Genomic DNA, 57,671 nt, shown 5'->3' on the forward strand with positions numbered 1-57,671 from the left:
ATGTTAGAACGTATTAAAGATAGTTTCACCGAGTCAATTCAGACCAAAATAGATGCTGCCGAAGCACTACCGGAGTCAATTGAAAAAGCAGCAGAGATGATGGTGCAATGTCTTCTTGGCGGCAATAAAATTCTATCATGTGGTAATGGTGGTAGCGCAGGCGACGCACAGCATTTTTCTGCAGAGCTATTAAACCGCTACGAAATTGAACGTCCACCATTACCGGCAATTGCCTTAAGTTGTGACACGTCAACCATTACCGCTATTGCTAACGATTATAGCTACGATGAAATTTTCTCTAAGCAGATTTTAGCCCTTGGCCAACCTGGCGATATTTTACTGGCAATTTCTACCAGCGGTAACTCAGGTAATATCATTAAAGCAATGGAAGCGGCGTTAAGCCGTGACATGACCATTGTTGCATTAACCGGTAAAGACGGTGGCGCGATGGCTGGCTTAATGAGCGCTGGTGATGTTGAAATCCGTGTACCTTCTAATGTGACAGCACGTATCCAAGAAGTGCATTTACTGGTTATTCATTGCTTGTGCGACAACATAGACCGCACTTTATTCCCACAGGATGAGCAAGCATGATGAATAGATTATTCATCATCTCAGTATTGGTAATACTACTTCAAGGTTGTGCTGGAGCGGTGATGGTTGGCGCTGTGAGTGGTGCCAAAATGGCTAATGATGAACGCAGCATGAGCACACAAATTAGTGATACTAATGCTGACTTCACTATTGCTAGTGCCTTATCTAAATACGATGACTTGAATAATCAAACTAATATTGCCGCTGTGGTAATGAATAACAACGTGTTGTTGATTGGCCAGGCGCCAAATTCAATGCTTCGCGATAAAGCGATTAAAGTTGTGCAAGACCTAGAAATTGGCGGAAAAATACATAACCAAATTCGCATTGGCACACCAACCTCATTTACCACGCGCAGTAATGACACCTGGGTAACGACCAAAGTTAAAGGGCGCATGTTAAACGAAAAGTCGCTCGACATTACTCGCATTAAAGTCATCACAGAAAATGGTGAAGTGTTTTTATTGGGATTAATTGATCGTAAGCAAGCTGAATTAGCCGTCGAGATTGCGCGTAATACAGCTGGTGTGCGCAAAGTGGTTAAAGTGTTTGAATACGTTGAACCCGCCAGTTAACACTTTAAGCAATGATTACATTAAAGCCATCGGTGAACGATGGCTTTTTTATGGGTAAATCATCACTGGCTTTAAGTCGTTATCGATTTACGTTATACAATTAAGCCGATTTTCTCGTAGACCTTTTTAATGGTCACTTCTGCACGAGCTTGTGCCTTTTGTGCGCCCTCTGCCATCACTTGTCTTAAGAATGCATCATCAGCGCGGTACTCTTTAAAACGAGCTTGCAATGGCTCAAGCATGGCCACAACAGCTTCACCTGTAGCAACTTTAAGATGGCCATACATTTTACCTTCAAACTCCGCTTCTAACGATGCGATAGACTGCCCAGTACAACCTGCCATTAAACTAAGCAAATTAGACACACCTGGCTTTTGTTCAATATCAAAACGCACAACTGGTGGCTCTTCGCTGTCTGTCATGGCTTTTTTCACTTTCTTTAAAATCGCCTTTGGATCTTCGAGTAACCCAATAACATTGTTACGGTTATCATCTGACTTAGACATCTTTTTAAGCGGGTCTTGCAACGACATCACCTTAGCACCGTGTTCAGGAATAAACGGCTCAGGAATAGTAAATGTGTCGCCATAAGCATTGTTAAATCGCGTAGCTATATCACGTGTTAGCTCTAAATGCTGCTTTTGGTCCTGACCCACAGGAATTTCATTGGCTTGATAAAGCAAAATGTCAGCAGCCATTAACACAGGGTAACCAAATAAGCCCACATTGATGTTATTAGCATGCTTTTGCGACTTATCTTTAAACTGAGTCATGCGGTTAAGCTCGCCCATTTGGGTATAACAGTTTAATGCCCAGCCAAGTTGGGTGTGTTGCGGCACTTGAGACTGAATAAATACTGTGCTTTTTTTAGGATCAACACCGCATGCTAGGTACAATGCAAGGGTGTCTAAACATGCTTCGCGCAATTTTTGAGGATCTTGACGTACTGTAATGGCGTGCAAATCAACGACGCAATATAAGCAATCGTGGCTATCTTGCATGGCAACCCATTGACGTAGTGCGCCCATATAATTACCTATGGTTAATTCGCCTGATGGCTGTGCACCGCTGAGAACTATGGGTTTAGTCATGTGTTTTATTGCTCCAGATTATCTTATAAAATTCGAATTATTGTGAAAGTAAGTATTGGCGTAGTTGGGAAAAGTGTTCGCATACCGCATCAGGTTCACTTAAGCCGATATCTTCGCCGTAGTTATAGCCGTAGGTCAAGCCAATCGACATTACATTTGCCGCTTTAGCCGCTAAAATATCATTTTTTGAATCACCCACCATTAATAGCTGTGACGAATTAATGTTCCATTGATCCATTAAATGTTGCAAAGGCAGAGGATCAGGCTTCATTTTAGCCAGTGAATCACCACCTAGTACCTGCGTAAACAGCCCATCTAAACCAAATGCTTGTAACAAAGGAATAGTAAAGCGATAAGGCTTATTAGTCACAACCGCCAATTTATAACCCGCTTGCTTTAGCTGTTGAAGTACCTCTAACACGCCAGTGTATAAACGGCTATGTTGCTGTAAATGCTCAGCGTAGTGGTGCATAAAGCGCGGCATAGTTTGCTCAAGCCTTGCTTGAAGCTCTGGGCTATCTTCCGCTGTTGAATATGAATAGCTCAATGCTCGTTGCATTAATATTTGAGCGCCATTTCCAACCCAGCTCCTCACTAAGTCTTCTGACACTTTGGGCAAACTGCACTCTGCTAACGTGGCATTTGTTGCTGCGGCTAAATCTGGCACACTGTCAATTAATGTGCCGTCTAAATCAAACGCAATGGCTTGAATATTAAGCCATTGACTCTTTGGTAATATCATTTTTAACTTACACCTTGGCTAATTCGGCGCGCATTAGATCAACAACGACTTTATAGTCTGGCTGATTAAAAATGGCAGAACCTGCGACAAACATATCAGCACCAGCTGCTGCAATTTCAGCAATGTTGTCTACTTTAACGCCGCCATCGACTTCTAAACGAATATCAAACCCGCTAGCATCAATACGAGCACGTACCTGACGCAGTTTATCAAGTGTACTTGGGATAAATGACTGACCGCCAAAGCCTGGATTAACCGACATTAATAAAATGACATCAAGCTTATCCATAACATGATCTAGGTAGTGTAATGGTGTTGCAGGGTTAAACACTAAGCCGGCTTTACAGCCTGATTCTTTAATGAGTTGTAATGTACGGTCGATATGCTCTGAGGCTTCTGGGTGAAAAGTAATAATAGATGCACCCGCTTTAGCAAAATCGGGAATGATTCGATCAACGGGTTTAACCATTAAATGCACATCAATATCTGCGGTGATCCCATAATTACGCAACGCCGTACATACCATTGGGCCAATCGTTAGGTTAGGCACATAATGATTATCCATGACATCAAAATGGACCACATCGGTACCGGCATCTAATACGGCTTTTACATCATCGCCTAAACGGGCAAAATCGGCAGACAAAATTGATGGTGCTATTAAAAATGGGCGCATAATCTTCTCTATTGGTAGACCAAAGTGACGACATTTTACCCTTTGCAGCCACAGGGCTCTAGGTTGAAACGTTAAAAAAGCGCATGAAGTAGCGTATATTTGTCAAAAACTAGACCAGAAGTCGGATTTGTTGTGTTTTACTGATAAAGCAGTGTTCAATATCTAGGCTGTTTTGCTATAATTAAGATGTTACAATTTATTGAGTAAATAACCTCAATAATAATCGATATAGCACAAAATTAATCACTGAAGAATCAATAACCAGCTAGGCCTGTATTGGTACTTTGGTTTATTACCAATGATATTCATGCTCCTCGCATAAACCACGGATAGGGTAACCTTATGGTTAAGCAATTATTAAGCAAGATGTCTAATCGTGATGGTAAATTTTTACCAACACCGGTATATGCTGTATTTGCAACGGCTACTTTGGCGCTGCTGATTAGCCAAGTGCTAATGGCTACAGAGAATACGGCATCTAACACTCAAGCTTGTGTATGCGATAATAACAACAGTTACAATGCCAGCCTACCCAGCAGTCATCCTGCGAACCGTTGCGCTGAACAATCAAATAATATCAGTTGGAGTAATTGGGTTACGGGTAACAGCCGTTCAAGTCAATTTCACTTTATCGATTTGTTAGAACTTTTACATGGGCATAAAGATAAACCGCTACAGGATATGCCAACGCCTAATAGTTCCGAGCAGATATAACCATAATGTCATTTTGGCGGGTTTTTAGCAGTACGGTTGCAGCCTTTTTTGGGGTGCAAACAGAACATAATCGCCAAAAAGATTTCCAATCTCAATCGCCATTGCCTTTTATTATCATGGGCATTTTATTAGCGGTAGGCTTAGTTTTAACATTAGTCTTAATCGTTAACCAGGTGTTGAGTTAGCCCTGCAACTCATCGTTTCTTCCACTATTCATCATAACGATAATGATGATCGTATAAAGCCATAATCTCGTCGACTTTATTGCGTGAGCTGCCTTTTTGGCTGATATTGCGCTGCACCGAAATGGTTGAAAATGTCGCACCTCGGTATAACTCTCGAGTCAGCGGGATATCATGGTTGCTGATTAACACTGGAATATTGCGCTCGTGTGCAATATGTCTTGAATGACGCGCCAGTAAAGCTTGGTCGTCTAGGCTAAAACCAGGACCTGCATAGGTTGTAAAGCTGGCAGTCGTAGATAGCGGAGCATAAGGTGGATCGCAATAAATCACATCACCAACATCTGCTAACTCAAAAGCTTGTTCATAACTGATACATTCAAACGTCGCTTTTTTTGCCTTTACAGAAAAATAACGTATTTCTGCTTCCGGAAAGTATGGCTTTTTGTATGAACCAAAAGGCACATTAAAACCGCCTTTACTGTTATAACGGCACAGACCATTAAAGCCGTGGCGATTCATATACAAAAAATATACAGATCGAATAAAGGGGTCGCTGGTAGCATTAAATTCGGTGCGGACCTTATAATAAGCTTCTTTATTATTCATATCATCGACAAACATTGCCCTAGCAGCTTGAATGTAAACTTCTGGCTGATGTTTGACAATATTATACAGATTGATTAAATCTTGATTAATATCGCACAACAGATAGTGCTCATAATCAGTATTAAGAAAAACAGATCCTGCACCAACAAAAGGTTCAATTAAGCGATTACCTGCCGGAAGGTGTTTGGATAGCTCCTCAATGAGCGAATATTTTCCGCCTGCCCACTTTAGAAAGGCTCTATGCTTTTTTATCATGAATAGGAACTATGCCAGCAAATTAAAGCTGATGATTGTACTCTGTTTCGTGGTATCGACATAGTGTAAAGTCGAATAATTATAGTGATTGTGCACATTATCAGCCCAAACCAACAATGCGTTTATGGTCACTCAACTCGTTGATATTCTGTTAAATCTGCCCATTTTCTTACCCAGGGTGCGGCTAAACGATATTGAGTTTGCAGCTGCTTTGCTTTCACGTCTGCCGCAGCTGGAGTATCAAAGTCGCCCAACAGAATGACAAACCGTTGTTTGTAACTCATTATATAAACCTGTGGTTCATCGACCAGTTTGGTTAATATCGGCGACAGCGACTTTTTATCATTTACACTGGCTAATTGAAGAGTAAAGCCTTTAATTTTATTGGGTGTTTTATCTCTATCAATGATCTGCTGAGGTTGACTAACTGCATGTGCCTGGGCTTTAGCTAGCTTGCCTTGAAACGACAAGCCTTCAACTGATGAGTTAACTACCACATCAGTATGATTATCGAGCGGCACAATATCTGCGTCTTCAACGTGGCTTTCAACAACCACATTTTTTGCATCAATTTGCTGTTGTATCAGTAACTCAGCCTGCTTGTTTGCTGCCAGTTTAGTTTGCGCTAAATGACGTTGCGAAAAATATGGTGCTAAGGTTTGCTTACCATAATCAGCAAGATAATTCGTCGCTTGTTTACGACGTTCAGCCTGTTCTGCGGTTAATTCAATTGAAGCTTTAGGCTGCTCAACAACCAATAGTTGTTGATTGATAAACCAGCCACTGAGCACAACTAACATCACCACGACAGAGAAAAAAACGAGTTTAAACTGAATCGACTTTTGTGTGCTTATTTCTTGTGGCGACTCTATGGCTAACGTGAGTAATTCAACAACTTCTTTTGGTGTGCCTGACTGTTTTTCTAATTGCTTATGAATGATTTCACGCGGAATAAAGGGTGTTTTTTGGCTACGTAATAAAAGGCTTTGATACAAACCGTCACGCTCTGCAATTGGGAGTGATTCAATACTCACCTGCAGCAATAATGCCCGAGTTTCATCTGCCAGATCTGCAATTAACTCACGCCAAAAATTAGGTTCAACCGTCATTGTCACAGCAACAGGTTTACCAGCACAATGAATTTGGCTTAATAAAATGCACTCTGCCCAAATCTCTTTTGGCAATAAGTGGGCATCATCAATGATAATGTGTAGCGGTTTACCCAGGCTTGATTGGATCCTAAAAAGGGTGTCCATTAAAGGTCGTTCATCGTCAAAAATTGGAGCTGAAATTAATTGCACCAAAATTTTACGGCGTATCTCAGCACAATCAGCATGTTGAGGGCAGATAATTAAAGCAGAATTGTAATCGTCTAGTTCGCTGGCCAATGCGGCAACAAGGGTCGATTTACCGGCACCTTTTTCGCCACAGAGCACCAATAATTGCTCACTATAACTGGCGATATGTTGTAAACGCTGAACCAGCGCTTCTTGGGTAGGAAGTAACAAAAGTCCTGAAGCAGTCAAAATATCACCACACTGTATTTATGCGCGGTTAATAACCTGTTTGAGTAAGTCTTCACTCACATCACCAAACACATCAGCACGACCAATTTGCGTTGGCAATATTAAACGAATTTTACCACCTAACACTTTTTTATCTCGGCGCATGTGCTTTATAAAATGCTCAAAAGTCATCGCGTCGGGTGAAGTAATAGGTAGGTCGAAAGCCTGCATTAACTTGCTGATGCGCTCAACACTTGCAGAGTCTAGTAGCGACAACTTACATGCGGTTTGAGCAGCTAAAATGGTTCCTGCTGCTACAGCTTCGCCATGCAACCACACGCCATAGCCCATTTCTGCCTCAATAGCATGACCAAATGTATGCCCAAGATTAAGTAACGCTCTTACGCCCTGTTCAGTTTCATCCTGCGCGACAACATCAGCCTTAATCTGACAACATTTTGCAATGGCATACGTTAAGGCATCGGTATCAAGCGATTTTAATGCTTGTACATTTTGCTCTAGCCATTGGAAAAATTCGCCATCCCAAATAATGCCATACTTGATCACCTCAGCCATGCCGGCAGCAAACTCTTTTGCAGGCAATGTCGTTAAACACAAGGTATCAATAATGACAGATTTAGGTTGGTAAAACGCGCCAATCATGTTTTTACCCAGTGGATGGTTGACGGCAGTTTTACCACCAACAGATGAATCCACTTGCGAGAGCAGTGTCGTCGGAACTTGGATAAAATCGATACCGCGTTGATAACATGCTGCAGCAAAACCAGTCATGTCACCCACTACGCCACCACCAAGTGCAACTAATACTGAATCTCGTGCAAAATTATGTTCGAGTAGACCACTAAAAATTAGATCGAGGTGTTGTAAATCTTTGTATTTTTCACCGTCAGGCAAAATAACAGTTTCTATAGATGTGCAAACACTCATCGCCTGTTGTACCTGTTTAAGGTACAACGGAGCAATGGTGTCGTTTGAAACAATTAAGGCTTTTTTATTTTTTAAGTAGCGAGTAAAAATCTCGCTGTCATTCATCAAATTCTGGCCAATGTATATGGGGTAACTTCTATCACCTAATTGAACCTGAATCTGTTGCATGATTTTTACCTAAAAGCCTAGTTGCTCGATAATTTGGTTAGCGACGATTTTCGCGCTTTGCTCGTCAGTCTTAACAATAACATCCGCAATTTCTTCATACAAAGGATTACGAATTTCAGCTAAGTTTTCGAGCACTTCACGTGGATCGTCTACTTGTAACAACGGACGACGCTTATCACGCTGAGTACGCGCGACTTGCTTGTCGATGGTTGTTTCTAAGTAAACAACTATACCTCGAGCAGAAAGATAATTGCGAATATCTTTACTCTGAACAGAACCACCACCTGTTGCGAGAACGATACCTTGCCTTTCTGAAAGATCAGCGATGACTTGAGCTTCACGACGACGGAAACCCTCCTCACCTTCAACATCGAACACCCAGGCAATATCTGCACCGGTACGTTGTTCAATCTCGTGATCTGAATCGTGGAAATCTAAATGCAGCATTTGAGCCAGATGGCGACCAATTGTGCTTTTACCTGCGCCCATAGGGCCTACCAGAAAAATATTACGTTTTTCAGCCATTTCGTATACGTCTGAATCTTATATGGAAGAATGCCTTATCGACTTAAACTCAAGCCGACCTATAATTTAACCTTGCTCTAATGAGACTTGACGAAGGATTATCTCAGTTATGGGCTATTACTTGCAAGCCATCCCGGCTATTTAAACTAATTAAATTAACTTGTGCGATAAAGTCTTGTTCGCAAAGCTGGCAATTACCAATATAAAAGCCAGCTACGGTGAGCTGGCTTTTTTGTTCAACATGCAATAACAGCGTTGATTTAGCTTATAGTTTTTCCGTTACAATTTTTGGTGTCACAAATATCAGTAACTCCTGGCGCTCGTTAGAATCGGATGTATTTCTAAATAAAAAACCAACCAAGGGGATATCACCTAAAATAGGCACTTTACTGACACTACTGATTAGGTTTTGCTGATAAATCCCGCCCAATACAATTGTTTCGCCATTATTAACAAGTACTTGAGTACCAATACGTTGCGTATCGATTGCCACGGCATCACCTGTTGCAGTTGCCACTGTTGTACCTTGTGAGTCTTGAGTGATCTCAAGGTCAAGGATAACACGGTCATCTGGTGTAATTTGCGGCGTTACCCGTAATGACAATACCGCCTTTTTAAAGCTGACGGTTGTTGCACCACTCGATGCTGATTCTACATAAGGGATCTCAACACCTTGCTCAATGTACGCGGCCTTTTGATTTGACGTTGTAATACGAGGGCTGGCAATAATTTCACCTTTGTTTTCTTGCTCTAATGCGCTCAGCTCAAAATCAAGCACGGTTCCGTCAGCAAGCTTAGCAACATGGAAAGCAATGCTTGACGCTGAAGTGGCCGCAGAAGGTAAGTTTACATTTAACCTGTCATCGATACTCGGGATTGTGCCACCTGCAATATCAGCGGCTCCCTCTAGTGTACCAGAAGTACCGTCTGAGCCTTGTTGATCACTAATACCCCAACGAACACCGAGATCTTCGCTAACATCATCTTTTACTGTCACCATACGGGCTTCGATTAACACTTGCTTAATAGGGATATCAAGCACTTCAATTAAGCGATGTATGTTTTCTAAAATTTCAGCAGTATCTTTAACTAATAATGTATTAGTACGCTCATCTACCGCAACACTGCCTCGACTTGACAGTAATGTTGAGTCTGGTGTTTTAAGTAATTCAGAAATATCGACAGCTTTTGCATAATTTATCTGTAAATACTCAGAAAACAGTGGTGCGAGCTCTTTAACTTCTTGCTGGTTTTTAAGATCGTTACTTTCACGGATTGCCAGTTCTTCACTTGGCGCAACCATTAAAATATTACCTTCAATACGCTTATCAAGACCTTTGGTTTGCAAAATCAAATCTAAAGCTTGATCCCAAGGTACATCATCTAAACGTAACGTTATCTCGCCCTCAACCGTGTCACTTGTGACTAGGTTGAAGTTGTTATAGTCAGCAATAATTTGCAGCACTGTACGCACTGAAATATTTTGGAAGTTTAACGATAATGAACGACCATTATATTTTTTAGCTTCTTTGGCGACAGATACACGCTCAAGTTTATCTATACTAACTTTAAATACATCACCATCTTGACGATAGTTGTAATCATAGTTGCCATTGATATCAACCATAATGCGTGCAGTTAAATCATCTTTAAACGTTTCAAAGCTGCTAACAGGTGTCGCAAAATCTTGTACATCCATGACATACAATAAATCGTTGCTAATATCAGTATTGTATAACTTAATTTCAAGTTTTGAGCCGACTTGCTCTACATTAGCTGCAACGGAATGGTTATTTAAATTAAACAGTATCTCCCCACCACCGGTTTTATTACGGCGAAAATCAATACTTTTAATTCCATTAACAAAAGGGTTGTTTGCTTGTTCTGGGCCCGCAACATCATCGTTAATAGTCAATCGATAGCTATTACCAACAATCTTTCCTTGATAGGGTTTCACATTGTTTAATGCAACAACAATTTGTAAATCGCCACCTTGTTGCTGTGCAGTTAGCTTTTCGACTCCGACACTATCTACAGGGATAACACCCTTATTTAAATTAGATATTGTGTCTGCAAAATTAAGCATAATTTCTGCAGGATCTGCAGAAAGATCCACCGTCGGCGATGTTACTTCCGACTCAAAAACAAGTTCTAATTCTAATTGGTGATCAACCATAGAATGGTATTTGACGTCCATAAGACGATTTGCAGCTAATGCGTTTGGCATAAAACCAACGAATAAAACTGCACCAATAAGCGCTCTACAAAATGATGAGTTTGTTATTGCTTTTTTCATCGCGGCAGAAGATTCCATTATTCCCTCATCCTTCGCACGTTATTTTCCTGAAAGTTCTAAGTTACTGGATCTTTCTGCCCAGCAACCTGAACCATCAGGGATTAATTCAATAATTTCGATAAATTGCGGAGTTACTTTTGCAATTCGGCCATGGTAAAGCCCTAAATATTCACCGACACCTAAACGATAAACATTGGCATCCGTTGATTCAACTAACGCCCATATTGTACCGTCTTCACTCAATGTTCCGCGCATTCTTAAATTGTCTAGTGCGTAAGTTTCTAATCGCCCTTTTCGACGCTTTAAGTCAGGTTGCAAACAATCTTTAGACGTATCGATGACTTCTTCTGTTAATTCCCTTGAAGGAGGCACAAAAGGACTACGCATTAATTCTGCTTGATATTCAAAATGCTCAAATTTTGGTGTTTCTTTTAAAGGCGGAATACGTGCGACATGTTGCGCCTTTGTAGTAGTAACAAATAGCTCTAAATCGCTACGATCGCCAATACAACCCGTTAATAAAAGCAACATAAGTGCAAAAAGAGGTAATAATTTCATTATTTTGCCCCCTGATTTGCTGGCGGTAATTCTGCGCCTTCTTTAAAGCGGTATGTTTTAGCCAGAATATCCATGGATAAACCGCCTGTTTCATTTCGCTTAATAACAAAATCATGCAAGCTTACAATACGAGGTAATTTAGCAACACCACTGACCATATGGCCTATTTCGTGATAATCACCTTCAACAGCCATTTTAATCGGGAATTCAATATAAAAATCTCGTTCGATTTCAGCATCCCAATCAAGACTATTAATGCGTAACCCTGAATCAGTAGCAACAAAGGTTAAGTCGTCTAATAACCCTGGCATTTCGTTTTCAGATGGCAGCATTTTTAATAACTCTGCAAACTGAGCTTCCATCACCACCAGTTGCTCACGATACAATTTTAAGTTTGCAGCCAGGCGATATTTAGTTTCAAAATCTTCACGCAATTGAATTTCTTTAGCTTGTTCAGCTTCCATAATATCAATTGAATCGGCAATAAATAAATAATAACTTGCACCAATAACACAAATAGAGAGAAAAGCAGCAAACACCACTTTGACTAATTTAGGCCAACTACCAATATTTTCAAAATCGATATCATTAAACTGATCTAGGTCGAGATTCATTTTCTCGCTCCTTGGCTGGTATCGACAGCAGTTGATTGTGAATCATCGCGAATGGTCACTCTTAATTTAAAGTTTTGTAGCTGCCTTAAATCTTCATTTTGTGTCACGATAGATTGCATATTAGGATCGTTTAAATAAGATGAGGTTTTCACCTTTCTCATCATATTAGCTACGTTATTATTAGACTCGCTTCGCCCTTCTATCCACAAAATACTGCCTTTCTTTTCAATGCTAGAAAGGTAAACCCCTGGCGGAACAATACGCACTAACTCATCTAAAACATGAGTGGGTAAATTACGCGACTGTTGTAAATTGAGAATAATTTCTGTGCGGCGTTCAATGTCTTTTTTACGCTCAGTGATTTTTCTAATTTCAGCTATTTGCGTATCGAGTAAAGTGATTTCAGATTGGAGATATGCATTACGTTGGCGCTGATCATCAGTCACCAATTCTAAAAAGCTTAAAAATAAATACACCAATAATGATGTCACCAAGAAAACTAACGCTAAAATACCAATATAATCGCGTTTTTGTTTTTCTCTGGCTTCTTCACGCCAAGGTAATAAGTTTATGTTCGCCATTGAGCGTAACTCCTTAGCGCAAGACCACATGCCACCATATATTTACTCATAGTAGGCTGAAGTTGGCTTTTCATCACATCGTCCGCATGTAAACAGCCCTGGAAAGGATCGGCGACAATGGTCATCGCACCTAATTCATTCGTCAGTAGCTCTGCCATTCCTTCTAATTTAGCGGTACCACCGCATAACACGATATAGTCGACTTTTTCACGACCGCTGGCAGTACAATAAATTTGAAGGGTACGTTTTATTTGCTGTAATAATTGGGTTTGAAAAGGTGATAAAACTTCGAACATATAATTTCGAGGAAGTTGCCCTGTGACTTTAGCGCGCTCGGCTTCATCATGTGGCATACCATAAAACGACAAAATAGATTGAGTAAATAATTCGCCGCCAAAGGCCTGTTCTCTAATAAACGTTGTTTCACCTTTTTCGACCACAGAAAACGTCGTCATATTGGCGCCAATGTCTACCATTGCAATTGATTTTTGCTTGGCGCCATCGGGTAATTGACCATATATCAATTCAGCTGAGCGACCTAATGCATAAGCTTCCACGTCGACTACTTTTACATCAAGTTCAACGGCATCTAATGCGTCAACTCGCGAGTCGATGTTTTCACTGCGGCATGCGCTGAGTAGCACGTCGACCTTTGTTGGGTCGGTAACATTAGGACTCAGTCTCTCAAAATCAATACTCACCTCATCAAGCGAATAAGGAATGAGGTTGTCAGCTTCGATTTCAATCTGAGCCTCCATTTCTTCTTCATTTAATGCCGCATCCATGTATATGACTTTGGTCATCACCGCAGATCCAGAAACCGCAACAGCAGCAAACTTTACCGATTTCGGTAAAATACGCTTAACCTGTCGCAGCGATTCCAGCACCGCTTCAGAATCTCGAATATCATGATCGACTACAGCTCCCTTCTTAACAGGAACTGAGGCATGATTTTGAATTTTGTATCCATCAGCAGTCTTGCTCAACAAAATGGCTTTTATTTCATGAGACCCAATATCGATCCCAACCATTTGAGGTGCTTGACGCTTCCATAGTTTAGAAAGCATAGTCCGTCATCACAATTCTATTATTATTTTGTTAGAGATTAGCACATAATCAATTCGTTATAAGTATTTGTATAAAATGTTTATGCAATTTACAAATACTATTTTAACTCGATCATGTTTTACTTCACCAAAAACACTGTGGCTTATATACTATCACCACTATTTTTGTTTTTTCTTGGAATTATCGAGTGAAGTGGTTTAAACGTTTATTAATCGCCTTTTTTAGCCTATCACTTTTAGGAGTTGCAGCTATTACTGCAGCTTACTTCTATGTGTTGCCCGATTTGCCCGATGTCAATTCATTAAAGACGGTACAGTTACAAACTCCGCTGCGAATATACAGCCGTGACGGCAAACTTATTTCTCAGTTTGGTGAAAAACGCCGTATTCCAGTAGAGTATGATGACGTTCCAGCACAATTAATTAATGCGGTGCTTGATACAGAAGACGCGCGTTTCTTTGAACACAGAGGGATTGATCCTATAGGGATTATTCGAGCCGCAACCATTTTGATCACCACAGGGAAAAAAAGCCAGGGTGCGAGTACCATTACTCAACAGGTTGCGCGCGGTTTCTTTTTATCAAACGAAAAAACATACATTCGTAAAATAAAAGAAATTTTTTTGGCGTTAAAAATAGAAAAAGCATTAACAAAGAAAGAAATTTTAGCACTTTACTTAAATCGCTCATTCTTGGGCAACCGGGCCTACGGTGTTGGTGCTGCCGCACAAGTATATTATGGTAAAGAACTCCACCAACTCACATTACCAGAAATGGCAATGATAGCGGGGTTACCCCAAGCTCCATCTGCTGCCAACCCAATTAGAAATCCTGAGCGTGCTATCGCCCGTCGAAATTGGGTGTTAAGTCGTATGCTAGAAAAACGCAATATCACTCAAGCAGAGTACGAAGAAGCCATCAACAGTCCATCAACGGCCAAGTATCATGGAGCTGAAATAGACTTATATGCTCCTTATATCTCTGAAATGGCTCGTGATTACATGATTCAAAAGTACGGTGAAGAAGCGGCCTACACCAACGGATATAACGTTTACACCACGATTTCATCTGATTTGCAGTTAATGGCACAAGAATCATTACGGGATAATGTGTTTGCATATGATCAACGCCACGGCTACCGAGGTCCTGAAGCTCAATTGTGGACTGAAACGCCATTAACACAAGATGAGATTACTAACAAATTAAGACAAATCTCACCAATGCAGGGGATTATTCCTGCCGCGGTGATGAGTGTGAACGGTCAACAAGCACAAGTTTTAGACAGTGATGGAAAGCTCATCACACTTGAGTGGAAAGGGCTAAAATGGGCGCGTAAATTTATTAGCGATAAACGTCAAGGCCTACCACCTAAACAAGCAGCTGACATTCTCAGTGCCGGCCAGCAAGTGTGGATCCGCAACAATGGGCAACATTGGCAATTATCGCAAATACCATCCGTTTCAAGCGCCACCGTTTCACTGGAACCTCACGATGGTGCAATTAGAGCGTTAGTGGGTGGATTTAGCTTTAGCCAAAGCCAATTTAACCGTGTCACTCAAGCCAAACGCCAGTTAGGTTCAAACATTAAACCGTTTATTTATGCTGCAGCGCTTGAAAAAGACTACACCTTAGCGACATTAATTAACAATGCGCCAATTAACAAGCCAGATACACGTCAAGGTACCGCTTGGCGCCCTAAAAACTCGCCTGATATATATGGTGGTCCAACTCGATTGCGGGTGGGATTGGCACAGTCAATAAACGTGATGTCTGTTCGTGCAATGCGTCATGCTGGCTTAGATAATACCATTAAAGAGCTGGTTAAATTTGGCTTTGATCCTAATGATTTACCTCGTAATGAATCTTTAGCTTTAGGCTCGCCATCCGTCACACCTCTACAAGTTGCAACCGCATTTAACGTATTTGCCAATGGCGGCTATTTGGTTGAACCGTATTTTATTGACCATGTGACAGATGGTTATGACAATATGATTGAACAAACCATACCGGCAATCGCATGTGAAAAACCACAAGAAATAAATACCCAAGAAATCGATGTAGAAGACCCATTTGCTGCTATGGCAGAAGAGTTATCTCAACCAATCGAAGCACAAGCATCGTCAACAGAAGTGATTGAAAACGAAGATGAATTCAATACATCAACGGTTACAATAACCAAAGAAGACAACATTTGCAGTAACCCCAATGCACGATTTGCAAAAAAAGTAATTTCAGAGCAAACGGCTTTTTTAATCACTGAAGCATTAAAAAGTGTTATTTGGGGCGGCGGAGACTGGAGTAAGGGCACAGGCTGGAACGGCACGGCTTGGCGTGCAGCTAAGTTAATCAAACGTCATGATATCGCAGGTAAAACAGGTACAACAAACGAATCACGTGATACCTGGTTTAGTGGTTTTAATCCAACATTAACTTCAACGTTTTGGGTTGGTTTTGATGATCATGGTCGCCAGTTAGGGCGTTCAAGCTGGATGGCTAACGGTGAACCTGATCAAATATCAGGTGCTGAAGCCGGCGCAAAAACTGCAGGTCCTGGTTGGAATGACTTTATGAATAAAGCACTTGCTGGAACGCCAGAATACCCTGTGGTTCCACCAAAAGGGATTGTGTCTGCGCGTATTGATCTCGCAACAGGCAAATTGACTCGCAAAACAGATCACACTACAGAGTTTGAGTATTTTGTTGAAGGTACAGAACCTAAAGAGTATGTAACTGAAACGCCGCAAAATGGTGATATCTTTATCGACAACGTAGCAGAAGATTTATTTCAATAGCTCGAATAAGATTTGATCTAAAAAGCCATTCAATCGAATGGCTTTTTTATCCCGAAATGATGATCATTTTTATTGCTGTAGTAGCAATTGATGCAACTCCGTTAGCGTTTTAACCTGATAACTCGGGGCGATGTCATCACTCACAGCTTCACCATGATGATTTAACCAGCAGGTATCTATGCCAGCTTTATTACCGCCTAAAATATCTGAATGAAGATTGTCACCAACCATTAATACCTGATGCTTTTCAGGCTCACCCATTAAACTAAAAGCATGATTAAAGATGGCAATATCTGGTTTTGCTTTGCCTATTTGCTCAGAAATAACCACAGGGCTAAACGCATGTTCAAAGCCTGTCTTACTTAAACGTACACTCTGTAACTCGGTAAAGCCGTTGGTAATAATACCTAAATTCACTCGCCCAATAAGTGAATCAACTAATTCACGCGCCCCAGGCAAAGGCTGACAAATATCAGCCATGGCAGTTAAAAAATGACTATTTAACTCTTGCGGGGTTACAGAAAGCTTATGGGCCCATTCATTAAAACGAGTATGTTGCAAATGAGCCGCCGTAATTACCCCATTTTGATAATCAACCCATAAGGGTTTATTAACTTGTTGATAGCGATCAAAATCGTCAGTATTAAAATCAATATCAAAACGAGAAAACATTAACTTTAAACCTGAAAAAGCATCAAAATGAAATAATGTTTCGTCAGCATCAAATAAAATCCATTTATACTTACTGAGCAAATTAGGCATCCATACAAACCTTACTTTTATATGATATTCGTAGCGAATTAGTTAAACAATGTAATGAGTTGTGCTTGTTGTTTAACTAAACTTTGATAAATGGTTAACTGATTAATTGCGCGGTCTAAATTGTGCTGTGAATGCTCGGTTGCAAAATACACATCACCAGTTAAATAGTCTGTTAAAAAGCGCGCGCCGAGCATTAAAGACATCACCTTAATACCGAGCCATAAACTTTGTTTTTCTAATGGTGTAATGATCCCATTTAACGCTTCAAGATATGCCTTAGTTGCTATCGTGATAATTTCTGGGCGTGCATAAACATGATTTAGAAGGGTTGAATCCTCTGGCTCCGGGGAGCAAAATGCCCTGACCATATCACCAAAATCATACATTAAATAACCCGACATGCAGGTATCTAAATCAATAATGGCCATACTGGACATATCACGTTTATCAAATAACATATTATTGATTTTAGTGTCATTGTGACAAATACGTTTCGGCAATTTAGTTTCAAAGTCGGCCAACTGCGCTAACACTTCTGTTTGTGACAAAGCATATTCAGCCCATGGTTGACAAGTCGCCAATCGTCCACAGAGATCGCTATCAGCAGATTGCCTTAATTGCGCTAGGCGCTGAGGTAAATTTAAAAAATTAGGGATAACATCAACCACGCTGTCAGTATGCATGTCGCTGAGCGCTGAAGCAAAATGGCCAAAAGCGTAAGCTGCCACTTCTGCTTGCTGCGCAATAGTCACAACATCAATGGTATGGCTATATTCTAAATAGTCGATTGCACGCCAAAAGCCTTGCTCGCCAAGATCAAGCCCTAACAAGCCACTCTCTGTCAATACGGGACTAATAACCTGCATGGCATACTGTTTTTCTTTGCGTTTAGACAACAAATGACGGCTAATATTAGCGCTATTGTTAACAACTGCGTCAGGCATAGTAAATATGGCGGTATTAAGCTTTTGTAACACAACTTTCTTGGTTGGGTTTGCAACCAAGAACGTGTGATTGATATGTCCATTACCCAGAGGGGTAATGGTTGTATCTGCTGAATAAAAACCAAACTGAGGCACCACAACCTGCCTAATAAACGCTATCAATCCATTGTCCCTAATCACAATAAATGGTCATTATTGCTACGGCTTTATGTTACTTGCCACAGCACTTTTATTACTGACTTAATAAGCTTTCAAACTGAGGGTTTTGCATCAATGCAGCCTGGCTGCCTTTTAAACTAAATTCATAACCACACAACTTAAAACTTCCACGCAGTGCCACGTTATTCACCATGACATTTTTATCTAACGGAGAAAACCTTGCCTCAGTAGCGCCATCGGCTAATAAATCAACAGTAAGCGGCCTAAATTGGCTGCCATCATTAAATGCTAAATGGGCACATGTTTGATCGCCAACCGCACTGGCTAAACGCCACAAGTTTTGTGCATCTCCAGCATCACCAAGCCAGCGTAAAATAAGCACATCACCTTCTAACGCTAACCAAAAACCGTCTGGCAGCTTAACCATTTGTCGAGTCATTGATACAGGTTCAATGACACCTTGTGTCATTTCTGCATCGATGTCGTCGGAATCAGAGCTAGAAATGGCATTAACTAAGGCCATCACAAGATAAATTAATGCACAGGCGATGCCGATAGCAGCAATAATTTTTCCCGCCAATATCAACTTAAGTTGGTGCAGTTTCGCAACATTAATCCATGATTTAGCCAATTCGGTTATCGAGCCAGACTTCAGTGCATCTTGGTCAACATATAAAGGCTGATGAACGCGCTCACGAGTTGCGGCAAACAAACCGGTACTCAGATCGTCATCAACATGATGGGCCAAATGTGGCTCATTAGGTAAGTCATCCTCTGCATCTTCAATATCGTCAGGGTCGACATCTACCGTTGAGTGCATAGTAGGCGCTGATGATTGATCGGCCTTATTGTCACGCTCAACATGTGGCGTTAACTCATGCCCAAAAGAGTTCGATGAGGCATCTGTTAGCGGTGAAGAATGCTGCCCTTTAATAACGGGATCTTGTCGCTGATGCATTGAATTTGAAGTAGCACTAACAACCAAATTGGGGCCGTTGTAACCAAGCTCGTATTGAATGTTATTTTTACTCGGCAAAAAGCTTAAATAGGCACCACAGGCTAACCCAAATAAAAAAAGCCCTGCTAATGCGCCAAATGGCGCCATAAAATATGCTGAAACACCAAAAATGAATACAGGCAGTATGCAAACAGTCACAAGCTTAATGGTTTTGTTAGCGTCATATAAGCGGCGAATTGCAGATAAGCCGACAATAGGTAAAGACACTAGCGTGAAGATTAAAATGATAATACTTGCAGGAAACACCATCGCTGCGAGGCTCAATAACGCAAACGCTGCAAATACAATGACCATTAACCTTAGACCTGTGTCACGACCTTCGTGGCACAGCAGGGTTTTTACTAACATCAAACATTCCTATGTTGGTTTACTGAGTAAATTGATAAAACAGTGTTATTAGTACAGATTATTAACCTTACAGTGCATCCGAGCTTGCACATAAAGCGTTTATTGGCGTAGAAAAACAACACCATAAATAACCATTTCACACAACAGCGCAAAGCCTACAGAATTTATCTTATAAAGCCAGATCCAATGCATGTTTTAAGCAATTATTTTATCGAAATAATGCCCTATTACCCATCAAAATTATGTCTTGGGGTTATCACACTGTCCAGGTAACACTCTGGCGCCTAATAGCCCTAGCATAACCTTACTATTAGCGAGTATAATATTAAGCTTTCTTAATGAATAATCGGATGAAAGCCAATTTATGAGCACTCGTGGAAATCTTTTTATTGTGTCCGCACCCAGCGGTGCAGGTAAATCGTCACTTATCTCGGCACTTTTAAAAGATAAACCCAGCGATAAACAGGTTTCAGTGTCACATACCACCCGCCAACCTCGCCCAGGCGAAATCGACGGACAACACTATCATTTTGTGAGTGTTGAGCAATTTAAAGCGCTTATTGCACAGAATGCATTTATCGAATGGGCAGAAGTATTCGGTAATTTTTATGGCACATCTAAAACCGTAATAGAGCAAACCCTCGCACAAGGTATTGATGTATTTTTAGATATCGACTGGCAAGGCGCAGAGCAAGTCAAAAAGCTAATGCCTTATGCCATAGGGGTATTTATTTTACCGCCTTCAAAGGCTGAATTAGAGCGACGTTTAACTGGCCGAGGCCAAGACAGCCAAGCAGTTATCGACTCACGTATGGCGCAGGCCGTATCAGAAATGTCGCACTATTCACAATATGAATTTGTAATAGTAAACGATGACTTTGATAGTGCACTGGCGGATTTAAGCGCAATTATTCGCAGCCAAAGGCTAACCTGTGCTAGTCAGCAGCATACCCACAATGATATGCTTGTTGATCTCTTGGCAGATTAATTGTCATAGTGTACAATTTTGCGTCATTTTTTCCCATAGATAACACTGGAGTTTCAACACATGGCTCGCGTAACTGTAGAAGACGCCGTAAACAAAATCGGCAACCGTTTTGATATGATCCTGGTTGCAGCGCGTCGCGCACGCCAAATCGCTGTGCAAGGTAAAGATCCTATGGTTGAGGAGATGAATGACAAGCCAACGGTTATCGCATTGCGCGAAATCGAACTTGGTTTGGTCACCTCAAACACATTAGATGCTGACGAACGCCAAACTGTTCGTGAACGTGAAGCTGCTGAAATCGCCGCAGTTGCAGCCATTGCAGAAGGCCGCGTAATTTAAGGAGTAGCGCCACTTGTATCTGTTTGAAGGTCTAAAAGAGTCAGCTTCCAGCTACTTAGAGCCGGAGCAAGTCGAATTACTCAAGCAGGCCTATTTGGTTGCGCGTGATGCCCACGAAGGGCAAATGCGCACAAGTGGCGAGCCTTACATTACCCATCCAGTTGCGGTTAGCCGCATCCTGGCAGACATGCGTCTCGATCACGAGTCGCTTATGGCTGCCCTGCTCCACGACACCATAGAAGACACCCCCGTCACTAAAGAAGAGCTCACCGAGTTGTTTGGTATTACAGTTGCGGAGCTTGTCGAAGGTGTATCTAAGCTTGACAAAATCAAGTTTCGCGACAAAAAAGAAGCTCAAGCGGAAAACTTCCGCAAAATGATGATGGCAATGACTCAAGATATACGAGTGATCCTCATTAAGTTAGCTGACCGCACACATAATATGCGAACCCTTGGGGCGCTTCGCCCAGACAAGCGTCGTCGTATTGCTCGTGAAACCTTAGAAATTTATGCCCCGATTGCAAACCGTTTGGGTATTCATAACATCAAAATCGAACTTGAAGACTTAGGTTTTCAAGCATATTACCCTATGCGCCACAGGGTAATACGCGATGTGGTTAAAGCTGCTAGGGGCAATCGAAAAGAGCTGATCAACAGTATCGAATCAGCAATCGCTTCTCGCCTAGAAGAAGCCGGGATCCCGGCAAAAGTCAAAGGTCGCGAAAAAAACCTCTATTCTATTTACCGCAAGATGCGCAGCAAAGAGTTGCAATTCCAAGAAGTGATGGACATCTACGCCTTTAGAATTATCGTCGACTCTATTGACACTAGCTACCGCGTACTTGGCGCTATGCATGGCCTATATAAACCTCGGCCAGGTCGCTTTAAAGACTATATTGCCATTCCAAAGGCAAACGGCTATCAATCATTACACACCTCTTTATTTGGCCCCCATGCCGTTCCAGTTGAAGTGCAAATTCGCACCGAAGAAATGGATCAAATGGCCGACAAAGGGGTTGCAGCGCATTGGATGTATAAAAATAACACCGATGCTTCTAAGCAAAACACAACCCAGGTACGTGCACATAAATGGATGCAAAGCCTGCTTGAACTACAGCAAAGTGCTAGTAGTTCATTTGAGTTTGTTGAAAACGTTAAGACCGAACTCTTCCCAGAAGAAATCTACGTCTTTACCCCTGAAGGTCGCATTCTAGAATTACCTGTTAACTCAACCGCAGTCGACTTTGCCTACGAAGTGCACACCGACGTGGGTAACTCATGCGTTGGTGCACGCGTTAATCGTCAAGCATACCCATTAAGCCAACCGCTTATTTCTGGCCAAACAGTTGAAATTATTACCGCCAAAGGCGCGCGACCAAACGCAGCATGGCTCAATTTTGTGGTCACGGGTAAGGCTCGCGGTAAAATTCGTCAGGTATTAAAGAGCCTTAAAGGTGATAATGCCATCGCACTGGGTAAACGCTTATTAAATCATGCGTTAGGTGATACAAAACTTGAGAGCATTCCGCCAGAATTACTCGACAAAGTCATTAAAGAAACCAAACATACCTCGCTCAACTCACTGTTGGCAGACATTGGCTTAGGCAATGCCATGAGCATAGTGATTGCTCAGCGATTAGTTGGCGAACAATTTGACTCGCATGATAACAACAAAGAAAAACCACAAATGCCAATCCGTGGCGCAGAGGGCATGCTAGTCACTTACGCTAACTGCTGTCGTCCAATCCCCGGGGATGCAGTGATCGCTCATGTGAGTCCAGGTAAAGGCCTAGTGGTGCACATGGAGAGTTGTGCCAATATTCGTGGTTATCAAGGCGAGCCAGACAAATACATTTCGGTGCACTGGGATAACGTAGAGGGCGTTGAATATCAAGCCAACTTGCGGGTTGAAATTGTCAACCACCATGGTGCATTAGCTAAAATTACGTCAATTATTGCCTCGGCTGGGTCTAATATTCACAACCTCAGCACAGAAGAGCGTGATGGCCGTGTGTATTTGATTAATTTACGAATTTCAGTGAAAGATCGTGTCCACCTGGCCAATGTTATGCGCCGGATCCGCGTGTTGCCAGAAGTACTGCGCACATCGCGTAATCGTTAATTACTATAAATGATAAGAGAGTACCCAAATGGCTGAAAAAATTATCATCGCTACCGACAAAGCCCCGCAGGCAATTGGCACTTATTCACAAGCAGTAAAAGTAGGCAGTACTGTTTATCTATCAGGGCAAATCCCATTAGATCCAAAAACCATGACCATGGTAAGCGATGATTTTTCTGAGCAAGTTATACAAGTATTCGAAAATTTAACCGCTGTGTGCGAAGCCGCGGGCGGAAAAATGAGTGATATCGTTAAGCTCAATATCTTCTTAACCGATTTATCTCACTTTGCCACTGTAAATGACATTATGAGCCGTTACTTTCAACAACCATACCCTGCTCGTGCCGCGATTGGTGTAAAAGAGTTACCAAAAGGGTCTCTGGTTGAGATGGATGGCATCATGGAAATATAAGTACGAAGGTACATTATTTTCATCAGGCGCCTAGGGCGCCTTTTTTATAGCTCATTCATTTTTGTAGAGTAAATGCTCAACACCTATTGTTTATTCAACAGATTCTGCTAACGTAACTAAAGCGTGATCCTGCACGCAGAGTGTGCAAACGGTTTGCGCCAGCGCACAAAAATCGCCATACTAAAGTGATTCAGTCATGTCGTAAAAAGATAATAACGTTAATCAAGACAAGCTGTAAGGCTCATAATCTCATTAATGTACACGGGTCACTATGCCCGTATCAGCGTACCTGAAAGTGATAAAACATGGGGATGTTTTTAACGATTCAGTTGATAGTATTAAAACCCAAATAACTATAAAGAAAATGGAAGTGTCGATGGAAAATTTAATTAAAACTCCCGTTGAGATGCTGTCTCACTGGGTAGATACACAAGGTGATAAAGTTTACCTTCGCCAGCCAATTGGCGGCAAATATGTTGATTTCACCTGGCGCGAAGTTCAACAAAAAATGCAACAAATTGCAGGTTCACTTCGCCACCTTGGTTTAGAACGTGGCGACAAAATTGCGGTTTTGTCCAAAAACTGTGCCGAATGGTTTATTGTCGACTTAGCCCTCATGTACGGTGGATACATTAGTGTACCTATTTACCCTACCGCCAATGCCGAAACCATCCGTTACGTGCTTGAACACAGTGGCGCCAAAGCCATTTTTACCGGCAAACTTGATCATTGGGCCGAGCAAGAAACCGCAGTAGGCGGTGAAATCCTGCGTTTAGCCATGCCATACGACACTATGCCAGCCCAATATCATTGGGAACAATTATTAAAACTCGGACAACCGCTTGTAGAAGAAGCACTACCCACAACAGACCAGGTGATGACACTGATTTATACATCTGGCTCCACAGGTAAACCTAAAGGTGCGATACAAACTTTTGCCAGCTATGGTTGGGCTTGTGAAGCCGTCATTCGCGACTTAAAAACCAATACGGCCGACAGATTACTCTCTTATTTACCGCTTGCACACATCACTGAGCGTGTCGCAATAGAAGGCTCATCTTTCTATTCTGGAGCAACCGTTTCTTTTGTTGAATCTCTCGACTCATTTGTTGACGATATTCAGCGCTGCCGCCCTACCGTATTTTTCTCAGTGCCGCGTTTATGGACAGTGTTCCAGTTAAATATCATTAATAAAATTGGCGAGAAAAAACTCAACACTTTACTCAAACTGCCCATTATTAGCAGCATAGTGAAACGTAAAATTAAAAAAGGGCTTGGGTTAGATCAATCTCGCTTAAACGGTTCAGGTTCTGCACCCATTCCACCATCGTTACTTGAGTGGTACAACCGTATCGGAATCGATATCTGTGAGGCGTGGGGTATGACAGAAAACTGCGCATACTCAATCATTAATTATCCATTTAATGCCAAAAAAATTGGTACTGTTGGGCGTCCAGTTGAAGGTTGCTTAGTGCGTCAATCTGAACAAGGTGAGCTGTTAGTTAAAAGCCCAGGTTTAATGAGCGGCTACTACTTACAAGAAGAAGCCACCGCCGCCGCATTTACAGAAGACGGGTTTTTCCATACTGGCGATTTATGCGAAATTGACGAAGACGGCTATATCGACATTACTGGTCGAGTTAAAGATAACTTCAAAACCTCAAAAGGTAAGTATGTCGCCCCAGTTCCCATTGAGCGTAAATTAGCTCAAGACTCGCATATTGAATTAATCTGCGTGATCGGTTCAGGCTTACCTCATCCGGTGGCACTAGTTCAATTGTCTGAAGGCTCTAAATTACAGCCTCGTGAAGAAGTAAGAACGTCATTAAAAGAAACCCTCGACAGCGTTAATCCTCACTTAGAATCACACGAGCATGTTGATGCTATTGTGGTTGTTAACGACGAGTGGAATATCGAGAATGATGTATTAACACCAACATTAAAAATTAAGCGTCATGTGCTTGAAAAAGCCTTCAGCGCAAAAGTTGAAGGTGTACGCGGAGCCAAAGTTCGTTGGGAAGATGAATTGTAATTTGCAATCATTTTTTATTGCTAAATGAGAAAAAAATACACGCTACACAGCGTGTATTTTTTTGACATATTCTGTCATTATAGCCGCACTTAATTAGGCTGTACTAATGTGGTACCGCTTGACTTCACAAGGCAGAAAAACATGTTCATTGCGTTATCGATTATTGGCGGTTTTATTATTTTAACCTTTGGAGCAGAAGCGTTAGTGCGCGGAGCAAGCGCTGTGGCACTTCGTTTAGGGATTGCCCCGCTCATCATAGGGTTAACCATTGTTGCATTTGGTACAAGTGCGCCAGAACTCGCAGTAAGCGTTAAATCAGCGCTTGCAGGTAATCCCGGTATTGCACTGGGCAACGTAGTGGGGTCTAACATCGTTAACATCGGGCTTATTTTAGCCATAACCGCACTTATCCGCCCGATTACCGTGCAATCACAAATGGTTAAACGCGATATTCCTATCATGATCGCTGCATCGATTTTGGTGTGGTTTTTATTACTTGATGGCGATGTCAGTTTTATTGATGGTGCTATTTTATTTAGCCTACTCATCGGTTACTTGGGCTTTAGTTATGTTAGCTCAAAAAACAGCCCTGAAGAGTTAGACATTGATGCCACGCCACAAAACCCGCTAATTTCAATACTACTAATTGCAGTAGGTATTGCCATGTTAGTGGGTGGCGGTATTTTGTTTGTTGATGGAGCAGTTGATTTAGCTAAACAATTTGGTATTAGCGAAGTGATTATTGGCTTAACGATTGTGGCGATTGGCACAAGTATGCCTGAGCTGGTCACCTCGGTGATGGCTGCGTTAAAAGGTCAAAGCGACATCGCCATTGGTAACGTTGTTGGCTCAAACATCTTTAATATTTTAGGCATACTCGGTGCCACTGCGCTTATTCATCCTGTTTCGGGTGCAGGTTTTAACGAGATTGATTTTATTGCCATGTTAATTTTTGCCATTATGGTTTTGCCATTTGCTTGGAGTGGTTTACGTATTGGCCGACGTGAAGGTGGTGTATTACTCGCGGGATATATTGGCTATACCAGCTACTTAGTTATGCAAGTGGTTTAATCCATCAAATATTGAGCGAACCCAATAAGGCCAACAACAATGTTGGCCTTTTTTGGCTCCAAAATGACATTTGTCACCCTTTATTGGTGACCTTTGTGCCTGACAATCAAATCTGTGTTTCTCCATACTAACCTGACTCCCACATATCAGGGACAACCAAGGAGAGCACCATGAAAACACTACTATTAATTACCAGCCTTAGTTTAGTTAGCCACCACAGCCTTGCCGATATCAAGGAGATTGATGCCGCAGCCAACACCATGAACATGAATCAACTCGCGCAATATAGCCAAAACACCAGCGACTATGAACAGGCCTACGCGTTCTATCGATTAGCCATCACAGCTAATATTAGTGGCCAACGTAAGCAGGCTGGGGATTCGTTAAACGAAGCGCAAAAAGCCTTAGAAAACTTACTCGACGCACAAACAACCGCTGACTCACAAGCATTACTGGCTGCGGTATATGGCATGCAAATCGCGTTAGATAACAGCAAAGGAACTGAGTACGGTATGAAAACTGCCACACTATTGCAGCAAGCCACAGCGTTAGAGCCCAACAACCCAAGAGTGAGCTTAGTCAAAGCAATCAATGCCTTTTACACTCCGAGCGTATTTGGCGGCGGACTAGAAAAGGCACAAAACTTAGCAAGCCAGGCAATTACACTTTACGACCTACCTTGCGACACCATTTGTTGGGGTCATGCAGAAGCCTACACATGGCGCGGCTTAGCAAAGCAAGAACAAGGGGACATAAGTGGGGCATTACAAGATTGGCAACATGCAATCGATATCGATCCACAATACGGCTGGGCTAAATATCTATTAAGCCAACAAGCTGTAACGCAGTAATGCCTTACGTATTTGGCTTGAGTTAACGCGCAGTTACTCTATGATTAACTGCGCTAGGAGGCACAATGACAACTTGCTTACCCATAAAAAAAGAAAAAAGCTACGAACAAAAAATAGCTTGGGTTTACTTATTAAACCTTGGGTTTTACTTTATTCCACTGTACTTTATGGATGAACAGTGGCTAAAAATATTTTTTGCTATTGCACTGCTTATCCCTTTTGTTGTTGGCTACTTTTGGGCATATAGCAGTACAAAAGAGCACGCATTCAAACCTATTCTATTAATGCTCTCCATTGCCATCGTGTCGGGGTTTCTCACAAGCGGCGCCATGTCTTTATTCAGTTTTTGTTGTTTCTTTATCGGTTTTTTCTACTCCTTGCGCACCGCGATATTAAGCTATATAGGTATCAGTTTGCTGCTATTCGCTATCAATATTATCGTGGGGTATTCTGGTTACTTTTTTACTTTTTACGGGATGGGGATCTGCCTAGGTGTGGGTGTTTTTGGGATTGTTGAGCAAAATCGTCAACGCATTAAGCGCCAACAAAAACAGTCTAAAGATGAAATATCTCACCTCGCCACAGCACTTGAGCGCGAACGCATAGCCCGTGATTTACACGACGTTATGGGCCATCATTTAGCCTCTATCGCACTTAAAACAGAACTCGCTGATAAACTCATAAGCGCAGGTAAAACTGACATGGCCCAACAACAAATCAACCAAGTGAGCCAAATAACCCGCGACTGCTTAAGCCAAATTAGACAAACCGTCACCAACTACAAACATCAAGGCCTGAGCCAAACCCTAAATACGCTATCACAAACCCTGAGAGACAAATCCATTGAGGTTAATATTGAAGGCCAGTGGCCAACGTTAAACAACCTCACAGAATCACAATTGTGTTTGATGTTAACCGAATTAGTTAACAATACCGTTAAGCACAGCAAAGCAGACCAATGCACTATTGCTTTTCAATCTACGCCGCAAAGCATGGTAGTCAGCTATATCGAAAACAGTGCCGTTGATACCCTCATAAAAGGTAACGGACTAAACGGAATAACAGAACGAGCAGCGTTATTAGATGCCAAAGTGCAGTATCAATTAGGCCCCCACTTTACGGTTACCATTACTTTGCCAGTAACAGAGACACAATGAATATTTTATTAGCAGAAGATCAAGCCATGGTCCGTGGAGCGCTTGCAGCCCTACTCACATTGGCCGTTGATAACATCACTATCACTGAGGTCGAAGACGGTGATAAAGCCCTCGCCATGCTTAAATCTCAGCACTACGATTTATTATTAACCGACATAGAAATGCCCGGAAAGTCAGGTTTAGAACTTAGCCAATGGCTGCAGCAACAAACTTGCTCAACAAAAGTGATTATCCTCACAACCTTTGGCAGAGCTGGTTATATAAAGCGAGCATTAGAATACGGTGTCAGTGGTTTTTTATTAAAAGATGCCCCCTCAGATGAGCTTATCAGCACCATAAAACAAGTAATGGCTGGTAAACGCGTCATTGATCCTGAACTGGCGTTTAGCGCAATAGGTGAACTTGATCCGCTTAACGATAAAGAGCGTCGAGCGCTTCGCCTTGCAAGTGAAGGGCTGTCTACGGCTGATATTGCCAGCAAATTGTTTATTGCCGAAGGTACTGTACGTAACTATTTATCTGAAGCCATCAACAAACTTAACGCCAGTAATCGAATCGATGCCGCAAGGATCGCTAAGCAAAAGGGGTGGTTGTAATCATGGTTAACATATTGCCTTGTGAGCAAACTCTGCTAAGATAACCTAAATATCTGTATATAATTACAGTGATCGGCTGGGGCCAATTGATATCACTGCTATTTTTACTTATCAATTTTAGGTGCACGCAATTTGCTACAACTGGATCGCGTTCCAATCACAGACCTTAAAGGCGTTGCCAAAAAGGTCGCTGAAAAGCTAGCTAAGCTCGGTATAAAAACAGTACAAGATGTGTTGTTTCACTTACCGCTGCGCTACGAAGACCGAACGCAAATCTACCCTATTGCCGCATTACCTCCAGCCAGTTACGGCACCATAGAAGCAGAAATTCAATCAACACAAATCATGCAAGGCCGTAAGCGCATGTTAGTGTGCCATGTCCGCGATCACAGCGGCGTAATGAGCTTGCGCTTTTTTAATTTTTCAATGGCGCAACGAAATGCCATGGAAAACGGTGCGATTATCAGAGCATATGGAGAGATAAGGCGCGGCAACCATCATAAAGAAATCGTTCACCCTGAATATCAAATCATCCACCCAGGTGAAACCGTCAACTTAAGTGACACACTAACGCCAATTTACCCAACAACAGAAGGCTTAAAACAAGCCAGTTGGATACGTCTAACTGAGCAAGCATTGGCTATGCTAGACCAAGGCGGATTACCTGAATTACTCCCAGCCAATTTGCAGCCCAATAACATTAGCCTGCGCGATGCGCTGCATACCCTGCACCGCCCATCCAGCTCAGTATCGCCTTATGAGTTAGAGCAAGGACAACATCCTGCTCAGCAACGCTTAATACAAGAAGAGCTACTGGCCCATAACCTCAGCATGTTGCAACTTCGCCAGCGAAGTAATCAAGACGCGGCAGTCGCCATGGCCGCTACAGGGCAGTTATTACAACCATTTTTGACTCAACTGCCCTTTTCGCCAACTGGGGCACAACAACGCGTGGTCGCAGAAATCAACCAGGATTTACAACACCCTACCCCCATGATGCGCCTTGTGCAGGGGGATGTGGGTTCAGGTAAAACCTTAGTGGCGGCACTTGCCGCTCTGCAAGCCCTAGAAAATGGCTACCAAGTGGCAATGATGGCTCCCACCGAATTATTAGCCGAACAACACGCGGCGAACTTTGCCGCCTGGTTTGAGCCTTTAGGCCTTAAAGTCGGCTGGTTAGCTGGCAAGCTGAAAGGCAAAGCCAGGGCTCAATCACTTGAAGACATCGCCAGCGGTGCAGCACAAATGGTGATTGGCACCCATGCTATTTTTCAACAAGCCGTTGTGTTTAATAAACTGGCATTAATCATTATTGATGAGCAGCACCGCTTTGGGGTGCATCAACGCTTAGGCCTTCGAGAAAAAGGCATTAGCCAAGGCTTTCACCCTCATCAGCTGATTATGACCGCAACGCCAATACCGCGCACACTCGCCATGACCGCCTATGCCGATCTGGATACCTCCATTATTGATGAGCTGCCACCAGGGCGCACACCTGTCACCACGGTGGCGATTGCCGATACTCGCCGGCAACAGATCATTGAACGCGTCAGACATGCCGCCATTAACGATAACCGCCAGGCTTATTGGGTGTGTACCTTAATTGAAGAATCTGAAGTCTTAGAATGCCAAGCCGCAGAAGACACCGCGGCAGAACTGAGCGCTGCACTGCCCGAGTTAAAAGTAGGTTTAGTGCATGGCCGGATGAAAAGCGCTGAAAAACAGGCCATCATGGCGCAGTTTAAGTCAGGTGAGTTGAACTTATTGGTGGCGACTACCGTCATAGAAGTCGGCGTAGATGTGCCTAATGCCAGTTTAATGATTATTGAAAATCCTGAGCGGCTTGGGCTAGCGCAATTACATCAACTTCGAGGTCGTGTTGGTCGTGGCGCAGTAGCCAGCCATTGTGTGCTGCTTTACAAAGCGCCGTTATCGCAAACGGCAACCAAACGCCTAGGAGTATTAAGAGACAGCAACGATGGCTTTGTGATTGCGCAAAAAGATCTTGAGATCAGGGGCCCCGGTGAAGTACTGGGCACCAAACAAACTGGCTTAGCCGACCTTAAAATTGCCGACTTAATTCGCGATCAACACCTTATTGCCCCCACTCAAAAATTAGCGGTGCATATTAACCAACTGGTGCCGCAAAATATCGATGCCATCATTGAGCGATGGTTAGGAGACCGCCAACAGTACGTCCAAGCTTAAAAGTTTGCGCTAAAATTGAATTAATGCGGTTTATCACCAGTTACCACTAGACAAGTCCGTTGAATATTGCAAAATGGTATTACGCAGTATTTTTCGATTCCATTTAGATACCTATATCGATAGCACACATGCCAAGGATTTGAAATGCAAGTTAATGAAGAAGATAGAATTACACCACAAGCAGATGAAAAGTCTGGTACCAATATAGCCTTTATTGCTATCGCAGTTATCGCGTTACTTGCTGCAAGTAGCTATTTTTACTTTACTAGCGACAACACCGAAGAGTTAGATCCCGTTGTCATGACACCGGTTGAGTTACCTGAAACATTACCCGAAACACCGATTGAACAAGCACCGATTGAAGAGCCGCAACAAATCGTTGCTGCTGTTGATGATGATGTGGTTCCAACGGGTGAGCCTGAATCAAATGATGAAACCATTGCCGCTGAACCATTACCTGCGCTAGCAGAATCAGACGACTTTATTGAAAATAAAACCTTAGCCATCGCTAATGGGATGAAAATTGCGCCAATGATTTTGAAAAAAGACATTGCCCGTCAATTTGTCGTATTTGTCGACAACCTAGCGCAAGGCGAATTAGTGCGTAAAGCTAGCCCATTAAAAGGGCCAGAAACTGAGTTTTCAGTGAGCGAAATTACCAACAAAATCTTCTTAAATCCTGACAGCTACCATCGTTACGATTTGTATGCTGATTTTGTTGCTGGCTTAAATGAAAAAGATTTAGTCGCAACCTACACTGAGCTAAAACCGTTATTTGCCGAGGCATTTGCAGAGCTTGGGTACAGTGATATTGATTTCGATAATCGTATGCAAGCTATGTTTACTATGGTCGAAAACGCCCCCATTATTGAAGATCCTATCGAACTGTCTTCAGTAACAGTAAACTACCACTTTGCTGATCCAAATTTAGAAGCATTACCTAACGCGCAAAAATTATTGCTCCGTATGGGCCCTGAAAACACGCGTAAGATTAAAGCCGCAGTCAAAAAACTACAAGCGAGTTTCCCAGCACAATAATCATGCTATGCCTATTGTTTTAAATAGCTTAGATAGCGCGACTTAACCAGCCGCGCTATTTTTTTCCTGTTTTGTGCACACCTTGTTTAACAAATAATCTAAAAAACGATTTTTCTTCTACGTGACTTCTTAAACGGCCTCTGTTAGGTGTACAATTGTCGCCGTTAACGAATACTCAGCAAATGCATGATTATTTATTAACACTTAGATAAGGATAGCTAGGCAGTTATAGAGGCAAAGTAGTGCACTTAACATTTCAACTTCTCTCATGGGGCGCGTGGTCTCCAAACTTTCAAACCAGTGAAAGCTGGCAACATTGGCAAAAGCCAAATACAAGTGTGTCTGCTAGCCAAGCAACCCCAGCTCTATCGCATATTCCTGCCATGCAACGCCGCCGATTTAGCCGCTTAACTAAAATGATGTTAACGGCAGCGCACCAATGTCAGGTTGCGCCACACACTCGCAGTATTTTTGCCTCTCGTCATGGTGAGTTAACCCGTACCCTAGGTTTGCTAGAAGACATCGTACAAAAACAACCACTTTCCCCAATGGCTTTTAGTCAGTCGGTACATAATACTGCCAGCGGTATCTTCGGTATTGTTACTCAAAACACGGCCGCATCGACATCGATTGCTGCAGGTGAACAAACCCTACCTCAGGCACTAATTGAAGCCTACGCTCAACTGACACAAGACCCCAGCCCATTATTATTGGTGTTTGGCGATGACCCTGTCCCGCCGGTCTACAGTGAGTTTACCCACGAAGTTGAACTGCCTATTGCCCTAGGTTTGTATCTAGCACCCGCCAATAGCGTTACCAATGCCAGTATAATCCTAGGCTTATCTGAACGCCCAGTCACAGGGCAAAATCAAGATAACATCAGCTTTAGCCAATTAATTCACCATATCGCCACAGGTAAAAACATCCAAGGGTGTTTATGTCATTGGTATTGGTCTGTTGAACATCATGACTAATTCTTCGCAGTCAGCTCCTTTTACATCTCAGCAGGGCCTTGCCCCAAAACTGACTGGGCTGAGGTATGCCCCAAGATGGTTTGGCGGGGTCATGTGTTATATGGTCTTTGGCCTTGGTGGGTTGCTCAGCTCATTAACCATCCTGCCAGTATTACGTTATTGGCCAGGGTCCAAGCAGGCACGTATAGCGCGAGTGCAACGTACCGTGAGTCTAATGTTTAAAGGTTTTGTCACCATGTTAACCGCGGTTGGCATCATTAAAGTGAGCACTCACAATCTGCATGTATTACAACAAGCTCGGGGTAACATTATAATAGCCAACCACCCCACCTTGGTGGATGTAGTCGTACTGATTAGCCTTATGCCAAATGCGGGTTGCATTGTTAAACAAGCTTTATGGCACAATCCGTTTATTCGCGGCGTGCTCTCTAGCGTAGGTTATATCCCCAATCGCAGCGCGAATTTACTGCTACAAGATTGTAAGCAAGTATTAAATCGCGACACAAATTTAGTGATTTTTCCTGAAGGTACCCGCACACTGGTTGGCAGCGTAATCAATCAATTTGCGCGCGGTGCGGCCAATATTGCAATACGTACTCAAAGTAATATTTTACCCGTTGTACTTCGCACCGATGTTCCAGGCTTAACCAAACAAGAGTCTTGGTTTCAAATACCAAGACAAACCATCAATATGTCGGTTGAAGTCGCCGACAGTGTACTGCAACATGACAATGAGATTACCCAAGGTAACGAAGCAAAAATGGCTCGGAAACTCACCCGAGATTTGCAACAGTTTTATTTAAACACCCTATCAACCACCATTGATAGCCATACTGATAAGAAACAAAAAAATGAACTTACACAACCAAATTAAACAGCTGATTATCGACAGCTTAGACCTAGAAGATGTCACCATTGACGACATAGATACTGATGCCGCGCTATTTGGCGAAGGCCTAGGTTTAGATTCAATTGATGCGCTAGAGCTGGGTTTAGCGGTAAAAAAAGAATTCGACGTCAAAATTGAAGCCAATTCAGACGCAACTAAAGCACACTTTTTCAGTGTGGCTAGCCTAGCTAGCTTTATTGAATCACAACGCGTTTAGGAGCCAGCATGCAAAGCCGTGAACAAATTTTTGCCATGCTCAGCACCATTTTAGTGGATGAGTTTGAAATTGACCCAGCAGACATCAGCTTAGACGCCTCATTGTATGAAGCGTTAGATTTAGACAGCATCGATGCGGTGGATCTTGTGATTAAGTTACAACAACTCACGGGCAAAAAAATTCAGCCAGAAGAATTTAAAACCGTTAGAACCGTTAATGACGTGGTGAATGCCGTTGAAGGATTAATGCAAAGCTAATGCGGTTACTGTTGCAAATCATTACCACGTTAGTGATTGTTGCTTACCCATTAGCTGTGTATTTTGGTTTACAGTATTTACCCCCAGGTTACATAGCCTTATTACTGTGCGCGTTATTGCTCACACGAATGATAGTCACCAAGCAACAAGTGCGGGCAATGGTATTGCCGCTCATTGTTGGGATAGGGTTAACTGGGGCAAGTTTTATTGCTAAGCGTAATGACTGGCTACTGTATTATCCGGTGGTCATCAACCTCAGCTTATTGAGTTTATTTGGTTATTCTCTCATTCATGGTCCCAGCATGATTGAGCGCTTAGCACGTATAAAAGAGCCTGATTTACCAGGCTCAGCAACAGCATATTTACGCACCATTACCAAATTATGGTGCGGGCTATTTGTTGTCAATGGCGCCATGGCAGCCTACACAGCAGTAGCCACCACAATTGAAATGTGGACGCTTTACAACGGACTGATAGCTTATGTGCTCATAGGTATGCTACTCAGTGGTGAATGGACTTATCGCAGGTTTTGGCTGAAAAAACATGACTAAACTTTTGCTTAACTGGCTTACTAATGGCCCCACTGCTCAGCAGCTGATTAGCTTTGACCATCATGACATCATGACAGGCTCGCTATTTTGCGCTCACGTCACTCACTTGCACAAACAGCTTAGCCAAAGCGATGCTAAGCGTTGGTTACTGGCAGCGAAAAAGAGTGATTTATTTGCCGCGGGTTTATGCGCAGCACTGCTCGCGGGTAAGCAAGTCATACTACCAGCCAATACCCAGCACGGCACATTAAGCGAGCTAAACCACGAGTTTGATGCCATTATTGCCGATAAGCCATTATGCGAAGTCCGCGAATACGTTGCCCTCAAAAAAGAGCTCAGTCTTCCCGCTGCAACTTGGCCACAAGCCTCGACCTTAGGTGAACTGATTTTATTTACTTCTGGCAGTAGCGGCCAACCCAAAGCCATAACCAAAACCCTTGCCCAATTGGATGCAGAAGTCAGTGTTTTAGAGCACACTTTTGCCCAACACCTGCCACATTGCTCTGTGGTATCAACGGTATCGCATCAACATATTTATGGATTGTTGTTTAAAATTTTATGGCCATTAGCGGCAAGTCGTGCTTTTTTAAGCGAACAAATCGACTTTCCAGAAACCCTAAGCTATTACCTCGCCATCATGCCCAATCTGTGTTTAATTAGCAGTCCAGCGCAGCTAACCCGCTTACCAGACGCGCTTGATAACCAGGCGCAACAACGCATTCCGAGCTTGATTTTTAGCTCAGGTGGACCATTAAATTTTGAGTCGGCACAGGCGGTAAAACAGTGCTTTAAGCAATTACCCATAGAAATATTTGGCAGTACCGAAACTGGCGGTATCGCCTACCGCCGTCAACTTCACCCCATGCAAACCTGGCAACCCTTTGAACGTGTTAGCGTTGATATGGACCCAAGCGACGGAGCCTTGTTATTGCAGTCGGTTTACTTAGAAGATCCCGAAGCCTGGGTAAAGTGTGATGATAAAATTGAACTCGTTGAACATGGTCAATTTCGTTTACTGCACCGCTTAGATCGCATTGTAAAAATAGAAGAAAAACGCTTATCACTGGCACAGTTAGAGCATTTGTTACAAACACACCCGTTTGTCAGCGAAGCTGCCGTCACGGTATTAGAGCAACCACGCACTATGCTTGGCGCGGCCGTATGCTTAAATGAATTAGGCAGACAAACCCTCAAAAATGAAGGTAAGTTAGCAATTAACACCGCGCTTAAAAATCACTTACTCAGCCAGTTTGAACGCATCACCTTACCTAAGCGCTGGCGCTACCCAAAAACCTTGCCGCTTAACAGCCAGGGCAAACGCACGTCAGCCGATATAGCAGCATTATTTATTCATGATTAAATCAGTATTACCGCAAATAATTAATCAACACGTCGAGGGCGAGAGATGCCATTGGCGCTTATTCATTAGTGACGACTTGGCTTTTTTTGATGGCCACTTTCCAGAGCAAGCCGTACTGCCAGGTGTAACGCAATTAGATTGGGCTGTAAAGCTAGGGTGCGATGCTTTTGGTTATCGTGCCAATGTCGCCACGCTTGAGGTACTTAAATTTCAGCAACTCATTTTGCCCAATACCTATGTCGATTTAGTCATTGATCATCAGCCACAAAAGTCAAAGTTAATATTTAGCTACAGCGATGGTGACAAACGCTTTGCGTCTGGACGCATAGTGCTCAATGGCGCAAAGCATGACGAGCGTGTCTCATGAAGCTGGCGTTAGTTATCCCTAATTACAATCACCATATCGCGATAGAAAAAACCTTAACCGATTTGGCCCAGTACCAATTACCCTGTTATTTGGTCGACGACGGCAGTGACGAGCAAACCCGTTATGTACTGCAAGCACTCGCTGATAAATTTAGCTGGGTCACGTTAATTCAACATCCTTATAATCGCGGTAAAGGCGCTGCTGTAATGAGCGGCCTTCGCCAAGCTTACCGTGATGGTTTTAGCCATGCCCTGCAAGTTGATGCCGACGGCCAGCATAATTTAGCCGACATTCCCTTAATGCTCTCCACCAGCGAGCAGCACCCTGCAGCTTTGATATCTGGCCAACCACAATATGATGAGTCGGTGCCCAAAGGACGATTATATGGCCGTTACATTACCCATTTTTGGGTGTGGATAGAAACCTTAAGCTTTGATATTCAAGATTCTATGTGCGGTTTTAGGGTGTATCCACTTGCCGCAACTGAACAGCTATTTAGCCAACAGGCGTTGGGTGAACGAATGGACTTTGACATTGAAGTCATGGTTAAACTGCACTGGCAAGGTACAGCCGTCGTGCATGTGCCAACCAAAGTAATTTACCCAGAAGATGGCATCAGTCATTTTCAAGGCGTAAGAGACAATGTGCGTATTAGTTGGATGCATACCAAGTTATTTTTTGGCATGTTAGCTCGTTTGCCACGCATTATTACTAAGCAAAATCAAACCGCTCAATCATTACAAACAACCCAGCATTGGTCAGCCATAAGTGAGCGTGGCAGCTTTTGGGGAATTAAGTTTTTAGCCCAATGCTATCGCTTTGGCGGGCATTGGTTGTGCCGCGCAGTCATGTATCCGGTGATTTGTTATTTTTTCCTTACTGGTAAAACCGCCCGCGATGCCTCGCTCGGTTTTTTGCAGCGGGTACAACAGCAACAGCCTAACCACCCAGAACTCAATAACCCAGTTAATTGGCGTGATAGCCTTAAGCACTTTTTTACGTTTGGTAATGCCGCCCTCGACAGAATCGACGCCTGGTGCGACAGAATTAACCTCGCCCAAGTCGACTTTAACGACCGGCATATTTTAGCCAATCAAGTGGCTAGTGGACGCGGCGCAGTATTGATTGTGTCGCATTTAGGTAATATGGAATTGTGCCGCGCTATCTCCATCCACCAGCAAAAAGTGAAGGTGAATGTGATGGTGCTGACCCAGCACGCTGAGAACTTTAATAAAGTACTGCAACAACTTAACCCGCAAAGTAGCCTGAATTTAATCCATGTCAATGAACTCGACCCTAGCACTGCGATGCTGTTGCAACAAAAGATTGAACAAGGTGAAATTGTGGTGATCGCAGCAGATCGTACCTCATCGAGCAGTCAAGGTCGCGTGAGCTATTTACCCTTTTTAGGCCAAGAGGCTGCATTTCCGCAAGGGCCATTTATTTTGGCCAGCTTACTCGACTGTCCAGTTTACACCCTATTTTGTATTCGCCAACAGGGCCGTTATCAAGTACATGTTGAGCACTTAAGTGACACGCTAAAAGGCCCTCGAACCGGCAGAACAGCACGCCTAGCCGATGCAATGACCCAATATAGCCAGCGTTTAGCCCATTTTGCACAACTCGCCCCCATGCAATGGTTTAACTTTTTCGATTTTTGGCGCAAGGACGAGCTGGTTACCCGTAACAACCAGCCTTCACAATCAAGTGCAGCCCCATTACCCAGTCAGGACAGATAATCTCATGAGCCACACATCTTCAGCAGACGCTTTCGATAACACAGTGCATTTTGGTCAACAGTACCTCAACCTAGAGCAAGTGGTTGCGGTAGCTAAAGGCGCCAAGGTTAAACTGACTGACACAGCCAACTACATTGAATATATTCAAAAAGGCGCTCGCTTTATTGACAGTTTATTACACGAAGAAGGCGTAGTGTATGGCGTCACCACCGGCTATGGCGACTCATGTACTGTCAATGTCAGCCTAGATTTAGTCCACGAATTGCCACTGCATTTAACCCGTTTTCATGGTTGTGGCTTAGGCGATATTTTTAGCCCAATGGAATCACGCGCCATTATGGCATGCCGACTCAACTCACTCGCCGTGGGCAAGTCTGGCGTAAGCTATCAACTGCTGCAACGCATTGAATGGCTATTAAACAACAACATCACCCCTATCATTCCTCAAGAAGGCTCTGTTGGTGCCAGTGGCGATTTAACGCCACTGTCTTATCTTGCTGCAGTGTTAGTTGGCGAGCGCGAAGTGATGTATCAAGGTAAACGCCAAGCCACTAAAGATGTGTATTTACAACTTGGCATAGTGCCACTGAGATTACGCCCAAAAGAAGGCCTTGCATTAATGAACGGCACAGCCGTGATGACAGCACTGGCATGTTTGGCCTACGACAGATCGCAATACTTAAGCCGTTTATCGAGCCGTATCACGGCAATGGCCTCGTTAACCCTTAAAGGTAACTCCAATCATTTTGACGATATTTTATTTGCCGCCAAACCTCATCCAGGGCAAAACCAAATCGCCAGCTGGATCCGTGAGGACTTAAACCACCACACGCATCCGCGTAACTCAGACCGCTTACAAGACCGATACTCAATACGCTGTGCACCGCATATTATTGGGGTATTGCAAGATGCGCTGCCGTTTATGCGCCAGTTTATTGAAACTGAACTTAACAGCGCCAACGATAACCCGATCGTGGATGCTGAGGGCGAACACATACTTCACGGTGGTCATTTTTATGGTGGCCACATTGCCTTTGCCATGGATGCAATGAAAAACGCGGTGGCCAATATTGCCGACTTAATCGACCGCCAAATGGCACTGGTGATGGACCCGAAATTTAATAACGGTTTACCGGCTAATCTGTCTGGAGCAACGGGTGAGCGCCGCGCCATTAACCATGGCTTTAAAGCGGTACAAATTGGCGTGTCAGCCTGGACCGCAGAAGCCTTAAAAAACACCATGCCTGCCAGTGTGTTTTCTCGCTCAACTGAGTGCCATAATCAAGACAAAGTGAGCATGGGCACCATTGCCGCGCGTGATTGCATGCGCGTATTACAACTCACAGAGCAAGTGGCAGCAGCGGCCTTGTTAGCCATGAGTCAGGGGATCAAACTACGGGTACTACAACAAGAGTTAGATCCGCAGTCATTGACCTCTTCGCTGGCTAAAACCCTTGAACAAGTGAGCACCGATTTTGAGTTGCTCACTGAAGATCGTCCTTTAGAGTCTGTACTGCGCCAAACGGTTGAAAAAATTCAACTCGGTCAATGGGAGGTGTGCTAAATGAAAGGATTGTTACTCACCGAAATGGAAATGGTGATCCCGTTTCACGATGTCGACTCAATGGGCATTACCTGGCACGGTAATTACCTGCGTTACTTTGAAGTAGTGCGCTGTCAACTGCTCGATAAACTTGGCTATAACTATCGCACCATGCTCGAGTCTGGTTATGCCTGGCCAATTGTCGATGTGCAAATTAAATATGTTAAAAGCAGTACCTTTGATCAAAAAGTCAAAGTGATTGCCGCCATTGTTGAATGGGAAAACCGGTTACGAATTAACTATCAAATCATCGATGCTCAAACCAATGCACGTATTACCAAAGGCTATACCATTCAAGCTGCGGTAGAGATTGCCACCCAGGAGTTATGCTTTGTCACGCCAGAGGTGTTTCAGCAAAAAATTAGGCCGCTATTAGATGAGAGCCAACGCTAATGCTTGCAGTTAAGTTGCTACCGCTAACATTTATTAGTCTTTTGCTGTGCTTAAGCGCACCGACGCAAGCCAATACTCAACTTAATCAGGCTTTGCTCACCGATGCTCAATTGACACAAATTAACAGCTTGTACCAACAGCCAGCTAGCACTCCCGCACTTGAGGCATTAGCTCAGCAACTGAATTTACATGCCGATACCCGCGGACAGTTTCTGCAACAGCGTCATCTAGCTGTACTCAAAAAGCCGTTACTCAGCCAAGGGCGATTTATCTTCAGCCCTAATCAGGGGTTGATTTGGCAACAACTTACTCCCTTTAATAGCTTAATGGTGCTTAAAGATCAGCAGTTAATTCAGCAAAACAGTCAGGGAAAAGTGCAACAACTCAGTGCAGCAACCAGCGGCAATCCCATCGCGCAGCAACTGCCACGCTTATTACAGGCCATCATGGCCGGCGACATAAACGCGCTCAGCACTGACTTTGCCTTATTTATGCCAACAGAAAAAACAGGCTCAGTGTGGCAACTCGGCTTACAAGCAAAAGACCCACAAATACATGCCGCTATGGGTAACATCACTCTCAGTGGTGATACACACATTCGTTCACTCATCATGAGCAGCCAGCAAGCCAATATTAGCGACTACACCTATATACAATTTACCGATACTGAACAAGGCGCGCTGAGTGACAGCGAACTAGCATTATTTAACCTTAACAGTGAGCTAGCCAAATAATGCCTCGCGGCCAGCAAAATAAAATAGTTTCAGCCAAAGGCGGTTTTGCGCTATGGCTAGTATTGCTATTAGCCATGTTATTAGGTGGCGCGATGCAATGGCAGCAAGGCGCAAAGATCCAAACTGATATTTTGGCCATGCTGCCTCATTTGCAACAAGACAAACTCACCGAAACAGCATTAGAAACCGTCGAAAAAAAACTGGCTAACCAGGTGTATATAGCCGTGATGGCAGAAAACGACAACCAGGCCATTCATGCTGCTCAGCAGTTAATGGCTTCTTTACAAAGCCAGCCACAACAGTCTTTTATCGCCATTAGAAGCGGCGCCGACAACCAATTAGAACAGTTAGCCAAAGTGTATTTTGAGCATCGTTTTAGCTTACTGACCCAGGAGCAAGCACACGCGCTAGAAACAGGTAACTGGCAAGCGTTATTAGCGACAGCGCAAAACCAACTTTACAGTGCCTTTGGTTTAGCTAACAGCCAACTATTAGCGAACGACCCGCTGTTATTATTTCCAGCAAACTTGTTGGCGCTATCACCCAATAGCAAACTTCGTCGCCAGCAGGGTGTTTTACTTACCGACACAGACAATGGCGTGGCCGCTATCGTCATGGCCAAAGGCCGCGACAGCGCGTTTAGCCCCACGGCACAGCAACAGCAAATACTGGCGCTAGAAAGTGCATTTAGCCAGGTAAACCAACAGTATCCGCAAATCAGTTTTCTCAAAGCGGGTGCACTGTTTCACGCTATCGCCGCAACCGAGTCAGCCAAACAAGAGATCAGCAAAATCGGCCTAATCTCACTGCTGGGCATAGTATTACTGGTGTGGTTGGCATTTCGCTCGGTAATGCCATTAGTGGCTGCAACACTGACCTTAACCACAGGCGTCGTATTTGCTTTTGTTGCCACCCTAAGCCTATTTGGTGAGTTACATTTACTGACATTGGTGTTTGGCACCAGCTTAATTGGTGTGGCCATTGATTACAGCTTTCATTTTTATTGTGAAAAACAAACCCATCCCAATGACAATGCTAGCGACACCATCAAACGTATCTTCCCTGCGCTAACGCTCGCATTAGCCACCAGCGCCAGTGCATTTATCGCCATTGGTTTTACGCCTTTTCCGGGGATGCAACAAGTCGCGGTATTTTGCGCTGCGGGCTTAATCGGTGCCTATCTCACCTTGCTGTTGGTGTTCCCACTTTTGGGTAATTACCCATTAAAGCACACTCAAGGGCTTGGGTTTGCTCAGGCATATTTAAACGGGTTACAGCGCGTATTTACCCCAACAAAAACGGTACAAAAAGCAGTACTCATGTTGCTGCCTGTTGCTGTGTTAGTCATACTGTTTTTCGGGTTATCGCAACTCACCGCCAACGATGATATTCGGCAATTGCAGCAAAGCCCCGAGGCAATAACGGCAGAAGAAAACCAGCTGAGGCAATTACTCAGCGGCGGCACAGATAACCAATTTATTTTAGTCAGTAGCGCTAATGAACAAGACTTACTGCAAACACTTGAGCAACTCACCCCAGTATTAGGTGCCGCCATCGCAAACAATGAAATCGCTCAAGCGGTTGGCCTCAGTCGCTTTATGCCAAGTATTGCGCGCCAGCAACATCATTACCAATTACAACAGCAGCTCTACCAACAGCACCTGGCAGACATAATCGACCAAATGGGCCTAGATAACGACATCCAACCACATTTAATGGCAGAGCTTAATCAAGCCAATTCTGTATGGCTGACACCTCAAACTGTGCTTAAGCACGCCAATGATGACTTAAAAACCTTGTGGCTTGGCGATGTTGCAAGCGATGACAACGCTCAACAATTTGGTGCCATTGTATTACTGGGCGGCATTCATTCTCTGCCGTCGTTAGCCCAGCGACTCGACAGCCATAACTGGGCTTTGGGGCAAGTAAAAGTGATTGATAAAGTCGGCGACATATCCACATTAATGGGTCAGTATCGCCAGCTAACCTTTCAACTGTTACTGTGGGTATTTGCACTTGCCAGTGTTGCCTTTAGCGTTAAATATGGCATTAAACTGGCGCTTGCCATTGTTGCGGTACCGGCGTTTGCGGTGTTACTCACGCTGGCTTGTTTAGGTTTAGTTGGCTCAAGCATTAGCTTATTTCATGCACTAGCCTTTATTTTAGTGCTGGGTATTGGTATTGATTACAGCTTATTTTTTGCCGAGGCCAAACACAGCAATAGTGGCGTGATGATGGCCATCTTTATGTCGGCCTGCTCAACCCTATTAGCCTTTGGTTTATTGGCACTGAGCCAAACCCATGCGATTCATTTTTTCGGCCTGACGCTTTTATTTGGCATTAGCTTTGCTTTTGTATTAGCGCCATTTATCTCATTTTTTACAAGGAAGTCACTGTAAATGTTAAGCAGTCAAACAAGCATAGTTAGCCACATGGACGTTGATGTCGCCATTATTGGTGCTGGCCCGTCAGGCGCGATTGCAGCAAGCCTATTGCGTCAACAAGGTCATAAGGTTGTGGTCGTTGAAAAACAGCAGTTTCCACGTTTTTCTATCGGCGAGAGTTTGCTGCCATGTTGTATGCAATTTATTGAGCAAGCCGGCATGCTAGATGCGGTGAATCAGGCTGGATTTCAGTTTAAAAATGGCGCGGCATTTCGTCATCAAGGCCGTTATACCACATTCGATTTTACCGACAAGTTCACGCCAGGCCCTGGTACCACGTTTCAAGTTCAGCGTGGCCAATTTGATAAATTACTGGCTGACACAGCCATCAGTCAGGGCGTCGATATTCGCTTTGGACATCAGGTGGATTCGGTCGATATTAGTGGCGAACCGACCCTAAAAGTAACAAACGAGCAAGGCCAGCCTTATCAAATCAATGCCAAGTTTATTGTCGATGCCAGTGGTTTTGGCCGGGTATTGCCAAGGCTATTAAACCTTGAGCTACCATCAAGTTTACCGACACGCAGCGCGATTTTCACCCATATTGAAGACAACATCAGTGATAACGAATTTGACCGCAATAAAATCTTAATTAGCGTACACCCTGAACATAAAGACATTTGGTATTGGCTTATCCCGTTTAGCAATAACCGCTGCTCTATTGGGGTGGTCGGCGAGCCGCATTTATTAGCGCATTTAACAGGGAGTCTAGAGCAACAACTGCTGGAAATTATTGCGCAGGAGCCTGATTTAAAGCGTTTACTCGCCAATGCCAAGGTAGTGCAACCCTGTGCAACGCTCCAGGGTTATTCGGCCAATGTGACCACACTTGCCACCAACAAGTTTGCCTTATTGGGTAACGCGGGTGAGTTTCTTGACCCGGTATTTTCATCTGGGGTCACTATTGCCATGCAATCGGCTGCCATGGCGTGCAAAAGCCTTGATAGACAATTAAAAGGCGAAACCGTCGATTGGCAAGCCGATTACGCCCAGCCGTTAATGCTGGGGGTTAATACCTTTAGGACCTATGTTCAAGCCTGGTATGACGGCCGCTTTCAAGATGTGATTTTTTATCAGCAAGCGAGTAATAACGTAAAACAAATGATTTGCTCAATTTTAGCAGGCTACGCATGGGACTCTAAAAACCCGTTTGTGAAAGAGTCAGAGCGTCGTCTTAATACCATTGTTGAGTTATGTCGGGAGTTAGACGTTGCTTAAACGTAGTCGTGCTATCAAAGTGATTGGCGCAGTGTTGTTGCTGTGCGCATTGGCAAGTTGTAGCCAACAATTTGCCCGAAAAAGCTGTATGGCGATAACCAGTCAGGCTCAATATTGTCTTGCGCCTACAGTGAACGCATTGAGTGCCCAAAGTGACATCAGCCTTAGCCAAATGATCAGTATGAGCCATGGGCAGGATAACCATGAGTTAATGACTCAATTAGAACTCAGCTCACAACGCATGACCTTAGTGGGGCTCGCGCCATTAGGCCAGGCACTGTTTACCCTGGTGTACGATGGCGACACCTTACAAAGTGAGCAAAGTCGCTTGTTAGGCGATACATTTAATGCCGAATATCTCATGGCCATCATGCAGCTTATCTACTGGCCAACGGAGCAAATAAATCAGCACCTCACTGACGCTCAGCTAAGGGTTACGCCTTGCGAAAATGCCTTATGTAAACAGTTAATCGATGCCGATGGCGAGCAAATCACTATTAACTATAGTGAGCTCAACCCGTGGCAAGCAAAAATTAGCGTTACCATAAAGTCAGCCGACATTTTGTTGAACATTACGCCACTCTAGTAACCAATGACAAAGACTGAGTACAGAATATGAATAACCGAATCGCCATTTCCCATATCGGACTTTGTACCCCAATAGGCAACACGCCTGAAACCGTGCTGCAGCGCTTAGTAAATGGCGACAACAGCGCCATGCAATACCGTGATGACCTGTTGTTTAGTGGCCCAACCATTGTCGGTAGTGTAAACGATGACAGCCTGATTGATATTCCAGAGCACTTGCAGCTGTTTGCTTGTCGAAATAACCGCTTACTCCATACTGCAGCAATGCAAATCGCACAGGCAGTGAGCGAGGCTAAAGCGTGTTATGGCGCTGGTAGAATTGGCGTAGTTTTAGGCACCAGCACATCGGGGATTTCCAAAGGTGAAGCCGCATTAGCATACCAACTCGAACACGGCCACTTTCCACCGAGTTACCATTACTCACAACAAGAGTTGGGCAGCACGAGTGACTACCTCAAGCAGTTATTTGAGATCAGTGGCCCTTGCTACACAGTATCGACCGCATGTTCATCAAGTGCCAAAGTGTTTGCCAGCGCACAACGATTATTACAAGCAAACCTGTGTGACATGGTTATCGTGGGGGGAGTAGACAGTTTGTGCCAATTAACCGTAAATGGCTTTAACTCACTCGAATCTGTAGCTAAAGGGCATTGCAATCCATTTAGTCTACATCGCGACGGCATTAATATTGGTGAAGGAGCCGCCTTATTTACCCTGGAGCGTGGCCAAAGTGAGGTGATGCTGGCTGGTGTAGGTGAGTCTGCTGACGCACATCATATTTCAGCGCCGCACCCTGAAGGCTTAGGTGCGATAGCTGCCATGCACGCGGCATTAACTGCGGCCAACATCCAGCCTTCACAAATTGACTATGTAAATTTGCACGGCACCGCCACCCCCAAAAACGATGCAATGGAATCGCGCGCCATCACGGCAGTATTTGGCCAAACACTGCCAGCGTGTAGCTCAACTAAACCATTAACAGGCCACACCTTAGGTGCAGCAGGCGCCATTGAAGCGGCATTTTGTTACTTGTTACTTAGCCAACACAATCAGCTTGCACTGTTACCGCCGCATATATGGGATGGTCACGCAGACCAAAACGATCCAAGTATTCCCTTGGTAAGCGCCAACGCTTCACAGCCAGGCAATACACTCAGCTACATTATGAGTAACTCATTTGCTTTTGGTGGCAGCAATGCCAGCATTATTTTTTGTAAGAAGGATGCCTAACACCATGACGAGCCTAATTGCAGAACCCAGCTTATTAGCTCTCGATATCAGTGAGTTTGTACCGCATCGTGCGCCAATGATTTTGATAGATAATCTTCTAGAGCACCAACCGGACACCCTACTTACGGCTATCCACATTAGTCAATCAAGCGCTTACTTTGACAGCATTATCAATGGCGTGCCTAATTACGTGGGCATTGAATACATGGCACAAAGCATTGCCGCGCTAGCGGGGGTTGAAGCTAAGTTAGTGGGTGACAAGGTACGCGTTGGCTTTTTACTGGGCAGTCGCAAATTACAAATGCATATTGACCATTTTGAACTCGGGCAAACCTATCACACAAAGGTAAGTAGGCTTTATCAAGAACCCTCTGGCTTAGCCGTGTTCGACTGCCATATTTATCATCAAGACCAGGTTGTTGCGTCGGCAAACGTCAATGTGTTTCAACCTCAAGATACCCAAGCTTATATCAACGATAATCAACTCGAGCATAGTGCCTCAAAATAACTAAAACAGCCTAGCTCAACAACATCATGGAGAGACTTGTGACTAAAAGAGTATTAATTACCGGCTCAAGCCGAGGGATTGGCAAGGCCATTGCGATTAAATTGGCCGAAAACGGCTTTAACATTGCGCTGCATTTTCACAGTAATCACAGCGCCGCTGAAGAGGTAAAGCAAACACTTACCCACCTTGGCGTTAATGTGAGTTTATTGCAGTTTGATATTGGCGATCGCGCTGCAGTAAAACAGGCCATTGAAACTGATATTGCTGAGCATGGTGCTTATTACGGGGTGATTTTAAATGCGGGCATCAATCGCGACACGGCCTTCCCCGCGATGACAGAAAACGAATGGGACAGTGTTATCCACACCAATTTAGACGGTTTTTATAATGTGATTCACCCAACCGTTATGCCAATGGTGCAAGCACGTAAAGGTGGACGCATTATTACTCTCGCATCGGTTTCGGGCATTGCCGGCAATCGTGGCCAAGTCAATTACAGTGCTTCTAAAGCAGGCATTATTGGTGCAACTAAAGCATTGTCGCTTGAGCTCGCTAAACGCAAAATCACCGTCAATTGCATTGCGCCAGGTTTAATCGAAACCGACATGGTGAGCGATTTCCCAACCGATTTAGTTAACCAAATGGTGCCGATGAAACGCATGGGCAAACCCAATGAAATTGCCGGCCTAGCTAACTTTTTACTGTCTGACGATGCCGCTTACATCACTCGCCAGGTTATTTCGGTCAATGGAGGTATGATATGAAGCGCGTTGTTGTCACGGGCATGGGCGGGATTTCTGCTCTGGGTCAAGACTGGCCACAGATTAAAGCAAGCTTATTGGCCAAGCAAAATTGTGTAATCCGCATCGACGAATGGGATCGCTACCCAGACTTAAATACTCGCCTGGCCGCACCCGTGCAAGATTTTGAAGTCCCCTCGCATTACTCGCGTAAAAAAATTCGCTCAATGGGCCGGGTGTCGCTCATGGCAACCCGCGCTAGTGAGCTGGCATTAGAGGATGCAGGCTTATTGAACGACCCAATATTAAGCTCAGGTCAGGTCGGCGTAGCCTATGGCTCATCAACCGGCAGCACCGACCCAATTATGGGCTTTGGTGACATGCTCAAAACCGGCGAAATGTCAGGGCTTACTGCCACCAGCTATATCAGAATGATGGCCCACACTACCGCGGTAAATATCGGGGTATTTTTTGGCTTACAAGGCCGTATCCATACAACAAGTAGCGCCTGCACCTCTGCCAGCCAAGGTATAGGTTATGCCTACGAAGCCATAAAATATGGCATGCAAACCATAATGTTAGCCGGCGGCGGTGAAGAGTTATGCCCCACAGAAGCCGTGGTATTTGACACCTTATTTGCCACCAGCACTCAAAATGATACTCCCGAGCAAACCCCACGCCCATTTGACAAGCAGCGCGATGGTTTGGTTATTGGTGAAGGAGCCTGTACGTTAATACTCGAAGAGCTAGAACACGCTCAAGCGCGCGGAGCTACAATCTATGCGGAGCTTGTTGGCTTTGGCACCAACTCAGATGGCCAGCACGTTACCCAGCCCAATGCCAGCACCATGGAAGTGGCCATTCGTTTAGCCTTAAAAGACGCAAAACTCACGCCGCAAGATATTGGCTACATTAGCGCCCATGGCACAGCGACTGATCGTGGCGACATTGCTGAAACCACAGCCACCCACGCGGTATTTGGTGCCAGTACGCCGATTTCATCACTCAAAAGTTATACCGGACACACGCTTGGCGCCTGCGGCTCACTCGAAGCATGGACCAGTATCCAAATGATGAATGAAGGCTGGTTTGCACCTACTTTAAACCTTGATGAAGTCGACCCAGAATGTGGCGAGCTTGATTACATTAAAGGCGATATTCGCCAGCTTGAGACGCAATTTATTATGAGTAATAACTTTGCCTTTGGTGGCATCAATACCTCACTGATTTTTAAACGCTGGAACTAAGAAACTATTCTAAAAGGACGTAGCATGACCAAAAATGTAACAAGCATGGCAATCAATGGATTTCTGATAGCCGTAGGATTATTGAATTCATTATTCACTTCATTAGTCAGTGCGCAAGAACCCCTTGTCCAAGAGCAGCAATACTTGGCGATTTTTCAAAGTGACAGCCATGCTCAACAAATACAGGCCATTGAGACCTTAATTATTTCAGGGCCGCAAGATATAGCAGTATATGATGCGATAGAAGCATCGCTTAAACAGAGTTTAGCCAACACGAACAAACAAGCTATCGATCATTCATCTTGGCTTGCTAAAGGTTTAGGCTATTCTGGCAATGAGAAATATCGCTCGACGTTAACGCAAATCGTCGAGGGGGATTATCATAAAAAATTACGTAAATATGCTAACGAGGGTATTAGTAATATTAGCCAATACGCTATCTGGAATCCCATTTTGCATGTGCAAACTCACGCTGATTTATCGCCACGGTTAAATGCATATAGCAATGCCTTAGCCAGTAATGACTTAGTATTAATTCGAATCGCTGCTAAGCGGATCATGTATGAACGTGAATATAGCGAGGTGATATTAACTCAGTTAAGCGAACAGCTAACTCAACCTCGTCTGCTTGACGACAGCCGCTTAGCCATTGATACCTATGCCTGGCTAGCCAAAGCTCTGGCCAGCTCAGGTAACGATAAGTTTAAACCGGTCATTGAAGATATAGCTAATAACGCCGCCAATAAAAAGCTGCGCAGCTACGCCAAAAAGTACTTAAAAACCTATTTTTAAATGTGACCTCCAATTATGTATCAATAAAAACAGATGTGAGCAATCGCTGACATCTGTTTTACCTACACTTTATAAGCTGCGGCTTTAGCTTGATATTCTTCAGTAATACGTTTCATTTCAACGGCACCGACTGCAAGTTTTTGCACTTGCTCAGACAGTACCACTACCGCTTTGGCGTTATCTAAAATTTCAGCACCAATTTGATTCAGCTTATTAGCTTGCTCTTGTGTACTATTTGCAACGTTATTACTTAAGGTAGATACTTGGCCAATTTGTGCGGAGCGCTGCTCTAAACCCTTAGCAATATTATTAGTATGCTGCACGTTTTCTGCCGTTCGCTTTTTACCTTGATCCATCGAGTCGACCGTTTTTAACATGCTAGTATTTAATCTACTTAGCACCTTCTCAATTTCATCTGTTGAATGACTAGTTCGCTGCGCAAGCGCTCTGACCTCATCGGCCACTACCGCAAAACCGCGACCACTTTCTCCCGCTCTAGCCGCTTCAATGGCAGCATTAAGTGCCAGTAAATTGGTTTGCTCTGAAATACTGCGTATAGCTTGTAGCAATGACGTGATTGCACCGACATCTTTGGTCAGTTCGGTTAACGACTCAGTCACCGCGGTGGTATTGGTTTCAAGCAGCTGCATGTCTTTCATAATACTCAACGCACTTTGACGATCGCTTACGCTTGAGCTTGCTGCATCTTTTGCTTGCTCGGCAGACAACTGGCTGTCATGAGCCATTTGCTGAAAATGGTCGATCACTACTTGGGTTGCATCTGCAATCACTTGAGCTTGATGCGTTTGTTGCTGCACAGCATGCTGTGTCTTATCACTTAGCCCCATTAACTTGTCAGACGTATTGGCCATGTTAACCGCTATATCACGGTAATCGTCAAACAGCTGAGACAACTCTTCAAGCATAAGGTTAAACGACATTTCAGCGGGTGTATCAGCTTGAGCAAGGCGCACCGATAAATCTTTGTTAGCTGAAATAGTCTCAATAGCACCAGCAATACGCTGATTGGCAACGGCATCTGTTCGCATAAAAAGACAGATACGGATCAAAATAAAGGTCTCAGCCGCTGCAAACAGCGCATGGACAAACATGATCATCCAATTGCATTCACCGGAAAAAATCATGACTTGAGTATCAAATAAGCTGACACCTTGCAACTGTATGTACGTTAACACAATATGGTGTAGAGCCACTGTGAGCAATGCTGCCAACAAGGGTTGCCAGCGCAAATAGATTAAAAACACACCCATAGAGGCAAAAATATGAAAGTGCATTTCAATCATGCCCATTTGGCTTTGGATCAATAGACCTGAAACCGTCATCATAATGACCGCCGCTACGATGGCAAATAATTCAGTCCCTTTCAGTAAGCTATAAGCTAGCTGCACCAACACTATAATAGCGATGGCAGCAATGGTGCTAAACGTGAGCATGTTTGCACCCAAAAAACCACTGATAAACAGCAGAGGTGCTTGTAACATTAAGATTTTATATATATATGAATCATGTTTTTTTAATAGTGTTATTGTTTGATTATCATTCATAAATAGGCCTAAAGTTCAGATGAAATAATGTGTTTAAGCTCAAGCATCATTTTGGGGGTTGAAAGCTGCTCGGCGGTATATACCCTTACTATTTGTCCATCCGGGGACACTAAAAACAGTTTACCGACATGGTTAATACTGCTGAGTTCATGATTGATATTTTCAGACAATCGCCTATCGAGTTGCTGTAACTCTTCATCTGATAATGACGCACTCATAAAGCGAGACGATCGATTATCGATTAAGCTTTTACGCACGGCGGGAGTGTCGTTATTAGGGTCAATCGTCACAAACATAAATTGCACCTCAGCTTTCGTTAACAAAGCATCCTGCTGTAAATGTTGCTCCAATTGAATCAGTTGCTGGACTCGTATCGGGCATATTTCAGAGCACGATAAAAATCCTAAGAATAAGTATGTATATTTACCCGCGGACGCAGGAAATTGATGCGATTGTTTTTCAACATCCTGCCAAGTAAAGCGCAGGTTTTGGTTGTCGTTTATATTAATGCCGTAAGCTTTATCAGCTTGATACCATTGGCTTAACACCATCAGTATAGGTATCAACCCTAAGCAAATACAAATCAAAACCAATGCAATAACCACTTTTTTTAACTGCATAAATCACAGCCTTCTGTGCCGTATCGCAATATGATTACCAACATAATTATAGCCACTATGATGCGATTGCAATATTTGCTCATTATACAAACAAATAAAACGCTTAAAGATAGCGTAAATACGCAAGGTAGAATAGCGTTGATCAGTTTTCAGATTGAAAAATAACAACCAACTTAAAAAAATAACACAAAAACCATAAAAAACAATTAATTAGTTACTAAACTTTGTTTGGTTATTTGCAAGCTCGCCCACCACATCGTTTTATGCAACACGCCGTAAACCCATCCTTGGGGGCTTGACGAAAACATCCTGTTTTCAACATTTGCCTATGCCAATATGGCAGGCTACCCGATAGATCGTTGGTAGTTGGTAGTTGGTCGTTGATAGTTGGTAGTTGGTAGTTGGTAGCTTTATGCCACTTAGCATGTCGATGCTATTGTTGCGTTAAACACGGTCAAAAGGCGTAAAACATTAAGATGGGGGATTAGTTGTCTGCTGGATTATGGGTTATCCCGCCCACCACATCGTCCTATGCAACACGCCGTAAACCCATCCCTGGGGGCTTGACGAAAACATCCTGTTTTCAACAGTTGCCTATGCCAATATGGCAGGCTACCCGATAATCCGTTGGTAACGTCATGCCACATATCATGTCGATGCTATTGTTGCGTTAAACATGGTCAAAAGGCGTAAAGCATTAAGATGGGGGATTAAGTTGCCTGCTGGTTTATGGGTTATCCCGCCCACCACATCGTCCTATGCAACACGCCGTAAACCCATCCTTGGAGGCTTGACGAAAACATCCTGTTTTCAACAGTTGCCTATGCCAATGTGGCAGGCTACCCGATAGGTCGTTGGTCGTTGATAGTTGGTAGTTGGTAGTTGGTAGCTTTATGCCACTTAGCATGTCGATGCTATTGTTGCGTTAAACATGGTCAAAAGGCGTAAAACATTAAGATGGGGGATTAGTTGTCTGCTGGATTATGGGTTATCCCGCCCACCACATCGTCCTATGCAACACGCCGTAAACCCATCCCTGGAGGCTTGACGAAAACATCCTGTTTTCAACAGTTGCCTATGCCAATATGGCAGGCTACCCGATAATCCGTTGGTAACGTCATGCCACATATCATGTCGATGCTATTGTTGCGTTAAACATGGTCAAAAGGCGTAAAGCATTAAGATGGGGGGATTAGTTGTCTGCTGGATTATGGGTTATCCCGCCCACCACATCGTCCTATGCAACACGCCGTAAACCCATCCTTGGAGGCTTGACGAAAACATCCTGTTTTCAACAGTTGCCTATGCCAATGTGGCAGGCTACCCGATAGGTCGTTGGTCGTTGATAGTTGGTAGTTGGTAGTTGGTAGTTGGTAGTTGGTAGTTGGTAGTTGGTAGCTTTATGCCACTTAGCATGTCGATGCTATTGTTGCGTTAAACATGGTCAAAAGGCGTAAAGCATTAAGATGGGGGATTAAGTTGTCTGCTGGGTTATGGGTTATCCCGCCCACCACATCGTCCTATGCAACACGCCGTAAACCCATCCATGGGGGCTTGACGAAAACATCCTGTTTTCAACAGTTGCCTATGCCAATATGGCAGGCTACTCGATAATCCGTTGGTCGTTGATAGCTGATAGTTGGTAGTTGGTAGTTGATAGCTTTATGCCACATAATAATTTGATTAAATAAGTGATCAGAAATTGCGTTGGAATAGTCCTTTATAATAAGGCAGGAAATTGCAGCGAGCTCGTTGTTCTACCTTCAACAATTCTAACGACGTTATAAGCGATGTGAACCAGTAAGATTGAGCACATTTTTGTGCTCATTGATATAACTCGAATTCTGGTTAAACATCCAGAGTTCTGGTTAAATAAAAAACGCCTAAACCTTTCGATTTAAGCGTTTTTTATTCGTAAAAACTGTCTATTTATAGCTTAATGGCATCAATTGCTTGCTTAGCTAGGGTAATGCCTGATTGCGCTGCCTCAGGGCCCATATTCAACGCTTCTGCATACACAGTTTCCACCTGAGTAATGCCAATAAAACCAAGCACGGTCGTTAAATATGGCACGACATGATCTGTAGAGCCACCTTTGTGAGCTCCACCACGCGTGGTCACAATAATGGCACGTTTACCTTCAATCAATCCAACAGGTCCTGTGTCTGTGTATGTAAATGTCACACCAGCACGAGCAATCAAATCAATCCAGCTTTTTAATGTGGTCGGAATACCAAAGTTATACATAGGTGCGGCAATCACAATGATGTCATTAGCGTTAATTTCAGCGATTAATTCATTCGACAATGCCAGAGCAGCTTGTTGACGCTCAGATAAATTGTCGCCACCACGCAAACCTGATGCTATTTCACCATCGAGCATTGGTACAGGATTAGAGCCTAAATCACGAACAGTTATTTCAGCACCGAGTTCGTTCCATTGATGTTGAGCATAATCAACCAGTGTTGAGGATTGTGAGTATTCGCCTAAAATGCTCGATTTTAACATTAGTACTTTTTTCATCAGTCATTCCACCTGTCTGGTTACGTATATTCTGTGAGGTCTCTACATGTTCGACCAATGACACCAGTATATTTGACGATAAAAAAGAAAAATAGCGGAATAATTTAGCGATTACATTCGATTTTATAGAACAATTTAGTTTGATGGCGTTTTAGGAATAGAAACATAATGGCCTGTAAATGCCGCACAAAGTTGATCGTTACAATACAAGCCAATATCGAGCATCACTTGTGCACGTAGTCCTTTAGCTAACCCTGATATATCTGTATTTGGCCAAATGACTTTCGCAATCGGTTCGCCAGTAATTGGCTTAATATATTTTACGCTCGCGTCAGCAATAACGATGTCACCTTGCAGTGTTAAACGTTGTTGCTGTAACCACATCATTCCCCAACCCGTTAAAGTCATTAGCGTATAAATACTGCCGGCAAACATGGTGTTATGCAGGTTAATATTAGGAGCCAAAGGTGCAGTAACCTGTAACTCGGTGCCACTGAAACTGAGCGGTTTCACCTGCATAAACTCACTTAACGGAATCGTGCTATGCCAAGTGTTTTGCAATTGAGATAACAGTTCACTAAAGCCACCACCGATTGGCATTACATTGTCTTGTGACATTACCGCCCCTTTTTGCCTTTACTTAACTTATTGAATCGATTTTTTATGGCCAAATAACGGCCAGCATGAACACTTTGCAAACAAAACTAAACCTGTAAATTAAAGGTCACAGGGCCATCGTTAATCAGCTCGACCTGCATATCAGCACCAAACTGGCCGGTTTCAGTTTCAACCCCTTGCTGGCGACAAAATGCAACAAAATCAAGATACAATTGCTTAGCTTGTTCAGGTGTTGCTGCACACGAAAAACTCGGTCTTAAGCCTTTTGCAGTATCTGCTGCTAAGGTAAATTGCGACACAACTAATAACTTACCACCCACTTGCGACAAATTGAGGTTCATTTTGCCATTATCATCACTAAACACGCGGTAGTTCATTACTTTGGTAGCAAGTTTAGCTAATTTATCGGCATTGTCTTCACGCTCGACACCTAATAACACCAGTAAACCTTGATCAATTTTGCCGACCACTTCGTCATCAACCGTAACAGATGCACGCTTGACGCGTTGAATTAATGCAATCATAACAACCTACTAATATTAAACGATTAAGACTTTTCGATTGATGAATCACTTGCTGATTTGGCATGTGACTGCGATGGTGCCACAGGATCATGCACATTCATCTTTGAAGCCTGTTTTTCTTTGCTTAATGCTTCACCTTCGGTGAATATCTCGGCTTTCATCTCTTCAGCAATCACTGCCAACTCTTCTAAATATTCTGGCAATGCAGCGGTAATTTCAGCCCCTAGCAACACAATCATCCACGATAAATACACCCACACAAATAAAATCGGGATAACCGCTAGCGCACCATAAATGGCTTCATAACTAGGAAATTGCGTCACATAAAACGCAAAGCCCTTTTTACCTGCTTCAAACAATACCGCAGCGACAATTGCACCGAGTAGCGCATGTAAAAAACGAACTTTTTTGTTGGGTACTACCATGTATAACAGCAATATAGAGGCCACTGAAAACATCAGCGGTATACGCTCAACAATCCAGGGCACAAGGCCAGACAATTCACTGCCTGTAACCACCTCTAACGACACCACATACGACGTCGCCACTAAGCTTGCACCAATCAATACTGGGCCAAGAGTGAGCACCATCCAATACATTGAAAAAGACACTACATACGAGCGTTTTTCAGTAATTCGCCAAATATTATTGAGCGCTTTGTCGATTGCCGATATCAGCATTATCGCCACAAACACTAATGCCACAATACCCACAAAAGTACCTTTAGAGGCATTAGCAACAAACTCATTAATATACACTTGCACCGTGTCACCCGCAGCCGGTATGAAGTTGTTATAAATAAACCCTTCAATTTTACCCCTAATGCCTTTAAACACCGGAAAGGCCGATAACATAGACATGGTTACGGCCACCATGGGCACTAACGACAATAACGTTACATAGGCTAAGTGGCCCGCGCGAATGTTAATTTGGTCTTCGGTGAGGCGCTGCTTAAGGTGCAGTAAAAACTGGCCAATACCATAAAAAAAATTGATAAAGGGTCTGAAATCAAACTTCTTGGGCATAATATTCCTTATTTCATAGTCCGTTAGTGGAGATAACATTTGTATTAAGCCACTAACTTCGTACAATGTTATAACATATTAGCGCGAAAAGAATGGAGCGAATTGATGTCTCAACAAGGATCGGCGGGTAATGTCCTCGCAGCTGTAGCAAATTTATTTTTTCCTGGCCTTGGTCAACTTTTACAAGGGCGTATTTTAGCGGCGTTGCTGTTTTTCTGTATTACTGTCACCTGCTATGCACTCTATTTTTTAATTATCCCGGCCATTATTGGTGGCTTGTTCCATTTATGGAGCATTATCGACGCTGCACGATTTAAATCAGGCAGTTAACTAATCAGATGGCTAATCTCACATAGATTGCTGTCGCCTCAAACAATAAAAAGAGACACATTGATGAAAAAATGGATA

58 protein-coding genes (1 of these 58 running past the window's edge) are annotated in these 57,671 nt (G+C 43.4%); 37 read left to right on the top strand and 21 right to left on the bottom strand.

Annotated features, from left to right (window positions below; translation table 11 throughout):
- Positions 1–594: a phosphoheptose isomerase gene (locus tag K8B83_RS00005; RefSeq protein WP_124017505.1), complete on the top strand. Its 594-nt coding sequence runs from the start codon at positions 1–3 to the stop codon at positions 592–594.
- Positions 594–1,169 carry a division/outer membrane stress-associated lipid-binding lipoprotein gene (dolP, locus tag K8B83_RS00010; protein WP_188736068.1) on the top strand — a complete coding sequence of 192 codons (576 nt, stop codon included), beginning with the start codon at positions 594–596 and terminating at the stop codon, positions 1,167–1,169. Before K8B83_RS00005 ends, dolP begins: the two co-directional genes overlap by 1 nt.
- A 92-nt stretch (positions 1,170–1,261) precedes the next feature.
- Here dolP and trpS read toward each other — a convergent pair whose 3' ends face one another.
- From trpS to rpe, 3 genes are read right to left on the bottom strand one after another with little or no spacing between them, the layout of a single operon-like run.
- Positions 1,262–2,260, bottom strand: coding sequence for a tryptophan--tRNA ligase (gene trpS, locus K8B83_RS00015; protein WP_188735695.1), 999 nt, complete (start codon positions 2,258–2,260; stop codon positions 1,262–1,264).
- Between the two features lie 37 nt (positions 2,261–2,297).
- Positions 2,298–3,002, bottom strand: coding sequence for a phosphoglycolate phosphatase (locus K8B83_RS00020; RefSeq protein ID WP_188735697.1), 705 nt, complete (start codon positions 3,000–3,002; stop codon positions 2,298–2,300).
- A 7-nt stretch (positions 3,003–3,009) separates the two neighbouring features.
- Positions 3,010–3,678 (bottom strand): ribulose-phosphate 3-epimerase, encoded by a 669-nt coding sequence (gene rpe, locus K8B83_RS00025; protein WP_188735699.1) that lies wholly within the window; start codon positions 3,676–3,678, stop codon positions 3,010–3,012.
- A gap of 342 nt (positions 3,679–4,020) precedes the next feature.
- Between rpe and K8B83_RS00030 the strand changes: the two genes are divergently transcribed.
- Together K8B83_RS00030 and K8B83_RS00035 are read left to right on the top strand one after the other, a co-directional pair.
- Positions 4,021–4,392 (top strand): hypothetical protein, encoded by a 372-nt coding sequence (locus tag K8B83_RS00030; RefSeq protein ID WP_223418851.1) that lies wholly within the window; start codon positions 4,021–4,023, stop codon positions 4,390–4,392.
- Between the two features lie 5 nt (positions 4,393–4,397).
- The gene (locus tag K8B83_RS00035; protein WP_188735701.1) at positions 4,398–4,577 is read left to right on the top strand and encodes a DUF2970 domain-containing protein; all 180 of its coding nucleotides are present in this window, start codon (positions 4,398–4,400) and stop codon (positions 4,575–4,577) included.
- A gap of 24 nt (positions 4,578–4,601) precedes the next feature.
- On the opposite strand, the gene K8B83_RS00040 is transcribed toward K8B83_RS00035, so the two are convergent.
- The 9 genes from K8B83_RS00040 to K8B83_RS00080 all read right to left on the bottom strand — a co-directional run bounded on the left by K8B83_RS00040 (position 4,602) and on the right by K8B83_RS00080 (position 13,700).
- Positions 4,602–5,438 carry a Dam family site-specific DNA-(adenine-N6)-methyltransferase gene (locus K8B83_RS00040; protein WP_188735703.1) on the bottom strand — a complete coding sequence of 279 codons (837 nt, stop codon included), beginning with the start codon at positions 5,436–5,438 and terminating at the stop codon, positions 4,602–4,604.
- Between the two features lie 128 nt (positions 5,439–5,566).
- Positions 5,567–6,964, bottom strand: coding sequence for an ATP-binding protein (locus tag K8B83_RS00045; RefSeq protein ID WP_188735705.1), 1,398 nt, complete (start codon positions 6,962–6,964; stop codon positions 5,567–5,569).
- An 18-nt stretch (positions 6,965–6,982) separates the two neighbouring features.
- Positions 6,983–8,059: a 3-dehydroquinate synthase gene (aroB, locus tag K8B83_RS00050; RefSeq protein ID WP_188735707.1), complete on the bottom strand. Its 1,077-nt coding sequence runs from the start codon at positions 8,057–8,059 to the stop codon at positions 6,983–6,985.
- 9 nt (positions 8,060–8,068) lie between these two features.
- Complete coding sequence (gene aroK, locus K8B83_RS00055; protein ID WP_188735709.1) at positions 8,069–8,584, bottom strand: shikimate kinase AroK; 516 nt, start codon at positions 8,582–8,584, stop codon at positions 8,069–8,071.
- Positions 8,585–8,849: 265 nt separating this feature from the next.
- Entirely contained in the window at positions 8,850–10,898 is a 2,049-nt protein-coding gene (locus K8B83_RS00060) for a type IV pilus secretin PilQ (protein WP_188735711.1), read from the bottom strand.
- Positions 10,899–10,919: 21 nt separating this feature from the next.
- Entirely contained in the window at positions 10,920–11,438 is a 519-nt protein-coding gene (locus K8B83_RS00065) for a pilus assembly protein PilP (RefSeq protein ID WP_188735713.1), read from the bottom strand.
- Complete coding sequence (gene pilO, locus K8B83_RS00070; RefSeq protein WP_223418853.1) at positions 11,438–12,052, bottom strand: type IV pilus inner membrane component PilO; 615 nt, start codon at positions 12,050–12,052, stop codon at positions 11,438–11,440. Before pilO ends, K8B83_RS00065 begins: the two co-directional genes overlap by 1 nt.
- Positions 12,049–12,633: a PilN domain-containing protein gene (locus K8B83_RS00075; RefSeq protein WP_223418854.1), complete on the bottom strand. Its 585-nt coding sequence runs from the start codon at positions 12,631–12,633 to the stop codon at positions 12,049–12,051. Before K8B83_RS00075 ends, pilO begins: the two co-directional genes overlap by 4 nt.
- Positions 12,621–13,700, bottom strand: a complete 1,080-nt coding sequence (locus K8B83_RS00080) for a pilus assembly protein PilM (RefSeq protein ID WP_188735719.1) — start codon at positions 13,698–13,700, stop codon at positions 12,621–12,623. The genes K8B83_RS00075 and K8B83_RS00080 overlap by 13 nt, the downstream gene beginning before the upstream one ends.
- 188 nt (positions 13,701–13,888) lie before the next feature.
- Between K8B83_RS00080 and K8B83_RS00085 the strand changes: the two genes are divergently transcribed.
- The gene (locus K8B83_RS00085) at positions 13,889–16,492 is read left to right on the top strand and encodes a penicillin-binding protein 1A (RefSeq protein ID WP_223418856.1); all 2,604 of its coding nucleotides are present in this window, start codon (positions 13,889–13,891) and stop codon (positions 16,490–16,492) included.
- Between the two features lie 69 nt (positions 16,493–16,561).
- On the opposite strand, the gene yjjG is transcribed toward K8B83_RS00085, so the two are convergent.
- From yjjG to K8B83_RS00100, 3 genes are all read right to left on the bottom strand, one after another.
- The gene (gene yjjG / locus K8B83_RS00090) at positions 16,562–17,254 is read right to left on the bottom strand and encodes a pyrimidine 5'-nucleotidase (protein ID WP_188735724.1); all 693 of its coding nucleotides are present in this window, start codon (positions 17,252–17,254) and stop codon (positions 16,562–16,564) included.
- Between the two features lie 38 nt (positions 17,255–17,292).
- Positions 17,293–18,360 (bottom strand): phosphotransferase enzyme family protein, encoded by a 1,068-nt coding sequence (locus K8B83_RS00095; protein WP_223418857.1) that lies wholly within the window; start codon positions 18,358–18,360, stop codon positions 17,293–17,295.
- Positions 18,361–18,430: 70 nt separating this feature from the next.
- Positions 18,431–19,723, bottom strand: coding sequence for a hypothetical protein (locus tag K8B83_RS00100; RefSeq protein WP_223418859.1), 1,293 nt, complete (start codon positions 19,721–19,723; stop codon positions 18,431–18,433).
- 364 nt (positions 19,724–20,087) lie between these two features.
- On the opposite strand from K8B83_RS00100, the gene gmk reads away from it, so the two are divergent.
- The 30 genes from gmk to K8B83_RS00250 all read left to right on the top strand — a co-directional run bounded on the left by gmk (position 20,088) and on the right by K8B83_RS00250 (position 50,388).
- Positions 20,088–20,711 (top strand): guanylate kinase, encoded by a 624-nt coding sequence (gene gmk, locus K8B83_RS00105; protein ID WP_223418861.1) that lies wholly within the window; start codon positions 20,088–20,090, stop codon positions 20,709–20,711.
- 60 nt (positions 20,712–20,771) lie between these two features.
- Positions 20,772–21,050: a DNA-directed RNA polymerase subunit omega gene (rpoZ, locus tag K8B83_RS00110; RefSeq protein WP_188735731.1), complete on the top strand. Its 279-nt coding sequence runs from the start codon at positions 20,772–20,774 to the stop codon at positions 21,048–21,050.
- Between the two features lie 13 nt (positions 21,051–21,063).
- Positions 21,064–23,172: a bifunctional GTP diphosphokinase/guanosine-3',5'-bis pyrophosphate 3'-pyrophosphohydrolase gene (gene spoT / locus K8B83_RS00115; protein ID WP_188735732.1), complete on the top strand. Its 2,109-nt coding sequence runs from the start codon at positions 21,064–21,066 to the stop codon at positions 23,170–23,172.
- A gap of 28 nt (positions 23,173–23,200) precedes the next feature.
- On the top strand, positions 23,201–23,584 hold the full coding sequence (locus tag K8B83_RS00120) for a RidA family protein (protein ID WP_223418863.1): 384 nt from the start codon (positions 23,201–23,203) through the stop codon (positions 23,582–23,584).
- A gap of 376 nt (positions 23,585–23,960) precedes the next feature.
- Entirely contained in the window at positions 23,961–25,616 is a 1,656-nt protein-coding gene (locus tag K8B83_RS00125; protein ID WP_223418865.1) for an AMP-binding protein, read from the top strand.
- Between the two features lie 141 nt (positions 25,617–25,757).
- Positions 25,758–26,687, top strand: a complete 930-nt coding sequence (locus K8B83_RS00130) for a calcium/sodium antiporter (protein ID WP_188735739.1) — start codon at positions 25,758–25,760, stop codon at positions 26,685–26,687.
- 170 nt (positions 26,688–26,857) lie between these two features.
- On the top strand, positions 26,858–27,538 hold the full coding sequence (locus K8B83_RS00135; RefSeq protein WP_188735741.1) for a tetratricopeptide repeat protein: 681 nt from the start codon (positions 26,858–26,860) through the stop codon (positions 27,536–27,538).
- A gap of 65 nt (positions 27,539–27,603) precedes the next feature.
- A complete protein-coding gene (locus K8B83_RS00140; protein ID WP_223418867.1) occupies positions 27,604–28,695 on the top strand; it encodes a histidine kinase in 1,092 nt (363 codons plus the stop codon).
- The gene (locus tag K8B83_RS00145; RefSeq protein WP_223418869.1) at positions 28,692–29,291 is read left to right on the top strand and encodes a response regulator transcription factor; all 600 of its coding nucleotides are present in this window, start codon (positions 28,692–28,694) and stop codon (positions 29,289–29,291) included. Before K8B83_RS00140 ends, K8B83_RS00145 begins: the two co-directional genes overlap by 4 nt.
- A gap of 132 nt (positions 29,292–29,423) precedes the next feature.
- Positions 29,424–31,499 carry an ATP-dependent DNA helicase RecG gene (gene recG / locus K8B83_RS00150; protein WP_223418870.1) on the top strand — a complete coding sequence of 692 codons (2,076 nt, stop codon included), beginning with the start codon at positions 29,424–29,426 and terminating at the stop codon, positions 31,497–31,499.
- Between the two features lie 144 nt (positions 31,500–31,643).
- On the top strand, positions 31,644–32,537 hold the full coding sequence (locus K8B83_RS00155; protein WP_223418872.1) for a DUF3014 domain-containing protein: 894 nt from the start codon (positions 31,644–31,646) through the stop codon (positions 32,535–32,537).
- 242 nt (positions 32,538–32,779) lie between these two features.
- Entirely contained in the window at positions 32,780–33,511 is a 732-nt protein-coding gene (locus tag K8B83_RS00160; RefSeq protein ID WP_223418874.1) for a beta-ketoacyl synthase chain length factor, read from the top strand.
- Positions 33,504–34,385 carry a lysophospholipid acyltransferase family protein gene (locus tag K8B83_RS00165; RefSeq protein ID WP_223418875.1) on the top strand — a complete coding sequence of 294 codons (882 nt, stop codon included), beginning with the start codon at positions 33,504–33,506 and terminating at the stop codon, positions 34,383–34,385. Before K8B83_RS00160 ends, K8B83_RS00165 begins: the two co-directional genes overlap by 8 nt.
- Positions 34,363–34,617: a phosphopantetheine-binding protein gene (locus K8B83_RS00170; protein ID WP_188735754.1), complete on the top strand. Its 255-nt coding sequence runs from the start codon at positions 34,363–34,365 to the stop codon at positions 34,615–34,617. The genes K8B83_RS00165 and K8B83_RS00170 overlap by 23 nt, the downstream gene beginning before the upstream one ends.
- Positions 34,618–34,625: 8 nt before the next feature.
- Positions 34,626–34,874 carry an acyl carrier protein gene (locus tag K8B83_RS00175; RefSeq protein WP_223418877.1) on the top strand — a complete coding sequence of 83 codons (249 nt, stop codon included), beginning with the start codon at positions 34,626–34,628 and terminating at the stop codon, positions 34,872–34,874.
- Entirely contained in the window at positions 34,874–35,425 is a 552-nt protein-coding gene (locus K8B83_RS00180; protein WP_223418879.1) for a COG4648 family protein, read from the top strand. Before K8B83_RS00175 ends, K8B83_RS00180 begins: the two co-directional genes overlap by 1 nt.
- The gene (locus tag K8B83_RS00185) at positions 35,418–36,785 is read left to right on the top strand and encodes an AMP-binding protein (protein ID WP_223418881.1); all 1,368 of its coding nucleotides are present in this window, start codon (positions 35,418–35,420) and stop codon (positions 36,783–36,785) included. Before K8B83_RS00180 ends, K8B83_RS00185 begins: the two co-directional genes overlap by 8 nt.
- A complete protein-coding gene (locus K8B83_RS00190; protein ID WP_223418883.1) occupies positions 36,778–37,152 on the top strand; it encodes an ApeI family dehydratase in 375 nt (124 codons plus the stop codon). Before K8B83_RS00185 ends, K8B83_RS00190 begins: the two co-directional genes overlap by 8 nt.
- Positions 37,149–38,891, top strand: coding sequence for a glycosyltransferase family 2 protein (locus tag K8B83_RS00195; RefSeq protein WP_223418885.1), 1,743 nt, complete (start codon positions 37,149–37,151; stop codon positions 38,889–38,891). Before K8B83_RS00190 ends, K8B83_RS00195 begins: the two co-directional genes overlap by 4 nt.
- A 4-nt stretch (positions 38,892–38,895) precedes the next feature.
- Complete coding sequence (locus tag K8B83_RS00200) at positions 38,896–40,455, top strand: HAL/PAL/TAL family ammonia-lyase (RefSeq protein WP_223418886.1); 1,560 nt, start codon at positions 38,896–38,898, stop codon at positions 40,453–40,455.
- The gene (locus tag K8B83_RS00205) at positions 40,456–40,887 is read left to right on the top strand and encodes an acyl-CoA thioesterase (protein ID WP_188735769.1); all 432 of its coding nucleotides are present in this window, start codon (positions 40,456–40,458) and stop codon (positions 40,885–40,887) included.
- Entirely contained in the window at positions 40,887–41,621 is a 735-nt protein-coding gene (locus tag K8B83_RS00210) for an outer membrane lipoprotein carrier protein LolA (RefSeq protein ID WP_188735771.1), read from the top strand. The genes K8B83_RS00205 and K8B83_RS00210 overlap by 1 nt, the downstream gene beginning before the upstream one ends.
- Positions 41,621–44,020, top strand: a complete 2,400-nt coding sequence (locus K8B83_RS00215; protein ID WP_223418888.1) for an MMPL family transporter — start codon at positions 41,621–41,623, stop codon at positions 44,018–44,020. Before K8B83_RS00210 ends, K8B83_RS00215 begins: the two co-directional genes overlap by 1 nt.
- Positions 44,021–45,283, top strand: a complete 1,263-nt coding sequence (locus K8B83_RS00220) for an NAD(P)/FAD-dependent oxidoreductase (RefSeq protein ID WP_188735775.1) — start codon at positions 44,021–44,023, stop codon at positions 45,281–45,283.
- Complete coding sequence (locus K8B83_RS00225) at positions 45,276–45,869, top strand: DUF3261 domain-containing protein (protein ID WP_223418890.1); 594 nt, start codon at positions 45,276–45,278, stop codon at positions 45,867–45,869. Before K8B83_RS00220 ends, K8B83_RS00225 begins: the two co-directional genes overlap by 8 nt.
- Positions 45,870–45,898: 29 nt before the next feature.
- Positions 45,899–47,101, top strand: a complete 1,203-nt coding sequence (locus K8B83_RS00230) for a beta-ketoacyl-[acyl-carrier-protein] synthase family protein (RefSeq protein WP_223418892.1) — start codon at positions 45,899–45,901, stop codon at positions 47,099–47,101.
- Positions 47,102–47,105: 4 nt separating this feature from the next.
- The gene (locus K8B83_RS00235) at positions 47,106–47,609 is read left to right on the top strand and encodes a hotdog family protein (RefSeq protein ID WP_188735779.1); all 504 of its coding nucleotides are present in this window, start codon (positions 47,106–47,108) and stop codon (positions 47,607–47,609) included.
- A 38-nt stretch (positions 47,610–47,647) separates the two neighbouring features.
- Complete coding sequence (locus tag K8B83_RS00240; protein ID WP_188735781.1) at positions 47,648–48,373, top strand: 3-ketoacyl-ACP reductase FabG2; 726 nt, start codon at positions 47,648–47,650, stop codon at positions 48,371–48,373.
- Positions 48,370–49,596, top strand: coding sequence for a beta-ketoacyl-ACP synthase (locus K8B83_RS00245; RefSeq protein WP_188735783.1), 1,227 nt, complete (start codon positions 48,370–48,372; stop codon positions 49,594–49,596). The genes K8B83_RS00240 and K8B83_RS00245 overlap by 4 nt, the downstream gene beginning before the upstream one ends.
- A gap of 24 nt (positions 49,597–49,620) precedes the next feature.
- Positions 49,621–50,388: a hypothetical protein gene (locus tag K8B83_RS00250; protein WP_223418894.1), complete on the top strand. Its 768-nt coding sequence runs from the start codon at positions 49,621–49,623 to the stop codon at positions 50,386–50,388.
- Positions 50,389–50,450: 62 nt separating this feature from the next.
- On the opposite strand, the gene K8B83_RS00255 is transcribed toward K8B83_RS00250, so the two are convergent.
- The 6 genes from K8B83_RS00255 to K8B83_RS00280 form a co-directional block, all read right to left on the bottom strand.
- Positions 50,451–51,953 (bottom strand): methyl-accepting chemotaxis protein, encoded by a 1,503-nt coding sequence (locus K8B83_RS00255; RefSeq protein WP_188735785.1) that lies wholly within the window; start codon positions 51,951–51,953, stop codon positions 50,451–50,453.
- 8 nt (positions 51,954–51,961) lie between these two features.
- Positions 51,962–52,573 carry an SCO family protein gene (locus K8B83_RS00260; protein WP_188735786.1) on the bottom strand — a complete coding sequence of 204 codons (612 nt, stop codon included), beginning with the start codon at positions 52,571–52,573 and terminating at the stop codon, positions 51,962–51,964.
- A gap of 1,929 nt (positions 52,574–54,502) precedes the next feature.
- Entirely contained in the window at positions 54,503–55,096 is a 594-nt protein-coding gene (locus K8B83_RS00265; protein ID WP_188735789.1) for an FMN-dependent NADH-azoreductase, read from the bottom strand.
- Between the two features lie 135 nt (positions 55,097–55,231).
- Complete coding sequence (locus K8B83_RS00270) at positions 55,232–55,714, bottom strand: thioesterase domain-containing protein (protein WP_223418896.1); 483 nt, start codon at positions 55,712–55,714, stop codon at positions 55,232–55,234.
- 86 nt (positions 55,715–55,800) lie between these two features.
- Complete coding sequence (gene dtd / locus K8B83_RS00275; protein ID WP_188735791.1) at positions 55,801–56,238, bottom strand: D-aminoacyl-tRNA deacylase; 438 nt, start codon at positions 56,236–56,238, stop codon at positions 55,801–55,803.
- 23 nt (positions 56,239–56,261) lie between these two features.
- On the bottom strand, positions 56,262–57,263 hold the full coding sequence (locus K8B83_RS00280; RefSeq protein WP_223418897.1) for a virulence factor BrkB family protein: 1,002 nt from the start codon (positions 57,261–57,263) through the stop codon (positions 56,262–56,264).
- A gap of 105 nt (positions 57,264–57,368) precedes the next feature.
- On the opposite strand from K8B83_RS00280, the gene K8B83_RS00285 reads away from it, so the two are divergent.
- Positions 57,369–57,593, top strand: a complete 225-nt coding sequence (locus K8B83_RS00285) for a hypothetical protein (RefSeq protein WP_188735793.1) — start codon at positions 57,369–57,371, stop codon at positions 57,591–57,593.
- 63 nt (positions 57,594–57,656) lie between these two features.
- Positions 57,657–57,671, top strand: the 5' end (the start) of a protein-coding gene (locus K8B83_RS00290) for a DUF2959 domain-containing protein (protein WP_188735795.1). It continues 633 nt past the right edge of the window; only the first 15 of its 648 coding nucleotides appear in the window; it begins with the start codon at positions 57,657–57,659; its stop codon lies off the right edge, out of view.

Source organism: Shewanella inventionis (genome assembly GCF_019931735.1).
Classification (GTDB): domain Bacteria; phylum Pseudomonadota; class Gammaproteobacteria; order Enterobacterales; family Shewanellaceae; genus Shewanella; species Shewanella inventionis.

Bases quoted from the DNA above. Each gene is read 5' to 3' on its own strand.
- K8B83_RS00005 (WP_124017505.1), top strand. From the start codon at position 1: ATGTTAGAACGTATTAAAGATAGTTTCACCGAGTCAATTCAGACCAAA.
- dolP (WP_188736068.1), top strand. From the start codon at position 594: ATGAATAGATTATTCATCATCTCAGTATTGGTAATACTACTTCAAGGT.
- trpS (WP_188735695.1), bottom strand. From the start codon at position 2,260: ATGACTAAACCCATAGTTCTCAGCGGTGCACAGCCATCAGGCGAATTA.
- K8B83_RS00020 (WP_188735697.1), bottom strand. From the start codon at position 3,002: ATGATATTACCAAAGAGTCAATGGCTTAATATTCAAGCCATTGCGTTT.
- rpe (WP_188735699.1), bottom strand. From the start codon at position 3,678: ATGCGCCCATTTTTAATAGCACCATCAATTTTGTCTGCCGATTTTGCC.
- K8B83_RS00030 (WP_223418851.1), top strand. From the start codon at position 4,021: ATGGTTAAGCAATTATTAAGCAAGATGTCTAATCGTGATGGTAAATTT.
- K8B83_RS00035 (WP_188735701.1), top strand. From the start codon at position 4,398: ATGTCATTTTGGCGGGTTTTTAGCAGTACGGTTGCAGCCTTTTTTGGG.
- K8B83_RS00040 (WP_188735703.1), bottom strand. From the start codon at position 5,438: ATGATAAAAAAGCATAGAGCCTTTCTAAAGTGGGCAGGCGGAAAATAT.
- aroB (WP_188735707.1), bottom strand. From the start codon at position 8,059: ATGCAACAGATTCAGGTTCAATTAGGTGATAGAAGTTACCCCATATAC.
- aroK (WP_188735709.1), bottom strand. From the start codon at position 8,584: ATGGCTGAAAAACGTAATATTTTTCTGGTAGGCCCTATGGGCGCAGGT.
- K8B83_RS00060 (WP_188735711.1), bottom strand. From the start codon at position 10,898: ATGGAATCTTCTGCCGCGATGAAAAAAGCAATAACAAACTCATCATTT.
- K8B83_RS00065 (WP_188735713.1), bottom strand. From the start codon at position 11,438: ATGAAATTATTACCTCTTTTTGCACTTATGTTGCTTTTATTAACGGGT.
- pilO (WP_223418853.1), bottom strand. From the start codon at position 12,052: ATGAATCTCGACCTAGATCAGTTTAATGATATCGATTTTGAAAATATT.
- K8B83_RS00075 (WP_223418854.1), bottom strand. From the start codon at position 12,633: ATGGCGAACATAAACTTATTACCTTGGCGTGAAGAAGCCAGAGAAAAA.
- K8B83_RS00080 (WP_188735719.1), bottom strand. From the start codon at position 13,700: ATGCTTTCTAAACTATGGAAGCGTCAAGCACCTCAAATGGTTGGGATC.
- yjjG (WP_188735724.1), bottom strand. From the start codon at position 17,254: ATGCCTAATTTGCTCAGTAAGTATAAATGGATTTTATTTGATGCTGAC.
- K8B83_RS00100 (WP_223418859.1), bottom strand. From the start codon at position 19,723: ATGTTAGTAAAAACCCTGCTGTGCCACGAAGGTCGTGACACAGGTCTA.
- gmk (WP_223418861.1), top strand. From the start codon at position 20,088: ATGAGCACTCGTGGAAATCTTTTTATTGTGTCCGCACCCAGCGGTGCA.
- rpoZ (WP_188735731.1), top strand. From the start codon at position 20,772: ATGGCTCGCGTAACTGTAGAAGACGCCGTAAACAAAATCGGCAACCGT.
- K8B83_RS00120 (WP_223418863.1), top strand. From the start codon at position 23,201: ATGGCTGAAAAAATTATCATCGCTACCGACAAAGCCCCGCAGGCAATT.
- K8B83_RS00125 (WP_223418865.1), top strand. From the start codon at position 23,961: ATGGAAAATTTAATTAAAACTCCCGTTGAGATGCTGTCTCACTGGGTA.
- K8B83_RS00130 (WP_188735739.1), top strand. From the start codon at position 25,758: ATGTTCATTGCGTTATCGATTATTGGCGGTTTTATTATTTTAACCTTT.
- K8B83_RS00135 (WP_188735741.1), top strand. From the start codon at position 26,858: ATGAAAACACTACTATTAATTACCAGCCTTAGTTTAGTTAGCCACCAC.
- K8B83_RS00140 (WP_223418867.1), top strand. From the start codon at position 27,604: ATGACAACTTGCTTACCCATAAAAAAAGAAAAAAGCTACGAACAAAAA.
- K8B83_RS00145 (WP_223418869.1), top strand. From the start codon at position 28,692: ATGAATATTTTATTAGCAGAAGATCAAGCCATGGTCCGTGGAGCGCTT.
- K8B83_RS00155 (WP_223418872.1), top strand. From the start codon at position 31,644: ATGCAAGTTAATGAAGAAGATAGAATTACACCACAAGCAGATGAAAAG.
- K8B83_RS00165 (WP_223418875.1), top strand. From the start codon at position 33,504: ATGACTAATTCTTCGCAGTCAGCTCCTTTTACATCTCAGCAGGGCCTT.
- K8B83_RS00170 (WP_188735754.1), top strand. From the start codon at position 34,363: ATGAACTTACACAACCAAATTAAACAGCTGATTATCGACAGCTTAGAC.
- K8B83_RS00175 (WP_223418877.1), top strand. From the start codon at position 34,626: ATGCAAAGCCGTGAACAAATTTTTGCCATGCTCAGCACCATTTTAGTG.
- K8B83_RS00180 (WP_223418879.1), top strand. From the start codon at position 34,874: ATGCGGTTACTGTTGCAAATCATTACCACGTTAGTGATTGTTGCTTAC.
- K8B83_RS00185 (WP_223418881.1), top strand. From the start codon at position 35,418: ATGACTAAACTTTTGCTTAACTGGCTTACTAATGGCCCCACTGCTCAG.
- K8B83_RS00190 (WP_223418883.1), top strand. From the start codon at position 36,778: ATGATTAAATCAGTATTACCGCAAATAATTAATCAACACGTCGAGGGC.
- K8B83_RS00195 (WP_223418885.1), top strand. From the start codon at position 37,149: ATGAAGCTGGCGTTAGTTATCCCTAATTACAATCACCATATCGCGATA.
- K8B83_RS00200 (WP_223418886.1), top strand. From the start codon at position 38,896: ATGAGCCACACATCTTCAGCAGACGCTTTCGATAACACAGTGCATTTT.
- K8B83_RS00205 (WP_188735769.1), top strand. From the start codon at position 40,456: ATGAAAGGATTGTTACTCACCGAAATGGAAATGGTGATCCCGTTTCAC.
- K8B83_RS00210 (WP_188735771.1), top strand. From the start codon at position 40,887: ATGCTTGCAGTTAAGTTGCTACCGCTAACATTTATTAGTCTTTTGCTG.
- K8B83_RS00215 (WP_223418888.1), top strand. From the start codon at position 41,621: ATGCCTCGCGGCCAGCAAAATAAAATAGTTTCAGCCAAAGGCGGTTTT.
- K8B83_RS00220 (WP_188735775.1), top strand. From the start codon at position 44,021: ATGTTAAGCAGTCAAACAAGCATAGTTAGCCACATGGACGTTGATGTC.
- K8B83_RS00230 (WP_223418892.1), top strand. From the start codon at position 45,899: ATGAATAACCGAATCGCCATTTCCCATATCGGACTTTGTACCCCAATA.
- K8B83_RS00235 (WP_188735779.1), top strand. From the start codon at position 47,106: ATGACGAGCCTAATTGCAGAACCCAGCTTATTAGCTCTCGATATCAGT.
- K8B83_RS00245 (WP_188735783.1), top strand. From the start codon at position 48,370: ATGAAGCGCGTTGTTGTCACGGGCATGGGCGGGATTTCTGCTCTGGGT.
- K8B83_RS00250 (WP_223418894.1), top strand. From the start codon at position 49,621: ATGACCAAAAATGTAACAAGCATGGCAATCAATGGATTTCTGATAGCC.
- K8B83_RS00255 (WP_188735785.1), bottom strand. From the start codon at position 51,953: ATGAATGATAATCAAACAATAACACTATTAAAAAAACATGATTCATAT.
- K8B83_RS00260 (WP_188735786.1), bottom strand. From the start codon at position 52,573: ATGCAGTTAAAAAAAGTGGTTATTGCATTGGTTTTGATTTGTATTTGC.
- K8B83_RS00265 (WP_188735789.1), bottom strand. From the start codon at position 55,096: ATGAAAAAAGTACTAATGTTAAAATCGAGCATTTTAGGCGAATACTCA.
- K8B83_RS00270 (WP_223418896.1), bottom strand. From the start codon at position 55,714: ATGTCACAAGACAATGTAATGCCAATCGGTGGTGGCTTTAGTGAACTG.
- dtd (WP_188735791.1), bottom strand. From the start codon at position 56,238: ATGATTGCATTAATTCAACGCGTCAAGCGTGCATCTGTTACGGTTGAT.
- K8B83_RS00280 (WP_223418897.1), bottom strand. From the start codon at position 57,263: ATGCCCAAGAAGTTTGATTTCAGACCCTTTATCAATTTTTTTTATGGT.
- K8B83_RS00285 (WP_188735793.1), top strand. From the start codon at position 57,369: ATGTCTCAACAAGGATCGGCGGGTAATGTCCTCGCAGCTGTAGCAAAT.